At 45.2% G+C, this 56807-nt stretch carries 60 protein-coding genes and 4 tRNA genes (2 of these 64 only partly in view); 31 read left to right on the top strand and 33 right to left on the bottom strand.

Annotated features, from left to right (window positions below):
- The 3 genes from lon to GQ359_RS04755 all read left to right on the top strand — a co-directional run.
- On the top strand, positions 1–1418 hold the 3' portion of the coding sequence (gene lon, locus GQ359_RS04745; protein ID WP_215387777.1) for an endopeptidase La. Its footprint begins 1015 nt before the window's first position; 1418 of the gene's 2433 nt are visible here — the last part of the coding sequence; its start codon lies beyond the left edge, outside the window; the stop codon is at positions 1416–1418.
- Between the two features lie 118 nt (positions 1419–1536).
- Positions 1537–1612 (top strand) — tRNA-Val (locus GQ359_RS04750).
- A gap of 105 nt (positions 1613–1717) precedes the next feature.
- Positions 1718–3175 carry a peptidylprolyl isomerase gene (locus GQ359_RS04755; protein WP_215387778.1) on the top strand — a complete coding sequence of 486 codons (1458 nt, stop codon included), beginning with the start codon at positions 1718–1720 and terminating at the stop codon, positions 3173–3175.
- Positions 3176–3177: 2 nt separating this feature from the next.
- Here GQ359_RS04755 and GQ359_RS04760 read toward each other — a convergent pair whose 3' ends face one another.
- A complete protein-coding gene (locus GQ359_RS04760; RefSeq protein ID WP_215387779.1) occupies positions 3178–3828 on the bottom strand; it encodes an arylesterase in 651 nt (216 codons plus the stop codon).
- Positions 3829–3852: 24 nt separating this feature from the next.
- Between GQ359_RS04760 and GQ359_RS04765 the strand changes: the two genes are divergently transcribed.
- The 3 genes from GQ359_RS04765 to GQ359_RS04775 are packed head-to-tail and all read left to right on the top strand — an operon-like array spanning position 3853 to position 9370.
- On the top strand, positions 3853–4533 hold the full coding sequence (locus GQ359_RS04765) for an ABC transporter ATP-binding protein (RefSeq protein ID WP_215303633.1): 681 nt from the start codon (positions 3853–3855) through the stop codon (positions 4531–4533).
- A 21-nt stretch (positions 4534–4554) separates the two neighbouring features.
- Positions 4555–8589 carry a phosphoribosylformylglycinamidine synthase gene (gene purL / locus GQ359_RS04770; protein WP_215387780.1) on the top strand — a complete coding sequence of 1345 codons (4035 nt, stop codon included), beginning with the start codon at positions 4555–4557 and terminating at the stop codon, positions 8587–8589.
- 4 nt (positions 8590–8593) lie between these two features.
- Positions 8594–9370: a spermidine synthase gene (locus GQ359_RS04775; protein WP_251367937.1), complete on the top strand. Its 777-nt coding sequence runs from the start codon at positions 8594–8596 to the stop codon at positions 9368–9370.
- Positions 9371–9442: 72 nt separating this feature from the next.
- Here GQ359_RS04775 and GQ359_RS04780 read toward each other — a convergent pair whose 3' ends face one another.
- Positions 9443–12028, bottom strand: a complete 2586-nt coding sequence (locus tag GQ359_RS04780) for a bifunctional aconitate hydratase 2/2-methylisocitrate dehydratase (protein WP_215303637.1) — start codon at positions 12026–12028, stop codon at positions 9443–9445.
- A 386-nt stretch (positions 12029–12414) separates the two neighbouring features.
- Here GQ359_RS04780 and GQ359_RS04785 point away from each other — a divergent pair, with 386 nt between their 5' ends.
- From GQ359_RS04785 to ftsB, 4 genes are read left to right on the top strand one after another with little or no spacing between them, the layout of a single operon-like run.
- A complete protein-coding gene (locus GQ359_RS04785; protein WP_215387781.1) occupies positions 12415–14076 on the top strand; it encodes a CTP synthase in 1662 nt (553 codons plus the stop codon).
- A 9-nt stretch (positions 14077–14085) separates the two neighbouring features.
- A complete protein-coding gene (gene kdsA / locus GQ359_RS04790; RefSeq protein WP_215387782.1) occupies positions 14086–14949 on the top strand; it encodes a 3-deoxy-8-phosphooctulonate synthase in 864 nt (287 codons plus the stop codon).
- Between the two features lie 34 nt (positions 14950–14983).
- Positions 14984–16270 carry a phosphopyruvate hydratase gene (eno, locus tag GQ359_RS04795; RefSeq protein WP_215387783.1) on the top strand — a complete coding sequence of 429 codons (1287 nt, stop codon included), beginning with the start codon at positions 14984–14986 and terminating at the stop codon, positions 16268–16270.
- A 21-nt stretch (positions 16271–16291) separates the two neighbouring features.
- Complete coding sequence (gene ftsB, locus GQ359_RS04800) at positions 16292–16618, top strand: cell division protein FtsB (protein WP_215387784.1); 327 nt, start codon at positions 16292–16294, stop codon at positions 16616–16618.
- Between the two features lie 9 nt (positions 16619–16627).
- On the opposite strand, the gene GQ359_RS04805 is transcribed toward ftsB, so the two are convergent.
- Positions 16628–17593 (bottom strand): Hsp33 family molecular chaperone HslO, encoded by a 966-nt coding sequence (locus GQ359_RS04805; RefSeq protein ID WP_215387785.1) that lies wholly within the window; start codon positions 17591–17593, stop codon positions 16628–16630.
- Positions 17594–17660: 67 nt separating this feature from the next.
- Here GQ359_RS04805 and gltX point away from each other — a divergent pair, with 67 nt between their 5' ends.
- From gltX to GQ359_RS04825, 4 genes are all read left to right on the top strand, one after another.
- Positions 17661–19064 carry a glutamate--tRNA ligase gene (gene gltX, locus GQ359_RS04810; RefSeq protein WP_215387786.1) on the top strand — a complete coding sequence of 468 codons (1404 nt, stop codon included), beginning with the start codon at positions 17661–17663 and terminating at the stop codon, positions 19062–19064.
- Between the two features lie 80 nt (positions 19065–19144).
- Positions 19145–19220, top strand: a tRNA-Ala gene (locus GQ359_RS04815).
- Positions 19221–19260: 40 nt separating this feature from the next.
- Positions 19261–19336: transfer RNA gene (locus GQ359_RS04820), tRNA-Glu, on the top strand.
- A gap of 56 nt (positions 19337–19392) precedes the next feature.
- A tRNA-Asp gene (locus GQ359_RS04825) sits at positions 19393–19469 on the top strand.
- Positions 19470–19515: 46 nt separating this feature from the next.
- Here GQ359_RS04825 and GQ359_RS04830 read toward each other — a convergent pair.
- Entirely contained in the window at positions 19516–20349 is an 834-nt protein-coding gene (locus tag GQ359_RS04830; protein WP_215387787.1) for a M48 family metallopeptidase, read from the bottom strand.
- 34 nt (positions 20350–20383) lie between these two features.
- Complete coding sequence (locus GQ359_RS04835) at positions 20384–20983, bottom strand: hypothetical protein (protein ID WP_215387788.1); 600 nt, start codon at positions 20981–20983, stop codon at positions 20384–20386.
- Between the two features lie 152 nt (positions 20984–21135).
- On the opposite strand from GQ359_RS04835, the gene hyi reads away from it, so the two are divergent.
- From hyi to GQ359_RS04855, 4 genes are all read left to right on the top strand, one after another.
- Positions 21136–21918, top strand: coding sequence for a hydroxypyruvate isomerase (hyi, locus tag GQ359_RS04840; protein WP_215387789.1), 783 nt, complete (start codon positions 21136–21138; stop codon positions 21916–21918).
- Between the two features lie 86 nt (positions 21919–22004).
- Positions 22005–22901 carry a 2-hydroxy-3-oxopropionate reductase gene (locus GQ359_RS04845; protein ID WP_215303663.1) on the top strand — a complete coding sequence of 299 codons (897 nt, stop codon included), beginning with the start codon at positions 22005–22007 and terminating at the stop codon, positions 22899–22901.
- A gap of 9 nt (positions 22902–22910) precedes the next feature.
- On the top strand, positions 22911–23495 hold the full coding sequence (locus tag GQ359_RS04850) for a YqiA/YcfP family alpha/beta fold hydrolase (protein ID WP_371822462.1): 585 nt from the start codon (positions 22911–22913) through the stop codon (positions 23493–23495).
- 4 nt (positions 23496–23499) lie between these two features.
- Positions 23500–24504, top strand: coding sequence for a DUF3108 domain-containing protein (locus tag GQ359_RS04855; RefSeq protein WP_251367938.1), 1005 nt, complete (start codon positions 23500–23502; stop codon positions 24502–24504).
- 29 nt (positions 24505–24533) lie between these two features.
- Here the strand turns inward: GQ359_RS04855 and GQ359_RS04860 are convergent, their stop codons facing one another.
- From GQ359_RS04860 to mltG, 6 genes are all read right to left on the bottom strand, one after another.
- Positions 24534–24986, bottom strand: a complete 453-nt coding sequence (locus GQ359_RS04860) for an ion channel (RefSeq protein ID WP_251367939.1) — start codon at positions 24984–24986, stop codon at positions 24534–24536.
- A 168-nt stretch (positions 24987–25154) separates the two neighbouring features.
- A complete protein-coding gene (locus GQ359_RS04865) occupies positions 25155–25856 on the bottom strand; it encodes an ankyrin repeat domain-containing protein (protein WP_215387791.1) in 702 nt (233 codons plus the stop codon).
- Positions 25853–26641 carry a TatD family hydrolase gene (locus tag GQ359_RS04870; protein WP_215387792.1) on the bottom strand — a complete coding sequence of 263 codons (789 nt, stop codon included), beginning with the start codon at positions 26639–26641 and terminating at the stop codon, positions 25853–25855. Before GQ359_RS04870 ends, GQ359_RS04865 begins: the two co-directional genes overlap by 4 nt.
- 11 nt (positions 26642–26652) lie before the next feature.
- A complete protein-coding gene (locus GQ359_RS04875; RefSeq protein WP_251367940.1) occupies positions 26653–27798 on the bottom strand; it encodes a DNA polymerase III subunit delta' in 1146 nt (381 codons plus the stop codon).
- On the bottom strand, positions 27799–28437 hold the full coding sequence (tmk, locus tag GQ359_RS04880; RefSeq protein ID WP_215387793.1) for a dTMP kinase: 639 nt from the start codon (positions 28435–28437) through the stop codon (positions 27799–27801). It abuts the gene before it with no gap.
- A gap of 5 nt (positions 28438–28442) precedes the next feature.
- Positions 28443–29519: an endolytic transglycosylase MltG gene (mltG, locus tag GQ359_RS04885; RefSeq protein WP_215387794.1), complete on the bottom strand. Its 1077-nt coding sequence runs from the start codon at positions 29517–29519 to the stop codon at positions 28443–28445.
- Between the two features lie 19 nt (positions 29520–29538).
- Here mltG and GQ359_RS04890 point away from each other — a divergent pair, with 19 nt between their 5' ends.
- Both GQ359_RS04890 and GQ359_RS04895 read left to right on the top strand, forming a co-directional pair.
- Positions 29539–30546, top strand: coding sequence for a folate-binding protein YgfZ (locus tag GQ359_RS04890; RefSeq protein WP_215387795.1), 1008 nt, complete (start codon positions 29539–29541; stop codon positions 30544–30546).
- 27 nt (positions 30547–30573) lie between these two features.
- Positions 30574–31431: an NRDE family protein gene (locus tag GQ359_RS04895; protein ID WP_215387796.1), complete on the top strand. Its 858-nt coding sequence runs from the start codon at positions 30574–30576 to the stop codon at positions 31429–31431.
- A 19-nt stretch (positions 31432–31450) separates the two neighbouring features.
- On the opposite strand, the gene GQ359_RS04900 is transcribed toward GQ359_RS04895, so the two are convergent.
- Complete coding sequence (locus GQ359_RS04900; RefSeq protein ID WP_215300764.1) at positions 31451–31936, bottom strand: PaaI family thioesterase; 486 nt, start codon at positions 31934–31936, stop codon at positions 31451–31453.
- A gap of 54 nt (positions 31937–31990) precedes the next feature.
- On the opposite strand from GQ359_RS04900, the gene GQ359_RS04905 reads away from it, so the two are divergent.
- The 8 genes from GQ359_RS04905 (at position 31991) to GQ359_RS04940 (ending at position 37506) form a co-directional block, all read left to right on the top strand.
- Positions 31991–33457, top strand: coding sequence for a YdiU family protein (locus GQ359_RS04905; RefSeq protein WP_215387797.1), 1467 nt, complete (start codon positions 31991–31993; stop codon positions 33455–33457).
- Positions 33458–33475: 18 nt separating this feature from the next.
- Entirely contained in the window at positions 33476–33889 is a 414-nt protein-coding gene (gene msrB / locus GQ359_RS04910) for a peptide-methionine (R)-S-oxide reductase MsrB (RefSeq protein ID WP_215387798.1), read from the top strand.
- Between the two features lie 26 nt (positions 33890–33915).
- Positions 33916–34464 (top strand): septation protein A, encoded by a 549-nt coding sequence (locus GQ359_RS04915; protein ID WP_215387799.1) that lies wholly within the window; start codon positions 33916–33918, stop codon positions 34462–34464.
- A complete protein-coding gene (locus tag GQ359_RS04920) occupies positions 34461–34745 on the top strand; it encodes a BolA family transcriptional regulator (protein WP_215387800.1) in 285 nt (94 codons plus the stop codon). Before GQ359_RS04915 ends, GQ359_RS04920 begins: the two co-directional genes overlap by 4 nt.
- Before the next feature lie 51 nt (positions 34746–34796).
- A complete protein-coding gene (locus tag GQ359_RS04925; RefSeq protein ID WP_215387801.1) occupies positions 34797–35591 on the top strand; it encodes a peptidylprolyl isomerase in 795 nt (264 codons plus the stop codon).
- 90 nt (positions 35592–35681) lie between these two features.
- Complete coding sequence (gene gloA, locus GQ359_RS04930) at positions 35682–36068, top strand: lactoylglutathione lyase (RefSeq protein ID WP_215387802.1); 387 nt, start codon at positions 35682–35684, stop codon at positions 36066–36068.
- 14 nt (positions 36069–36082) lie between these two features.
- Entirely contained in the window at positions 36083–37255 is a 1173-nt protein-coding gene (locus GQ359_RS04935) for a GNAT family N-acetyltransferase (protein WP_215387803.1), read from the top strand.
- A complete protein-coding gene (locus GQ359_RS04940; protein ID WP_215387804.1) occupies positions 37252–37506 on the top strand; it encodes a DUF1289 domain-containing protein in 255 nt (84 codons plus the stop codon). Before GQ359_RS04935 ends, GQ359_RS04940 begins: the two co-directional genes overlap by 4 nt.
- Here the strand turns inward: GQ359_RS04940 and GQ359_RS04945 are convergent.
- Entirely contained in the window at positions 37503–39110 is a 1608-nt protein-coding gene (locus GQ359_RS04945; RefSeq protein WP_215303873.1) for an ABC-F family ATPase, read from the bottom strand. The two genes, GQ359_RS04940 and GQ359_RS04945, sit on opposite strands and share 4 nt — an antisense overlap.
- A gap of 101 nt (positions 39111–39211) precedes the next feature.
- Complete coding sequence (locus tag GQ359_RS04950) at positions 39212–39922, bottom strand: queuosine precursor transporter (protein ID WP_215387805.1); 711 nt, start codon at positions 39920–39922, stop codon at positions 39212–39214.
- A gap of 96 nt (positions 39923–40018) precedes the next feature.
- Between GQ359_RS04950 and GQ359_RS04955 the strand changes: the two genes are divergently transcribed.
- On the top strand, positions 40019–41197 hold the full coding sequence (locus GQ359_RS04955) for an acyl-CoA dehydrogenase (RefSeq protein WP_215300785.1): 1179 nt from the start codon (positions 40019–40021) through the stop codon (positions 41195–41197).
- On the opposite strand, the gene mnmH is transcribed toward GQ359_RS04955, so the two are convergent.
- From mnmH to GQ359_RS05040, 17 genes are all read right to left on the bottom strand, one after another.
- The gene (gene mnmH / locus GQ359_RS04960) at positions 41194–42267 is read right to left on the bottom strand and encodes a tRNA 2-selenouridine(34) synthase MnmH (protein WP_215387806.1); all 1074 of its coding nucleotides are present in this window, start codon (positions 42265–42267) and stop codon (positions 41194–41196) included. The genes GQ359_RS04955 and mnmH overlap by 4 nt on opposite strands.
- An 8-nt stretch (positions 42268–42275) precedes the next feature.
- Complete coding sequence (locus GQ359_RS04965) at positions 42276–42695, bottom strand: thioesterase family protein (RefSeq protein WP_215387807.1); 420 nt, start codon at positions 42693–42695, stop codon at positions 42276–42278.
- Between the two features lie 27 nt (positions 42696–42722).
- The gene (locus GQ359_RS04970; RefSeq protein WP_114653005.1) at positions 42723–43067 is read right to left on the bottom strand and encodes a TIGR01244 family sulfur transferase; all 345 of its coding nucleotides are present in this window, start codon (positions 43065–43067) and stop codon (positions 42723–42725) included.
- Between the two features lie 63 nt (positions 43068–43130).
- Positions 43131–43562, bottom strand: coding sequence for a DUF6691 family protein (locus GQ359_RS04975; RefSeq protein WP_215387808.1), 432 nt, complete (start codon positions 43560–43562; stop codon positions 43131–43133).
- Between the two features lie 3 nt (positions 43563–43565).
- Positions 43566–44003: a YeeE/YedE family protein gene (locus GQ359_RS04980; RefSeq protein WP_215387809.1), complete on the bottom strand. Its 438-nt coding sequence runs from the start codon at positions 44001–44003 to the stop codon at positions 43566–43568.
- 23 nt (positions 44004–44026) lie between these two features.
- Positions 44027–45148, bottom strand: a complete 1122-nt coding sequence (locus tag GQ359_RS04985) for a YeeE/YedE family protein (protein WP_215387810.1) — start codon at positions 45146–45148, stop codon at positions 44027–44029.
- 16 nt (positions 45149–45164) lie between these two features.
- Positions 45165–45479: a hypothetical protein gene (locus GQ359_RS04990; RefSeq protein WP_251367941.1), complete on the bottom strand. Its 315-nt coding sequence runs from the start codon at positions 45477–45479 to the stop codon at positions 45165–45167.
- Between the two features lie 60 nt (positions 45480–45539).
- The gene (locus GQ359_RS04995; protein ID WP_215387910.1) at positions 45540–46511 is read right to left on the bottom strand and encodes an MBL fold metallo-hydrolase; all 972 of its coding nucleotides are present in this window, start codon (positions 46509–46511) and stop codon (positions 45540–45542) included.
- Between the two features lie 15 nt (positions 46512–46526).
- Positions 46527–46961, bottom strand: coding sequence for a DsrE family protein (locus GQ359_RS05000; protein ID WP_215387811.1), 435 nt, complete (start codon positions 46959–46961; stop codon positions 46527–46529).
- Positions 46962–46974: 13 nt separating this feature from the next.
- Positions 46975–48711, bottom strand: coding sequence for a thiosulfohydrolase SoxB (soxB, locus tag GQ359_RS05005; protein WP_215387812.1), 1737 nt, complete (start codon positions 48709–48711; stop codon positions 46975–46977).
- A 45-nt stretch (positions 48712–48756) separates the two neighbouring features.
- Entirely contained in the window at positions 48757–49362 is a 606-nt protein-coding gene (soxX, locus tag GQ359_RS05010) for a sulfur oxidation c-type cytochrome SoxX (protein ID WP_215387813.1), read from the bottom strand.
- An 18-nt stretch (positions 49363–49380) separates the two neighbouring features.
- Positions 49381–50223 (bottom strand): sulfur oxidation c-type cytochrome SoxA, encoded by an 843-nt coding sequence (gene soxA / locus GQ359_RS05015; RefSeq protein WP_215387814.1) that lies wholly within the window; start codon positions 50221–50223, stop codon positions 49381–49383.
- 37 nt (positions 50224–50260) lie between these two features.
- The gene (soxZ, locus tag GQ359_RS05020; protein ID WP_215387815.1) at positions 50261–50569 is read right to left on the bottom strand and encodes a thiosulfate oxidation carrier complex protein SoxZ; all 309 of its coding nucleotides are present in this window, start codon (positions 50567–50569) and stop codon (positions 50261–50263) included.
- 54 nt (positions 50570–50623) lie between these two features.
- A complete protein-coding gene (gene soxY / locus GQ359_RS05025; RefSeq protein ID WP_215387816.1) occupies positions 50624–51076 on the bottom strand; it encodes a thiosulfate oxidation carrier protein SoxY in 453 nt (150 codons plus the stop codon).
- 85 nt (positions 51077–51161) lie between these two features.
- The gene (locus tag GQ359_RS05030) at positions 51162–52241 is read right to left on the bottom strand and encodes a c-type cytochrome (RefSeq protein ID WP_215387817.1); all 1080 of its coding nucleotides are present in this window, start codon (positions 52239–52241) and stop codon (positions 51162–51164) included.
- Positions 52225–53580, bottom strand: coding sequence for a sulfite dehydrogenase (gene soxC / locus GQ359_RS05035; protein WP_371822468.1), 1356 nt, complete (start codon positions 53578–53580; stop codon positions 52225–52227). The genes GQ359_RS05030 and soxC overlap by 17 nt, the downstream gene beginning before the upstream one ends.
- Positions 53581–53662: 82 nt before the next feature.
- The gene (locus tag GQ359_RS05040) at positions 53663–54004 is read right to left on the bottom strand and encodes a metalloregulator ArsR/SmtB family transcription factor (protein WP_215387819.1); all 342 of its coding nucleotides are present in this window, start codon (positions 54002–54004) and stop codon (positions 53663–53665) included.
- Positions 54005–54105: 101 nt separating this feature from the next.
- Here GQ359_RS05040 and modB point away from each other — a divergent pair, with 101 nt between their 5' ends.
- A complete protein-coding gene (gene modB, locus GQ359_RS05045; RefSeq protein WP_215387820.1) occupies positions 54106–54756 on the top strand; it encodes a molybdate ABC transporter permease subunit in 651 nt (216 codons plus the stop codon).
- Positions 54756–55865 (top strand): ABC transporter ATP-binding protein, encoded by a 1110-nt coding sequence (locus GQ359_RS05050; protein WP_215385695.1) that lies wholly within the window; start codon positions 54756–54758, stop codon positions 55863–55865. The genes modB and GQ359_RS05050 overlap by 1 nt, the downstream gene beginning before the upstream one ends.
- Positions 55866–55935: 70 nt before the next feature.
- Here GQ359_RS05050 and GQ359_RS05055 read toward each other — a convergent pair whose 3' ends face one another.
- Both GQ359_RS05055 and GQ359_RS05060 read right to left on the bottom strand, forming a co-directional pair.
- A complete protein-coding gene (locus tag GQ359_RS05055) occupies positions 55936–56151 on the bottom strand; it encodes a DUF2892 domain-containing protein (RefSeq protein ID WP_215385696.1) in 216 nt (71 codons plus the stop codon).
- A 46-nt stretch (positions 56152–56197) separates the two neighbouring features.
- Positions 56198–56807: the 3' portion of a sulfurtransferase gene (locus GQ359_RS05060; protein ID WP_215385697.1), read on the bottom strand. 368 nt of this gene lie beyond the right edge of the window; 610 of the gene's 978 nt are visible here — the last part of the coding sequence; its start codon lies off the right edge, out of view; its stop codon occupies positions 56198–56200.

Genomic DNA, 56807 nt, shown 5'->3' on the forward strand with positions numbered 1-56807 from the left:
ACCTTGCGGTTCAACAACGTGTAGATCGCGTCAAGGCTCCCATCCTGTGTTTAGTTGGCCCTCCAGGGGTTGGTAAAACCTCTCTGGGTCAATCTATTGCCCGTGCAACTAACCGTAAGTTTGTCCGCATGGCCTTGGGTGGCGTGCGTGATGAGTCTGAGATTCGTGGTCATCGTCGTACCTATATCGGCTCTATGCCCGGCAAAATTCTTTCTAGCTTGACTAAGGTCGGTGTGCGCAATCCGCTATTCCTCTTGGATGAAGTAGATAAGATGGGTATGGACTTCCGCGGTGATCCTGCGAGTGCCTTGCTTGAAGTGTTAGATCCAGAGCAAAACCACACATTCCAAGATCACTATGTTGAAGTCGACTTCGATCTGTCCGATGTGATGTTTGTTGCGACGTCCAACTCATTGAATATTCCCGGCCCTTTGCTGGATCGTCTGGAAATTATTCGTCTTGCAGGCTATACCGAAGATGAGAAGACTAGTATTGCGATTAACTATTTAATCCCTAAACAGATTAAAAATAATGGCCTCAAGAAAGACGAGTTGAAGATTGAGGAATCCGCTGTTCGTAGCATGATTCGCTACTACACACGTGAAGCTGGTGTGCGTTCTTTGGAGCGAGAGATCAGTAAGATTTGCCGTAAGGTAGTCAAGTTATTGCTGCTGAAGAAAGAGGCTGCCCCAGTTACTGTGGATGCTGACAATCTCGAGAAATTCCTCTCAGTCAAGATGTATGACTTTGGTTTAGCGGCAAAAGAGAATCAAGTTGGCCAGGTTACAGGTTTAGCCTGGACTGAGGTTGGCGGAGACCTTCTGACAATCGAAGCAGCGGTAATGCCTGGTAAAGGTGTTATTACTCGCACCGGTTCGATCGGTGACGTTATGAAGGAGTCTGTGGAAGCGGCAAAAACTGTGGTGCGCTCGAGAGCAAGAGCTTTGGGAATTGCAGATGAAGCCTTCGAGAAGAAAGATATTCATATTCACTTTCCAGATGGCGCAACACCAAAAGATGGTCCGTCTGCTGGCATTGCAATTACAACAGCTCTCGTATCGGTATTTACTGGGATTCCAATTCGTTCTGATGTGGCGATGACTGGGGAAATTACCTTGCGCGGCGAAGTGCTTCCGATTGGCGGCCTCAAAGAGAAGTTATTAGCAGCTCATCGTGGCGGTATTAAGCTTGCCCTGATTCCCGAGGAAAACGTTAAAGATTTGATCGACATACCGGATAACGTCAAGAATGCGATTGAAATTGTGCCGGTACGTTGGATCGATAAAGTTCTTGAATTAGCATTAGAGAGAAAACCAGTTGCTTTGCCTGATCCAACGCCAGAAGAACTCGCTAAACAGGCTGCTGAAGCTAGCAAGGCCAATGAAAAGATTTCTTCTGGAGAGGCTTTAAAGCATTGATGTCTAGGGGATATTTGAGGGATTTTGAGTCAAATTAAGTGACTTATTTAAGTTCATTTTGATGAAGAATCTCTCTTATGTCCCCACACTAGGTTACAATCTCGTCTGTATTAAATTGGGGCGCTTAGCTCAGATGGTAGAGCGTCTGCCTTACACGCAGAATGTCGGCGGTTCGATCCCGTCAGCGCCCACCAGTTCCCCAAACCACCTTTCAGTTTCCCTTCTTAGGCTTTCTAGTTCCTCTAGACACCCAGCCTAGTACACTCGCATTATTGACTTTATTTTCGAGCGATTAATCCATGTTTGATTCAGTACGTAAACACCGTAAGATTTTGCAGTTTGTACTCATGCTGTTTATTGTTCCCTCATTCGCATTGTTCGGGATATCGAGTTACTCCGAATTCATGGATAAGGAAACTGACTTAGTTAAAGTGAATGGCAACCCCATTACGCTCCAAGAAGTCGATATGGCGGCAAAGCGTCAAGCAGAGCGCGTTGGTGGAAATCTACAGATTGCTCAAAGCTTACCGTTTCGTCAGGCAATCTTGAACGAATTGCTGCAACAGCGCATCTTGGGTTTTGCTGTGAGCGATCTGCGTTTACAGGTAGGGAAACAAGAGCTTGTTAATAGCCTCCAAATGATTCCGCAGATTCGTGCTTTGTATCGTGAAGACGGAAAATTTGACGATGCTCGTTTTAAACAGTTGCTGGCAAGCAATGGCATGAATGAAGAGCAGTTTTATGCCAGCCAAAGCTTTGACTTAAAAATTCAACAGTTAGTGAATTCAGTTGCACGTACGGAGTTGACTAACCCAAAACTGTCTCAAATTATTTTGTCCTTATATGAGACCGAAAGACAAGTTCAAACTTTGCAGTTCAATGCTAAAGATTATTTGTCCAAAGTAAACCCAAGCCCCGAAGAGTTACAAGCCTTTTATGAGGCTAATGCCAAGCTATTCGAGCGCCCTGAATATATCGATGTGGAATACATCGTCCTGAAGGCTGATCCCAAAGAAGATTCGAAAGTGTTTAGCGAAAAGGCAGATCAGTTTGCAAACATCACTTACGACCAAGCTGATAGCCTAAAACCGGCTGCTGATAAATTAAAACTCAGCATTCAAACTCAGAAGGGCGTACCACGAAGTGGTGCGCCTGGTGTATCCAGTGATCATCCATTGGCTAATCCTAAAGTGGTTCAGTCCCTCTATGGCGATGAGGCCCTTAAGAACAAGCGCAATACTGAGGCCGTCCAAACAGCGCCAGGTGTCTTTGTATCCGCCCGCGTTGTGACGCTACACCCAGCGCAAACTTTGTCTTTTAAAGAAGTTGCGGCTGAAGTGAAGCGCCAAGTTACTCAACGTGCTGCCGAGAAACTAGCCATTGCTGATGCAAGTGAAAAATTTCTTGCACTTGAAAAGGACCCGAAGAATGCTGGTGGTTTTGGAAGCGCTAGCTGGATCTCGAGAAATAAGCCGGGTAGCCTAGTAGGCGCCTCAATGGATGAGATCATGTCTGTTAACGCAAGCAAATTACCTGCCGTAGTTTCAGTGGCAAATCCCGGTGTAGGCACTACTATTTATCGCATTGACCAGGTTCGCCAACCACCGGTCGTTGATGCTAAGGTGCGTAATGCGCAAGCACAACAGATTCAAGCATTGGCTGCACAGTCAGAATTTGCAGGTTTTATGGCTTACTGGCGCAATAGTGCTGGCGTTAAAGTCATTAACCCACTCAAACAAGCAAGCTCAGGCAGTTAAATTTAAAGTAGCTTTTTTAGCAAGCTACTGTATGGGGCCATTGAGCCCCATACGTTTTGAAAGATAACGCTTTGCGCTTCAACATTCGGGTGTAAGCGATCCGCTTGAAATAATTCCGGCCTAGTGGCAACGCCCTCCAAGAAGAAGGGTAGCAACTCAATCCGTTCTTGTTTTGCCAGTTGAGCATAAAGCTCTTTAAATTGCATGGTGTAATTTTGGCCATAGTTTGGAGGAATCTGTATGCCACAGAGCAAAACCTTTGCACCTGATTTCTTGCTCATCTGAATCATCTTGCGTAGATTCGTTTCAGTTTGATTTACAGGCAAACCACGCAAGGCATCATTTGCTCCGAGCTCTATCAGAACTATTCCCGGTTTCTTTTGACTTAATAGATTAGGGAGACGACTTAGTCCTCCTGAGCTTGTCTCGCCGCTAATACTGGCATTAAATACGCTCCATGGACTCTTGTCCTTGATAAGCTGCCCTTCTAATAGGCTGACCCATCCAGTTCCACGAGGCAGGCCATATTCGGCTGAAAGACTATCTCCTAAAATCAGGACTACCGGCTTGACCTGAGCCCAGGAAGAAATGCTCATTAAGAGGCAAAATAGACCTGTAATGAATTTATTGCTAGTTAAAAGTTGAATCCGCATTTTTCCATTCTAAGAAATTTCCACATGAACAAACAGTCTAATTCCATTGTTGCTGAGCGCGTGGGCAAGCTAGTAAACACTGCTGATGGCGACTTAGTCATTTTGCATGAACTCAGCTTTCAAATTGAACAAGGCGAGAGTGTGGCGATTGTGGGTGCCTCAGGGTCTGGAAAAAGCACTTTGTTAAGTCTTCTGGCCGGTCTCGATCTCCCAAGTACAGGTCAGATATACCTAATGGGACAAAACTTAAATCTACTAGATGAAGATGGTAGGGCCCGTTTGCGCGGCCAATCCGTTGGCTTTGTCTTTCAATCATTTCAGCTGTTGCCTCATTTAACCGCACTAGAGAATGTAATGCTCCCCCTGGAGATTGCTGGTGTTAAGCAATCTGAGGCAAGGCAGGCTGCTGCTGAGTGGCTGGATAAGGTTGGATTAAGTCTAAGATCAAACCATTTTCCGAAGACCCTCTCTGGGGGTGAGCAGCAACGTGTGGCTTTAGCTCGGGCCTTTATCAATAAACCTGCCATCCTATTTGCTGATGAGCCCACTGGGAGTCTTGATGAGGCAAGCGGAAATAGGGTGATTGAGCTCCTTTTTGAGCTGAATCGGGAGAATTCCTCAACCCTGGTTCTGGTGACCCATGATCCCGCCTTGGCTGCACGGTCAGGACGCCAACTAAGCCTTCAGGGTGGTCGCCTAGCTTAATCAAAACCTTATAATCTTGGCATGTCATCATTCTGTTGCTTGCCCGGGGCAAATGCCCTTTCAGCCTTCCGCCAACAGCGACTTTTAGCTTCGCTCGCAGCCCAGGGAATCCAACTTGAGTCCATAGAGGCTCAATATCTTCATTTCATTTGGTCTGAGTCTGAACTCAATACCAAAGACAAAGGGGTGCTCGAAAGTCTACTGACTTACGGACAAACTTTTGTTTCGCTAATCAAGGGTTCTGCTTCCTTATTTAGTAAAGCATCTGAGAAGCAATCTGCTATTGCCATACCGCGCTTTGGAACTGTATCTCCGTGGGCTAGTAAAGCAACCGATATTGCCCGCCAATGCGGTCTAGATGTTTTGCGTATCGAGCGTGGCGTTCAATTTGCATGGCAAAGAAAAAAATCCCTCAATGCACAAGAGGAGCAATTGGTATTGGCAGCGCTTCATGATCGAATGACTGAAGCTGTGATTTCTGATGTGAATGAAGCTAGTGCTTTGTATCAATCTCTGCCGGATCAACCTTTTGTTCGCATCCCAGTTCTTACCGAGGGCAGATCTGCCTTAGATAGGGCGAACCAAGAGTTAGGCTTAGCGCTTTCTGAAGATGAAGTACTTTATCTCGTTGAGAATTTCATTCGCCTAGAGCGAAATCCAAGCGATGTTGAATTGATCATGTTTGCGCAAGCAAATAGCGAACATTGTCGTCATAAGATATTTAATTCAAGCTGGACGATTGATGGCGACGATCAAGAGAAATCCCTATTTGCGATGATTCGCAATACGCATCAGCTGCAGCCTGAAGGTACTATCGTTGCTTATTCTGATAACTCAGCAGTAATGGTCGGGGCTGAATCAGAAACTTGGTCACCCAAAGGCGATGGCCATCGTTACGAAAAAGACACCCGTCTAGTCCATACCTTAATGAAGGTGGAAACGCACAATCACCCAACAGCAATCGCACCATTCCCTGGAGCTTCTACAGGTGCTGGTGGTGAGATTCGCGATGAAGGTGCGACTGGTATTGGTGGGCGACCTAAAGCAGGTCTCACTGGTTTCTCTGTGTCCAACCTCAATATTCCTGGGACTGATTTGCCATGGGAATCAGAAAAGTACGGAAAACCTGAACGTATTGCAACGCCACTTCAAATCATGATTGATGGGCCATTGGGTGGCGCTGCATTTAATAATGAATTCGGTCGACCAATATTGGGTGGCTACTTCCGCGTTTTTGAACAAACTTTAGAAGGTGTTCGTCGCGGATATCACAAGCCAATCATGATTGCGGGTGGTATCGGTAACATTGATTCGATCCATACCGCAAAGAAGCAAATTAAAGCGGGCCACTTGTTTATTCAATTGGGTGGTCCTGGTATGCGCATTGGTATGGGTGGAGCAACCGGCAGTTCAGTTGCGACTGGTACTAACACTGCAGATTTAGATTTCGACTCCGTTCAGCGGGGTAATCCTGAGATGGAACGCCGTGCACAAGAGGTAATTAACTCTTGTATTGCTATGGGCCAGAGTAATCCGATTGTTTCGATTCATGATGTGGGGGCTGGCGGTATTTCTAATGCATTTCCAGAGCTAGCTGATGGTGCTGGCTTAGGTGCACAATTTCAATTGCGTAAAGTCCCACTTGAAGAGAGTGGTATGAGCCCAGCAGAGATCTGGTGCAACGAATCTCAAGAGCGCTATGTTCTCGCCATCGAAGCTAAAGATCTAGAGTTGTTTAAATCACTCTGTGAGCGTGAGCGTTGCCCATTTGCAGTAGTTGGTGAAGCAACAACTGAGCGTCAACTCCAGCTAAGTGATAGCAATGAAGTCCCTGGTAGTGATGCAGCGATGCCGATTGATATGCCAATGGAAGTCTTGCTTGGTAAGCCGCCGCGTATGCATCGCGATGTGACGCGTGTTCCGCAAGAGTTTGATGAATTAAATGTTACTGATGCCGATCTTGCCCAATGCATTGCATGGGTTCTTCAACAGCCAACGGTAGCTAGCAAATCATTCTTGATCACGATCGGAGATCGAACTGTTGGCGGCCTTAATGCCCGTGACCCATTTGTGGGACCATGGCAAGTTCCTGTTGCAGACTGCGCAGTTACCTTGATGGATTACAAAGGCTATCGTGGTGAAGTGATGACGATGGGTGAACGCACTCCACTAGCCGTCATTGATGCACCTGCCGCAGCTAAGATGGCGGTAGGTGAGGCTATTACTAACTTATTAGCAGCAGATATTCGTCGCCTAGAAGACGTGAAACTGTCTGCTAATTGGATGGCCGCTTGTGGCGCGCCGGGCGAAGATGCTAAGTTATATGACTCAGTTCAAGCGATTGGTATGGATTTATGCCCAGCACTGGGTATTTCCATTCCAGTTGGTAAAGACTCTTTATCTATGGCAACTTCATGGCAAGATGGTGATCAAGCCAAGAAAGTGGTTTCTCCGGTCTCACTCATTATTTCGGCATTTGCTGCAGTTCAGGACGTTCGCAAAACTACAACACCTTTGCTTAAACTCAAAGATGAGTCTGGAGCAGTTCTAGAGACTGAATTAATTTTGATTGACTTAGGTCGCGGTAAGAACCGTATGGCTGGAAGTATCCTAGCTCAAGTTCTTAATCAATCCGGTAAGTCAGCTCCAAATGTAGATCATCCTGAAGATCTGAAGGCACTTGCTCATGCAATCATTGAACTGCGTAAAGCAGATCAATTGCTGGCATATCACGATCGTTCTGATGGTGGTTTATTTGCTTGTATTGCAGAGATGGCTTTTGCATCACACATTGGCATCTCCCTCAATGTTGACATGATTGCAGTAGATATTGGTCAAGAAGCAGATTGGGGTGATGCCAAGAACTGGGCACAACAAGTTTCTGGTCGTCGCCATGAGCAAACCATGCGCGCATTATTTAATGAAGAGCTTGGTGCTGTAATTCAGATTCGTAAGTCTGATCGAGATGCAGTATTTGCGGTTTTGCGTAAATTAAGTCTGAGTGCTTACAGTCATGTGATCGCTAAACCTAATACCAATGGTCGTATTGAAATTTGGCGCGACGCTAAAAATATCTTTGCAGAGCCGCGTGAAGTTCTCCAGAAAATGTGGACAAATACCAGTTATCAGATTGCGCGCTTACGCGACAACCCAGATTGCGCAGATAGTGAGTTTGCGCAACTCGATAACGTTGCTGATACTGGAATGTCACCAAAGCTGACATTTGATATTGCAGACGATATTGCAGCGCCATTCATTAATAAGAATGCTAGACCTAGAGTTGCCATATTGCGTGAGCAAGGTGTTAATTCTCATGTTGAAATGGCTTACGCCATGAACTGGGCTGGTTTTGAAGCCTATGACGTGCATATGTCAGATTTGCTTTCCGGTAAATCCAAGTTAGATGATTTCCGTGGCTTGGTTGCCTGCGGTGGATTTAGCTATGGAGATGTATTGGGAGCTGGTGAGGGTTGGGCAAAAACTATTTTGTTCAATAGTCAATTGCGGGATCAGTTCTCCTCATTCTTTAATCGCCAAGATAGCTTTGCTTTAGGCGTCTGCAATGGCTGCCAAATGATGAGTAATCTCTCTGGAATTATTCCAGGTGCAGAAGCTTGGCCTAAATTTACCCGTAATCAGTCTGAACAATATGAAGCTCGCCTTGTGATGGCTGAGGTAATGGCATCGCCTTCTATCTTTACGCAGGGCATGAGCGGCAGTCAATTGCCGATAGCTATTGCCCATGGCGAAGGATTTGCTAATTTCAGCCAACAAGGTAATTTAGAGGCACTTCAGAAACAAGGATTAGCTGCCCTTCGATTTGTAGATCACCAAGGCAAGCCAACTGAAACTTATCCAATGAACCCGAATGGTTCACCTGGCGGCTTAACTGGCGTCACTACACCAGATGGTCGTTTCACGGTGATGATGCCGCATCCTGAGCGTGTCTTTAGGACTGTACAGATGAGCTGGGCGCCAAAGGAATGGTTGGATACACCCGATGGTGCGAGCCCTTGGATGCGCTTATTCCGCAACGCCAGGGTCTGGGCAAAGTAATTTCATGTCAGATTCATCTATGGCGATGGAGCCGGTGACATTTTCTGAGAGTGGTGGAGTCCGTTATCTGCATTTTGGTAGCGAATTAATTCAGGGTGCAATGCGTATCCGTGATCCGGATGAAATCTATCTGGAATACAACCAGCAAATGATGGCCTGGCTACTCTTTTTGGAAACTAAGCCAGGAATGCGTATTGCTCAACTAGGCTTGGGTACTGGTGCCCTCACAAAGTTTACGCATCGCTATTGCCCAGCAGTTAAAACTACTGTTGTTGAACTCAATCCAGCTGTGATTGTTTCAGCTAGAAGCATGTTTTTCACGCCGGATGATGATCGTCGCTTAGAAACTTTGCAAGCTGATGCAAAAGCTTTTGTACAGAGCGCTAACTATCAGAGCCACTTTGATGCAGTACAGGTGGATCTTTATGATGCGATTTGTGATGGCCCGGCAGCTAGCTCTCTAGACTTTTATAAGGGCTGTTATGACATTCTGAAATCGCCTGGCGTGCTAACCGTGAATTTATTTTCCCGCCATAAGAGTTTCGATATCAACTTGAATAATATTTGTGAGGCATTTGATAATCGTGTGCTGCTCTTTCCAGAGTCGCATGATTGCAATGTAGTGGCGATTGCTTTCAAAGGCCCGCAATTAGATGTTGAGTGGAAGGAAGTCTCAAAGCGTGCCAAATTGATTATGGAAAAAACAGGTTTACCTACCAATACATGGGCATCTGGCTTAAACCGTGAAAATGCCAATCAAGAGAATAAACTCTGTATTTAATAAAACCAGAATAAGAAAAAGGCGATCAACCGATCGCCTTTTTTATTGCCCCAACTTCAGGACTGCTAATGCTTAAATTGTTACTGTGTCAGCAACATCGCTGAATGATTTAATCTTGTCAAAGTTCATGTACTTATAAACTTCACCAGATTTAGCGTTCAACGACTCAACTTGCTCGAAATATTCCTGCGGCGTTGGTAGGCGACCCAAGAGTGCAGCAACCGCTGAAAGTTCAGCAGAAGCTAAGTACACGCGTGTATCGATACCTAAGCGGTTCGGGAAGTTACGAGTTGAAGTAGAGACTGCTGTGGAGCCTTTACGGATCTGCGCCTGGTTACCCATACAGAGTGAGCAGCCCGGAGTTTCCATACGTGCACCAGTAGCGCCCAAAATGCCGTAATAGCCTTCTTCGGTCAGAATCATCTGGTCCATCTTGGTTGGAGGGGCTACCCATAGGCGAGTAGGCATATCCTTTTTGCCTTGAAGAACTTGGCCAGCTGCACGGAAGTGACCAATGTTGGTCATACAAGAGCCGATAAATACCTCATCGATTTTTTCGCCAGATACTTCAGACAGGAACTTCACGTCATCTGGATCGTTAGGGCAGGCCAAGATTGGCTCTTTAATTTCGCTCATATCGATTTCGATCACTTCGGCATAGTCCGCATCTGCATCAGCCTTAAGCAAATCCGGTTTAGCAATCCAAGCTTCCATCGCTTTGATGCGACGACCTAGGGTGCGCTTATCTTCATATCCATTTGCAATCATCCACTTCATCAAAGTGATGTTGGAGCGCATGTACTCAATAATTGGCTCTTTGCTTAACTGAATTGCGCAACCAGCGGCAGAGCGCTCAGCAGAAGCATCAGACAATTCAAATGCTTGCTCAACTTTAAGATCAGGCAAACCTTCGATTTCTAAAATACGGCCAGAGAAAATATTTTTCTTGCCTTGTTTTTCAACGGTAAGCAAACCTTTTTTAATTGCATACAAGGGGATTGCATTAACCATATCGCGCAAAGTGATGCCAGGTTGCATTTTTCCTTTGAAGCGAACCAAGACCGATTCAGGCATATCCAATGGCATAACACCGGTAGCTGCAGCAAAAGCAACTAAGCCAGAGCCAGCAGGGAAGGAGATACCGATTGGGAAGCGAGTATGACTATCGCCACCAGTACCGCAGGTATCAGGTAGAAGTAAACGATTCAACCAGCTATGAATCACGCCATCACCTGGACGCAATGCAACACCGCCGCGGTTAGTCATAAACGCTGGCAACTCATGGTGAGTGCGAATATCAACTGGTTTTGGATAAGCGGATGTATGGCAGAAAGACTGCATCACTAAGTCAGCAGAGAAGCCTAAGCAAGCCAAGTCCTTTAATTCATCACGGGTCATTGGGCCAGTCGTGTCTTGTGAGCCGACTGTAGTCATGTGTGGCTCGCAATAAGTATCTGGGCGAACGCCTTGACCTTCTGGCAATCCACAAGCGCGGCCAACCATCTTTTGAGCCAAGCTGAAGCCTTTTTTATTATCAGGCGGGCTAACAGGGATACGGAATTCTGTAGAAGCTGGCAAACCAAGTGCTGCGCGCGCTTTAGCTGTGAGGCCGCGACCGACGATCAAAGGAATGCGACCACCTGCACGAACTTCATCCAAAATGACTGGGGACTTGAGTGAGAAAGAAGCGATTTCTTTACCATTCTTAAATGCTTTACCTTCGTATGGACGCAATTCAATTTCATCGCCCATATTCATATCTGAAACATCGAGCTCGATTGGCAATGCGCCAGCATCTTCCATGGTGTTAAAGAAGATTGGAGCAATCTTGGTGCCTAAGCAAACACCACCAAAGCGTTTGTTCGGTACAAATGGAATATCTTGACCAGTCCACCACAATACGGAATTGGTAGCAGATTTACGTGAAGATCCTGTACCAACAACGTCTCCAACGTAAGCAATTTGATTGCCTTTTTTCTGGAGCGCTTCAATTTGCTTCATTGGCCCGCGAACGCCTGCCTCGTCAGGCTCAATGCCGGGACGTGGATTCTTCAACATAATGGTCGCATGCAACGGAATATCTGGACGACTCCATGCATCAGGGGCTGGAGATAGGTCGTCGGTATTAGTTTCACCAGTGACTTTGAATACGGTGAGCTTCATGCTCTCTGGGACGGCAGGGCGGCTTGTAAACCATTCTGCATTAGCCCAGCTTTGTAGCACTTCCTTAGCTTGTGCATTGCCTTTTTCTGCTAATTCCTGAACATCATGGAAATAGTCGAACATCAATAAGGTCTTTTTCAAGGCTGCTGCTGCAGTAGCTGCACACTCAGAGTCAGAGAGCAATTCCACTAAAGGCTTAATGTTATAGCCACCCAGCATGGTTCCTAGGAGCTCTGTTGCCTTGATGCGAGAAATCAAAGGAGTTTTCTCAGTGCCCTTAGCAACGGCATCCAAAAACTCTGCCTTTACTTTAGCTGCCTCATCAACACCTGCAGGAACGCGATTGGTAATGAGCTCAACTAACTCCGCCTCTTTTCCCTTCGGAGGATTTTTCAGTAAGCCAACAAGTTCGGCTGTTTGATCTTTAGTTAGTGGGAGGGCTGGAATTCCAAGGGCTGCGCGTTCGGCAACTTGGGCATTGTAGGCTTCTAGCATCGTGTTTCCTATTGGGTAAGAGTTATCAACAGTAAGGCTAAGCAGGGCTTGTTTCCCTTTCACACTATTGTAATTGCTAATTCATGTCTTATATAAGACTTAATTGTCAAAATTCATCAAACTGCTCAAAAAATAGGCAAATTGAGCTAAGTTTGATGGATTGCACAAGATTTAAGCAATATTCGTGATGGTGTGAGGGGTTATTAGGAGTTTTTTATAGAGATTCGACAGCACAAATAAATACTCAATAAGAAGAAAAATGAGCTCAAAAACTATCAAAAAATTTAATAGCAAGCTCTGGAGCTTGGATGCAGTTGGATAGGGAAAGAATTTATGCCTACAGAGTAGCTATCGTTATAATTACTTTTTCCAACAGAGCTTAAGCGATGACCAAATACGTTTTTGTCACTGGTGGTGTGGTTTCTTCTTTAGGGAAAGGAATCGCAGCTGCCTCGCTTGCCGCGATTCTTGAATCCCGCGGCCTGAAAGTCACCCTCCTAAAATTAGACCCTTATATCAACGTTGACCCTGGGACCATGAGCCCGCTTCAACACGGTGAAGTCTTCGTAACCGAAGATGGCGCTGAAACTGACCTCGATCTTGGACACTACGAGCGCTTTGTCTCTGCAAAGATGCGCAAGAGCAATAACTTTACGACTGGTCAGATTTATGAGTCCGTGATCAGTAAAGAGCGTCGTGGCGAATATCTTGGTAAAACTGTCCAGGTAATTCCTCACATTACAAATGAGATTCAAGCATTCGTAGAGCGTGGCGCAAAAGCGAGCCATGATGGCAATGCTGATATTGCGATCTGTGAAATCGGCGGAACGGTAGGTGACATTGAGTCTTTGCCGTTTCTTGAGGCAGCGCGCCAGATGAGTATTCGTCTGCCAAGACACAGTTGCGCCTTTGTCCATCTCACTTTGGTCCCTTACATTGCTAGTGCCGGGGAGTTAAAAACAAAACCTACTCAGCACTCTGTACAAAAGCTACGAGAAATCGGCATCATGCCGACCGTGCTGTTATGCCGTGCGGATCGTCCCATCCCAGAAGACGAGCGCTCCAAGATTTCCCTGTTCTCTAACGTGCGTGAAGAGGCTGTGATTTCAGTATGGGACGTTGACACCATTTACAAGATTCCTGAGATGCTTCAAGCGCAGGGAATGGATGATTTAATTTGTCGCGAACTTGATATTGAAGCTAAGCCTGCGGACTTATCTGTTTGGGCAAACTTAGTTTATGAGTTAGCCAACCCACAGCACGAAGTAACCATTGGCATGGTGGGTAAATACGTTGAGTTAACCGAATCTTACAAGTCTCTTATTGAAGCTTTGCGTCATGCAGGAATCCACAATCACACACGCGTCAATATTAACTATATTGATTCCGAAGTCATTGAAAAAGATGGCGTAGATTGTCTTCAGAACTTAGATGCTATTTTGGTCCCAGGTGGTTTTGGTAAACGGGGCACCGAAGGTAAGATCGCTGCCATTCGTTATGCCAGGGAGAATAGTGTTCCGTACCTTGGTATTTGTTTAGGCATGCAGTTGGCTGTGATCGAGTTTGCTCGCCATGTTGCCAATATTGCTCAGGCAAACAGCACTGAGTTTGACCCAGACACTGAGAGTCCAGTAGTTGCTTTAATTACTGAGTGGGTTGATCGTGAAGGTCGTGTTGAGAAGCGTACTAACGATTCTGATCTAGGTGGGACTATGCGCTTAGGTTCCCAACGTTGCCCAGTAAAGGCGGGTACCTTGGCACATGAAATCTATGGCCTTGAAGTAAACGAGCGTCATCGTCACCGCTATGAAGTAAATAATCTTTATGTACCGCGCTTAGAAAAGTCTGGCTTGATTATTTCTGCTAGAACACCAAATGAATCTCTACCTGAAATGATGGAGTTACCAAACTCTATGCATCCATGGTTTTTTGGCGTGCAATTCCACCCTGAATTCACTTCAACACCACGCGACGGGCATCCATTATTTTCTGCGTTTATTAAGGCGTCTTTAATTCATCAAGCTGCTGCTCAAGAGCAGGCAGCCTAGGAGATCGTCATGAGTGCATTTAAGTTATGCGGTTTCGATGTTGGTTTAAATCAGCGCTTCTTTTTGATTGCTGGGCCTTGCGTCATTGAGTCAGAGCAATCTGCTTTAGATATTGCTGGCGAGCTTAAGGAAATTACTGCCTCACTAGGTATTCCATTTATCTACAAGTCTTCTTTTGACAAAGCCAATCGTTCATCTGGAACCTCTTTTAGAGGTTTAGGCATGGAGAAGGGGCTTGAGATTCTAGCCCGCGTGAAGCGTGAAATTGGTGTGCCAGTATTGACCGACATTCATGACATTAGCGAAATTGCGCCGGTTTCAAAAGTGGTTGATGTACTTCAGACGCCAGCTTTTCTGTGTAGACAGACTGATTTCATTCGTGCCTGTGCTCAAAGTGGTAAGCCAGTGAATTTCAAGAAGGGTCAATTTTTATCCCCTCATGAAATGTTGAATGTCATTGATAAAGCTCGTGCAGCTGCAGCAGAAGCAAATCTTCCAGATCAATTTATGGTTTGTGAGCGTGGCGCTTCATTCGGTTACAACAACCTAGTTTCCGATATGCGTAGCTTAGCTATTTTGCGTGAAGCAAAGGCTCCAGTTGTGTTTGACGCCACCCATTCAGTTCAATTACCTGGTGGTCAAGGTAATGCGAGTGGTGGGCAACGCGAGTTTGTGCCAGTGCTAGCCCGAGCCGCCGTTGCAGTTGGCATTAGTGGCTTATTTATGGAGACGCATCCAGATCCAGCCAAAGCGCTTTCAGATGGTCCGAATGCCGTACCGCTCAACCGTATGAAAGAGTTACTTGAGTCTTTAGTGGCGATTGATTCGGTTGTTAAGAAGCCCGGATTATTTTTAGAAGATAGTTTCAAGTAACACCCCAAATTCATTTTTACTTAGGAGAAGGTGCATGAGCGCCATTGTTGACATTATCGGCAGAGAAGTTTTAGATTCACGTGGAAATCCCACGGTTGAGTGCGATGTCTTGCTTGAATCTGGTGTTATGGGGCGTGCAGCAGTTCCTTCAGGCGCTTCAACTGGTTCACGTGAAGCCATTGAGCTTCGCGATGGAGATAAAGAGCGTTACTTAGGCAAAGGCGTTCTTAAGGCCGTTCAAAATATTAATATTGAGATTGCTGAATCAATCTTAGGTCTTGATGCAAGTGAGCAAGCATTTCTTGATCACACCTTAATTGAATTAGATGGGACTCATAACAAGGCCCGCTTAGGTGCTAACGCAACTTTAGCTGTTTCTATGGCGGTAGCGCGTGCAGCCGCAGAAGAAGCCGGTTTGCCTTTGTATCGTTATTTTGGCGGATCAGGCGGCATGCAGTTACCAGTCCCAATGATGAATATCGTCAATGGTGGCGCGCACGCCAATAACAGCTTAGATATTCAAGAATTCATGGTGATGCCTGTCGGGGCTCAAAGTTTCCGCGAAGCCCTTCGTTGTGGCGCTGAAATCTTCCATGAGTTGAAGAAAATCATCGGCTCACAAGGTATGCCAACCACCGTTGGTGACGAGGGTGGCTTCGCTCCGAACTTTAAGAGCAATCAAGAGTGCCTGCAGACGATCATGAAGGCCATTGAAGGCGCTGGGTATCAGGCCGGTGAGGATGTCTTATTGGCATTGGATTGTGCCGCTAGTGAGTTCTATAAAGATGGCAAGTACCACTTATCTGGCGAAGGTTTGCAGTTAAGTTCGAGTGAATTCTCAGACTACCTCGGCAACCTTGCTGATCAATTCCCAATCGTGTCGATTGAGGATGGTATGCATGAGAGTGACTGGGATGGATGGGCTGACATCACTCAAAAATTGGGTAAGAAAATCCAATTAGTTGGAGATGATCTCTTTGTTACCAACACGCGCATTCTTAGAGAGGGTATTGAGAAGGGCATTGCCAACTCCATCCTCATTAAAATTAATCAGATTGGTACATTGACTGAGACTTTTGCTGCCATTGAAATGGCTAAGCGTGCTAATTACACTGCAGTGATTTCTCATCGCTCCGGTGAAACAGAAGACAGCACAATTGCTGATATTGCTGTTGGCACCAATGCTGGCCAGATCAAGACTGGTTCTTTGTCTCGATCTGATCGTATTGCTAAGTACAACCAGTTATTGCGTATTGAAGAAGACTTGGGTGATGTTGCAACCTACCCAGGAAAATCGGTTTTCTACAATCTCAAGCGCTGATCATTAGCTAGCTTTTAGTCTATGCGTATCGCCATCTACTCAATGCTGTTATTGCTGATAGCAATACAGTACCCACTCTGGTTGGGGAAGGGTGGATGGCTCAAGGTTTACGAAATGGAGAGGCAACTCGATTTGCAGAGGGCTAAAAATAGCCTGCTCAGCTTGCGCAATGCCAAACTTAGTGGTGATGTTAAGGATTTAAAAGAGGGCACTCGAGCAATTGAAGAGCGTGCTCGCGTTGAACATGGCATGATCAAGGAAGGCGAGTTTTTTGTGCAAATTTTGCCAACTGAAAAACCCACTACAAATGATGCGGATGGCGTAAAGCCAACAAGTGCTAAACGCTAGTCCTGCATCCTAATGTCCGCTTGATGGCGGTCTGGTTGCGTCTGCTAATAAATCTGTTTTAAAAACTTGTCTGCAATCTACAGCGTCAAAGCGATAGGTTTTGGAGCAGAAATCACACTCGGTCTCTACAGCACCTTGCTCTGCAAGAATGCTTTCAACTTCCTCTTCGCCCAGCATTCTGAGGACATCAGCCACCTTGGCCCGAGAACAACGGCAACCAAAGCGAACAGGGCGAACTGGGAAGCTCCGAACACCACTTTCTGTAGACTCTTCTAAAAAAAGACGGCGCAAGATGGTTTCGGGTGAAAGAGTCAACAATTCTTCATTAGTGATGGTCTCACCAAGAGTCTGAATTCTGGTCCAACCTTCAGCGGCAAGTTGCGGGTCTAGGTGGGCATGACCTCCGGAGTCAGGCAAGCGCTGCAAAAGTAATCCACCGACATGGGTGTCGTTTGAAACTAGCCAAATACGGGTGTCTAGCTGCTCTGAATTTTGCATGTACAAAGCGATCGCTTCAGCAGCGCTCGTAACAGGCTTAATAACCGTGCCACGATGTTCCTGGAGTGCCACAATGCCTTGATAGGGGGCTTGACCAGGCTGGCGATCAGAAGGGTCAAGAGTAATCACCAGGCGCCCAGTATTGTCAGCATCCAGCAATTCACCTAGAGTGGCGTTGGGATCAATACTCTCCGCCTCTACGGAGAGCTTTACCGTAGCGCGCATAGTCAAATCAGACTTACATTCAACCACGAGAAGTTGAATTGGACCTTTGCTCTGAGCTTGAATAATCAAGGTCCCATCAAATTTAAGGCTGGCGCTTAAGAGGGTTGCCGCACCCACGAAGTCACCTAGCATTCGTCTAATAACAGGTGGATCATTCCGACGCTCCAAAACAGCCTGCCAGGCACTACTTATGGAAACAATTTCCCCGCGGACTGGGGCGCCATCACACATAAATACAAGTAATTCGTTCATAGGTGAAAGTATCCACTTTTTTCAGAATTGAGTCCTAAATGGCAAATTTCTAGGCTGACCTGAGATAATGTCTTTTATGCAAATACGTACACGATTCGCCCCTAGTCCAACGGGCTTTATTCACTTGGGCAACCTCCGCAGTGCTTTGTATCCGTGGGCTTTTGCTCGCCACAACAAAGGTGACTTCATTTTGCGTATTGAGGATACGGATTTAGAGCGATCCACACAGGAAGCAGTCGATGTCATTATCGAAGGTATGGCGTGGCTTGGTCTGGATCTAGATGAGGGTCCGATTTATCAAATGCAACGCATTGATCGTTATCGTGAAGTTGTTAAGCAGATGTTAGAGGCTGGGCTTGCCTATCCTTGCTATATGAGCGAAGAAGAGCTCAATAAACTACGCGATCAACAGATGGCTAATAAAGAAAAGCCTCGCTATAACGGTCAATGGCGCCCGGAGCCAGGAAAAATCCTGCCAGCAATACCCGAAGGTATTTTGCCGGTGATTCGCTTTAAGAATCCCATAGGTGGATCCGTTATCTGGGAGGATGCTGTCAAAGGCAAAATCGAAATTAGCAACGATGAGTTAGATGATTTAGTGATAGCCCGACCAGACGGGACACCGACCTATAACTTCTGCGTTGTTGTAGACGATCTCGATATGAATATCACCCATGTGATTCGTGGTGATGATCACGTCAACAACACACCACGCCAAATTAATATCATGAAGGCGCTGGGCGGAACGCCGCCGGTATATGCCCATTTGCCGACAGTTCTCAATGACTCTGGTGAAAAAATGAGTAAGCGTAATGGCGCTATGAGTGTGCGTGATTACCAAAGAGCAGGGTACTTGCCGGAAGCCATTCTGAATTACCTCGCTAGGTTAGGGTGGTCTCATGGTGATGCGGAGATCTTTACTAAAGAGCAGTTTGTGAATTGGTTTGATCTAGACAGCCTTGGTCGATCACCCGCACAACATAACCCTGAAAAATTACTTTGGCTTAATCATCAATATATTCAGAATGCTGATCCTACTGTCTTGGCAGAGGCGACCAAGCCATTCGCCCATGAGTTAGGCATTGATACAGAAAAGGGTCCAGACTTTGTGCAGGTAGTGGGGCTTCTTAAAGATCGCGCGAATACGCTCATCGAAATCGCAGAAGGCGCTAAGCTTTTTTACCTGCCTGCACCAGCTCATAGTGCAGAACAAATTGCCGCAAATATCCCTGCTGAAATTATCCCCGCACTAAAAGATTTGATCGAAGCAGTTAAATCAGCGGAGCACACAAAAGCGGCTTATGGACTGGCTTTTAAAGAAGTTTTAGCTAAACATCAGATCAAAATGCCAGCCTTAGCAATGCCTGTCCGCTATGCTTTATTTGCGACAACGCAGACCCCGGCGATTGATTCTGTCATGGTTGTTTTGGGCAAGGATGAGGTAATTAAAAGGCTTTCCAAGGTAGTCTAAGCAGAATTTGCTCCCTCCTACAAAAATAGGATAAAATCTTGGATTGTTTTGAGTGTCTTGTAGATTTTTAGCGAGATTACGGGGGTATAGCTCAGCTGGGAGAGCGCTTGCATGGCATGCAAGAGGTCAGCGGTTCGATCCCGCTTATCTCCACCAAGCATTTAAAATAGCAGTATTAGTTTTTGTAGTAGTCCAGGTCCCCATCGTCTAGAGGCCTAGGACATCACCCTTTCACGGTGAGTACGGGGGTTCGAATCCCCCTGGGGACGCCAAATTTTTGGCTAGTTGTGAGTTGTAAGTAGTGACACAAGTAGCAATCGATGTACTTGGAGCGGTAGTTCAGTTGGTTAGAATATCGGCCTGTCACGCCGAGGGTCGCGGGTTCGAGTCCCGTCCGCTCCGCCAAGTAAGTTTAAAAAGCCCCTGCATAAGGGGCTTTTTTCTTTTCTACTCAATCTTTTGATGGTTTCTTTGGGGGCGGTGGCTTAGGCGCTGCTTTATAGATAGGTTCAACCGCAGGCATTAGAGCTGTCAATTGCTCAATTCGGGTTTCACCAGAAGGGTGGGTGGATAAAAATTCTGGAGAGTTTTTATCCTTCGTGGCCTTTAGCATCTTTTGCCAAACACTAATCGCACCCATGGGGTTATAGCCTGCTCTTGCAGCAAGCTCTAATCCAATAGCATCTGCTTCGGACTCATTTTCTCGTGAGTTGGGTAAAACGATTGCGTAGTGGGCCACTTGATTGGCGGCGCTGACTGCAGAGCCATAGGGGCCAGCTAGAGCCGTTGCAATATTCACTAATACATTTTGTGCTGCCGCTTGAGATACACGCTCTCTACCGTGCTCCCTTAAGGCATGAGCAATCTCATGACCCATGATGGCAGCTATTTCATCATCATTTAGATTGAGCTGCTCAATGATGCCTGTGTAAAAGGTAATCTTTCCGCCAGGCGCACAAGTAGCATTGAGTGTTGGGGCATTAATGAGAGTTAACTGCCAATCCCATTGTCTGGTGTCATCTCTAAATACCTCAGTTTGTGGAATCAGTCTATTCGCAATCAGCTTCAAGCGATCGTAAGTAGGTCCTGAGGTGACCAGTATATTTTTTTCTTTTGCTTTTTGGTTTTGCTCACTGTAACTCGCAGCAGAAAGACGATTTACATCTTCTGTTGAAGCCATCATGAATTGGGATCGGCTAATGCCTACTGCTCCTGGGCGAGTAGTGCTAGCACATGCCGAGAGTAGGGTAACAAGCGCAAGGACCCAATAGATGCGAATGCTCAAATGAGATCCCTGCGTTTATTCAATACTGTTTACCTTACTTCTTTTTCGGGGTAGTGATAGATGCAGCCATTGCATCAAAATAAATTACCTTAACTTGCTCGCCAACATTTACGTCGGCCAGCAGCTGCGGGTTCTTTACCGTTACCACGGTAACTTTGCCACTAGGACCCTTAACAGAAACGAGTTTCTTGGGGCGATCGACGGCAATAATGTCAGCAATGATGGTAGTGGTGTTGGTAATCGTGCGAGTTGGTTTTTCACCTGGCTTAGATGTCACCTCAGATGAGGTTTCTACTTTGCTACGAATGCCGTCACTCTTAGTCTTGATCAGTTCAATTGCAACAGCGAGTTCATAGGTAACGTTCAGGCGGTCACCTTTTTTGATCTGGTCAAAGTTTTTAATCTCAGGGCCGGCAACGAACTTTGATTCACCTTCATTATTTTTAAAGAAAATTGTACGAGTCTTCTTATCAATCTTAGTAACAGTACCCTCATATAACTGATAAATATTGTCAGTTATGGCTGCATCAACCACAACTGCATTGGGTGCACTTGGGGTTTGAGCCATCGTGAGTGCTGGGCCTGCCAAAAGAGCAGCGGCTACCAGGGTAATTGGGGCGAATTTGATCTTCATATCTTTCCTTAATAATGTGTATTTCTATAGTGATATTAGCGTATTTTTACCCTCAATTTCACTTAAAGCGCCATCCTATGGTGCTCAAGGAAATTTATAAGCTTCTTTGATAACATCAGTCCTTTCAGAGTGATTCAAGCTAAAGGAACTTCATGCCCCGATTTGCCGCCAACCTCACTATGCTATTTAATGAAGTGCCGTTCTTGGAGCGTTTTGCGCTCGCCAAAACCGGTGGATTTAAGGCTGTTGAATTTCTTTTTCCTTACGCCTTTGATGCTCAAGCGATTAAGCTGGCTTTGGATCACAACGCCCTCAAGCTCGCACTACATAACTTACCTGCAGGTGATTGGGATGCGGGAGAGCGTGGAATTGCTTGCTTACCTGATCGGGTTGCTGAATTTCGTTCTGGTGTTGCAAAAGCAATTGAGTATGCCTCGATTCTCGGTGTACCTCAGCTCAATTGCCTTGCTGGTAAGGTTCCAGCAGGATCTGATCCAAAGGTGCTGCACGATACCTTTGTCAATAATTTGCAATACGCTGCTGGTGAACTCAAGAAAGTTGGCTTAAAGCTTTTGATCGAGCCTATTAATACCTTTGATATGCCAGGCTTTTACTTGTCAAAGACAGAGCAGGGCATTGCCATTTTGGATGCCGTTGGAGCAGATAACGCTTTTTTACAATACGACATCTATCATGCCCAGCGCATGGAAGGTGAGCTTGGAAATACTATTCAAAAATACTTTAGCCGCATTGCCCACATCCAGTTGGCCGACAACCCGGGTCGCAATGAGCCCGGTACCGGTGAAATCAACTACGACTATCTCTTTGGCTTATTAGATCGTCTTGGATACACCGGCTATATTGGTTGCGAGTACAAACCTCTCAAATCAACTGAAGCAGGTCTAGGATGGATGGGTCGGTATGAGCAGGAATGATCTAGCTCAGTTACAAATTAGTGAATCAATAATGAAGTAAAGCGGAAAATCAGTAAGTTAAATAATTAATAAATAAGGATGACATTATGAGTAAGTTAAAGCTAGGTTTTGTTGGTTTGGGAATTATGGGTGCCCCGATGGCGGGCCATTTAGTAGCTGCTGGTCACGAGGTATTTATCAATACCCGTAGCAAGATTCCGGAAGAGTTAGCCAATAGCGCTGCAATCCCTTGCTCTAGCCCCGCAGAAGTTGCCAGCAAAGCAGACATCATCATCACCATGGTGCCAGATACTCCTGATGTGGAAAAAGTTCTCTTTGGGGATCACGGCATTGCCCAAGGATTAACAGCTGGCAAGATCGTCGTTGATATGAGTTCGATTTCTCCGATAGCAACTCAAGAGTTTGCTAAACGTATTAATGCTTTGGGCTGTGAATATGTCGACGCTCCAGTCTCAGGCGGTCAAGTAGGCGCAAAGGCGGCGAGCCTAACTATCATGGTGGGTGCTAGTGAATCCACCTTTGCAAAGGTGAAGCCTGTCTTTGAGCTGATGGGCAAGAACATCACCCTTGTTGGTGGCAATGGCGCTGGTCAAATTACAAAAGTAGCCAATCAAATTATTGTTGCCTTAAACATCGAAGCCGTTGCTGAAGCCTTGGTATTTGCTGCTAAAGCAGGCGCTGATCCTGCTAAGGTCCGTGAGGCACTGATGGGAGGTTTTGCCAGCTCCAAGATTCTAGAAGTTCATGGTGAACGTATGATCAAACGCACTTTTGATCCTGGCTTCAGAATCGAATTACATCAAAAAGATTTAAGCCTCGCACTCAGTAGCGCTAAAGCTTTAGGCGTATCACTACCAAATACTGCTACAGCCCAAGAATTGTTGAACTCTTGCACTGCCCATGGCGGTAAGGCTTGGGATCACTCTGCTATGGTCAAGGCACTAGAAAAAATGGCGAACTTTGAAATTGGTCAAAAGGCTTAAGGCGCGCTGATGAGAACTTTGTTGGTTTACCTTCATGGCTTTCGTTCCTCACCTAACTCCACCAAGGCAGTTATGACTGGTGAGGCGGTGAGGGCGCTTTCAAATACAGAAAATAGCTATGAATGGTATTGCCCACAATTGCTAGCATCACCAAAAGAAAGCATTGATATGGTGATCAAACGCATTGATCAATCTCAAGCTGATCGCATAGTCATTATTGGATCCTCTTTAGGTGGCTTTTATACAAATTACCTTGCAGAAAAATATCAATGCAAAGCGATTGCATTAAATCCTGCGGTATATGCGGCAAGGGAATTAGGGCCGCATGTGGGCATGATGACGGCATATGACAGCGAAGAACCTTTCGATTTTAAGGCTGAATACATTGATCAATTGCGTGCTTTGCAAGTTGAGTCTATTTCCAATCCAGAGCGATATTTTTTAATTGCTGCTAAAGGGGATGAGCTGCTCGATTGGAAGGAAATGGTTGCTTTTTACCCAGGTGCTAAACAACTTATTCTTGAGGGAAGTGATCATGGGATTGCTGACTATGCCACCCATCTTCCAGCAGTGATCGAATTTATCGAGCATTAATGTTTTGATTGATTTATTTGGCAATCTGCTTTCATTCTTTCGCAGAAAATCTCTGTGGATTTTGATTGCCGCAATCTTTTTATCTATTGCTGGCCACCTCATTTTATTTTTTGGACTGCCATTTATTTCTTTCGGCGCACCGCCGCCTATTGCTGAAGACCTGATTATCAAAACAGATCTTCGTGTTGATCCTCCGAAGAAGATTCAGATGGTCAGTACACCCAAGAAAAAAACTACGCCTAAGCAAACAAATGCAGTCTCAGCTGACCCATTGTCAGATCAGGGCAAAGGAGAGCAGGGCGCAGTTGGCAACCAATCAGGGCAAGCATTTCGTCTGCCTGAGTCTGGTACTTATTATTTTGATGCCTACGTTGATGGGCAGCTTTATCAAACAGCACAGCTTGACTGGATAACAGAAGGCAATAACTATCGCCTGTATATCAACATACCTTATGCCGTAGTTGGCCCATTTGTTTTTGAATCGCGTGGCTCTGTTGATGCTTATGGAATAGCACCATCCATTTATTGGACCCAGCGCGGCACTAAACCACCGCGCTACTCTCGCTTTGATCGTGATCAGAGTGGAGCAGGGAAGATGTACTTCTCTGAAAAGCCCGAGTTCACCCCCGATCTCCTCCCCGGGACTCAGGATCGATTTAGCCTCATGTTCCAATTTGCTTCACTTCTAAACGGTAGCGACAAAATCGATGAAGCAGGGAGTATTCGTGCACTTCCTGTAGTTGACTACAACACCTTGGAGATGTGGCAATTTAAGAGCTACGGTGAAGTTGAGTCCGAAGACGTTCCGAGTTTGGGTAAATCTATAAATAGGCATTACGCCCTCATGCAACGCGAGAACGATCCATACAAGCGTCAGGTAGATATTTGGTTGGCGAGGGACCTTGATTGGCTTCCAGGAAGAATGCGCTCCCTAGAGTCCAATGGGCGGGTCTTAGAGCTTGTTTTTAAGCAAAGAGAACCAATAGATAAGTCCAAGTTGGTTAATTAAACCAAAAAACCTTCTTTTAAGGACGCCGCTTAGAAACCGGAGCCTGATTTAGGATTTTGATTGGATCTACCTAATAATGCCCCCATCATGGAATACAAGGCGGCTCCAGACATCGAGACGGCAAAGATTCCAGAGAATGAAATGATGATGGGCAAGATTCTCCATTGCTCAGACAAGTTATAAGTACCAAATCCCACGGTGGTGTACATCTCGCCAGCAAAATAGAAGGTCTGCGGATTAGTTGGAAACACTTGCAAAGCTACACAGAGATAAGCCCAAGCAACGATTTCTGATAAATGACTGGCAATAATTAACAAAATTGCGATGAAATACGACAGGAAGTTGGCGCCATATACCCGTTTATTCTCTAGCTTTTGATCAAGCCAATGGAATGCCCCTGCAATCATCAGAACAGCCACGCCATGAAATGTCAGCATGAGGCATGCAAGCACCAGCACAAACCAAATCTGGCTGTTTCCCATGTCTGTATTGATCTGGGCGAATAAGGTATTAAAACTCGGTAGATTGTGAAAGCCGGGGAGTTTGGCTATTTGTTCTAGTAGGTCCATATCGTGTTTGCTTCTGTCTTTATTTACTTAAATATCTTATTTGACATAATAATGATTATACGCAGCAAGTGATAATGTCAATTATGTGGGTGACTTCTTTGGTCCTCCTGGATAAGGCTCTTTATAAAGCTTTACCCACCTTGATTTCAAGCCGTCACGAATGTCATCCTTACCAAATAACTGGGCAACATCAATCGCGGTATAGCCTTCATGATTCCTTAAACTCAAGTCGGCGCCATTGTCTAATAAGTATTTAATCAGCTGTTCGTTACCAGAACCTATAGCCATCATCAGAGGCGTTGTTTCGCTTGGACTAAAGGCATTGACTCTAGCTCCATGAGCCATCAAGAATTCAACAATTTGAAGATGCCCGTTAGTAGCCGCATAGTGAATTGGAGCCCAGCCTTGCTTGTTTACGGATGCCTTCTTATCTAAAACCAGCATCTTGACTGTTGGGAGATCTCCATCGAATGCCGCCATCATCAGTGCATTTTCACCGCTCTTGTTAGCCAAATTCACGTTAGTGGTAGGATTTGCAAGGAGTAAATCCGTCACTTTCTTAGATTTATCGCGGATGGCGACTATCAACATTGGATTACCCTTGGGATCTAAGGTATTTGGGCTAATGCCAGCCTTCAAGAGCGATTGAACCTCAGAAACATCATCAAACTTAGCGGCCTTAGTAAAGTCATCAATTTGATCGGCCGATTGCGCAAATAAGCTACTGGAAAGGCACAATGTAACTACATTTACAGCGAAAATGAATTTAAATGAATCTCTCATGAAGTTGCTCTATTTATTTGAAAACATTGGAAAAAATTACTAGAAGTTCGCTCGGCTATCTCATCAACAGAGACGCCTTTGAGATTGGCTACAAATTCACCAACCTTAGAGACCCAGGCAGGCTCATTGGTCTTGCCGCGATAAGGAATTGGGGCTAAATAAGGCGAATCCGTTTCAATCAACATACGATCCAGTGGGACATATTTGCAAGTCTCCTGAAGATCTTTGGCGCTCTTAAAAGTCACAATGCCTGAAAACGAGATATAAAAGCCCATATCCATAGCTGCCTTGGCTACCTCAGTCGTTTCTGTAAAGCAGTGCATAACCCCGCCAATCTGATCAGCGCCCTCTTCTTTTAGGATTTTGAGCGTATCTACTGAAGAGGAGCGTGTATGGATGATGAGAGGCTTTTTCGAGGCTACGGCAGCTCTGATATGAGTCCTAAATCGATCTCTTTGCCATTCCATGGATTCATAGCTGCGATCACCCATGCGGTAATAGTCCAAACCGGTCTCACCTATAGCAACGATTTTGGGGTGTTTAGCCTCTTCAAGCAAAAACTCAAAGCTAGGTTCTGGGGTGTCTTCGTAGTCTGGATGAACTCCGACAGAGGCATATAAATGAGCATGATCCTCAGCAAGTTTCCGTACTTTGGGGAAATCTGGGATATCAACCGATATACAAAGTGCGTGAGTAACCTTGCAGGCAGCCATATTGGCTAAAACCTCAGGAAGTCTGGCTTGAAATTCTGGGAAATCGAGATGGCAGTGTGAGTCTATAAACATGACTCACCATTTTAATCTTCAAATACCTGCTGGTATTGGGAAAGTAAGGCTTCCAATTGAATGCGTGTAGCCAGGGGGTGATTTTCATGACGCCGCGCCTGTGTCAAAGATTTCCAGAAACGAAGCAACTTTGGCAGGCGGACTTGTTTGGCTAGGGCTTTAATTGAGTCCCCATGCTTTGGGTAATAACGGGGTGAGCCCAATTGAGCGCAACTCTGTAGGTCTGCGACCCAGCGCTGCATTGTGGTCAGCAAAACTGAATAGCGTGCCTTTTGCGTCTTGTCGGCAGCATCCAACCAATTAATGCGAGCACCCTGCGACATCGCTTGCAATAAATATCGTGATGCCTGGATGGCGATAGTGAGCTCATCTTTTTCATCCTGGTTGTGGCGCGCAATTAAGGAATCTAAAACTGCATATGGTGCCCCGCCCTGTTCATCATAGATAGACTCAATATCGGCATCGCTCATTTTTAGGTCGGACACTTTATTGAGCTGATTACGCAACCAGCTTAGTCCAGTTAATCGATCTGGTCGTGGTGCAGAAAGCAGGCGACAGCGTGATCGAATCGTCGGCAAAACACGATCTAGGCGATCGGCAAGCAAAATAAAGATCGTATTTTTGGGCGGCTCTTCGAGAGACTTCAATAAAGTATTCGCAGAGTCCGGTCTCAACATTTCTAGTGGATAAACCAAAATTACTCGATTGCCACCACGGTGAGTTCCAATAGATAGCGCTTCAATTGCACTCCGAGCATCTTCAATGGCAATGGTCTTTTTCTCCTTCTTCTCGGGCCCATCCCCATCACTGTCAACTTGGGCGGCCTTAGATTTTTTAGGAGAGTCCGCTTCAGAATCAAAATCACCATGAGGCAACAGTTTGCGATGCGTCTCAGGTACCAGGGCAACGAAATCGGGGTGGTTACCAGAGTCAAACCACCGGCAAGCCTCGCATTGGTTGCAGGGTTTGACATCAGATGTTGATTCACATAAAAGCGCTTTAGCTAATTCAATGGAAAACTCAAACTTGCCAATACCTGACTGACCATGAATCAATACCGCGTTTGGAAATACAGTTAGATCAAGGCTAGACCAAATGGACTCTAGCCAAGGTGCTATTTTCCTTTCCGACTCGATTGGGAACATCAGGTCGCTCATTTAGAATTTGATCTCGAGTGACTCAAGTTCATTCCAAATTGCATCTGGTGTTCTAGTGGCATCTACAAGATAAAAGCGTTTAGGATCTGCTTTTGCTCTACGCAAATACTCTTGACGAACCTTCTCAAAAAAATCTAAATCCATCTTTTCAAATTTATCAGGCGCCCTCACCTTTGATCTTCTAGTTTCGGCAATTGAGCCGGGCAAATCAAACAGAAAAGTTAGATTCGGTTGAAGTAATGTGCCATCTGGACGCCCTTGCACCCAAAGCTCTAAATCATTTAGTTTGCTCAGGCTTAAGCCCCGCCCCCCACCTTGATAAGCAAAGCTAGCATCGGTAAAGCGATCGGAAATAACAATCTTCCCGGCCTGTAATGCAGGCTCTATTACTTGAGCAATATGTTCTCGACGAGCCGCGAACATCAGCAAAGCTTCCGTTTCTAGGTTCATGGGGGCATCGAGCAATAAGGCGCGCAGCTGCTCACCTAATTGGGTGCCGCCTGGCTCTCGAGTCATGACAACCTCACGATCTGGATAGCGCTGTTTTAATAACTGGCTAAAAGACTCGATATGAGTACTCTTGCCGGCACCATCAATACCCTCAAAACTAATGAAATAACCTGGAAATTGAGTCGCCATAAGAATTATTGTGAATTTGATTTAGCTGAGGCATTACGTTTGCGTTGAAATTGATCAACAGCACTTTCATGCTCTTTCAATGTTTTGGAAAAATGACTGCTGCCATCACCACGCGCCACAAAATAGATTGCATCACTCTTTGCCGGATTGATCACAGCCTGGAGAGACTCCTTACTTGGCATTGCTATCGGAGTGGGTGGTAAACCTTTGCGCATATAAGTATTGTAGGGACTGTCTTTACGTAAATCTGCTTTTCGAAGATTACCGTCAAATTGAGGGCCAATGCCGTAAATTACCGTTGGATCTGTCTGTAATGGCATATTCAAATTCAGTCGATTGACAAATACTGCGGCAACCAAGGATCGGTCACTAGAGCGCCCAGTCTCCTTTTCCACAATTGATCCAAGGATGAGAAGCTCATAAGGGGTTTTAAGTGGCAAGGCCGCATCTTTTTGTCCCCAAACAGCATTAAGCTGCTTTTGCATTGCCTGAGAAGCCCTTCTGTAAATTGAGATATCTGAGTCATCTGGGTCAAAAATATAGGTATCCGGATAGAAAAGTCCCTCATCTCCTGGATAGAAGAGGCCAAGAGCTTGCAATAGCTCCTTAGAGCTCATGCCCTTGGTTTGATGAATCAGAGCTGGGTGATTGTCAATTAAAGCTCTCAGCTGCCATATAGTCATGCCAGGAATAATCGCTATGCTTTCTCGCACCCGATCACCACGCGCGATTTGTAACAAAATATTGCCTAAGCTAGCGCGAGTAGGAAGTTGGTAGGTTCCCGGCTTTAGCTTTGAGCTCACAAATAGGGCTCTTGCGGCAACCTGAAAGGTCAGCACGTTTGACGATATGCCTTGGGCTGCTAACTGCTTTGAAATCGACGATAGGCCAGATTGAGGGGCAATCTTAATTCTGTAGGCGGAGCCCTCAGGAAAATTGGACGCGGAAGGCACGACAGGCCATAAAAAGATGGCAGCGTATACAAGAATTAGAATGGCAATTAGGGACAATCCAAAGGATTTCCAGCCCCCAAACTTGGAATGCTTGATGAAAAGAGTTCTTCTCTGAAATTTTCTGCTCATCAAGCTATGATAAAAGCACATGACCCTCAGCCCTAAAAACCCCCCAATGCCAATGACCTTTTTGAACCATGGATCCAGCCTTCTTCCCAATTGGGGTTTAATTCTGGTTGAGGGTCCTGATGCGGCTACCCTTCTTCAAAGTCAGCTCAGTAATTCAGTGTTGGGCTTGAAGCGCACTCTTTCGGGAGAAATGGCGCAAGGACTAAGTTCGGTTCGACTAGTGGGATATTGCAGTCCTAAAGGACGTCTCTTAGCTAGTGCTTGGCTTGGCTTATTTCCAGAATCTCCCGACTCAGATGATCGCTTTGCACTCTTTGTCTCCAAAGATATTGCCGCTAGTATTGCCAAACGATTGGCGATGTATGTTCTGCGCTCAAAAGTAAAAGTTGTGGATGCCTCAAATGATTGGGAAATTATTGGCACATATCGAGATGATCAAAATCTTGAATCAGCCTATCAACTGAATAACTCTCTAGTCTTGCGGATGCCAGATGTTTCAATTTCCAATCACACATTTGAGCGCCTACTCATTGCCAAAAGAAAATCTGAATCCAGCGAATCGATCATCGAGGTTGATGCTCTAGCGCAATGGGATTGCCTTGAGGTATTGAGTGGAATTCCTCGGATTGTCTTAGCTACCCAAGAGCAATTTGTCCCGCAAATGGTCAATTTTGAATCTGTAGCAGGCGTTGATTTTAAAAAAGGTTGTTACCCTGGGCAAGAGATTGTTGCTAGAAGCCAATACCGTGGCGCAGTTAAGCGTAGATTGCAACTTGCCAGTAGTAATTTAAGTGCATCTGCGCTGGATTTTGCGAAACCAGGTGTAGAGCTATTCCACGAAAGCGATTCCACTCAGCCATGCGGTATGGTGGTACTTGCGGCAACTAAGTCAGAAAATGCAGATCAAGTTGATTTTCAGATTGAATGCAAGCTAGACGCTCTTGAGAATGGGGAAATCCATCTAGGCATGCCTACCGGCCCTGTGTTAAAAATAGGCACACTACCCTATCCTTTATTAGAAATTTAATTTCATTACTACCCCCGCTTATCCCATATGTGCTTAATTCTCTTTGCCTGGAAATCACATCCAGACTACCCTTTGGTAGTAGCGGCAAATCGAGATGAGTTTTATGAGCGTGACACTGACCCCCTGGGCTGGTGGGAAGAACATCCTCATGTTTTAGCTGGAAAAGATCGAGCTGACGTATTGGGTAGCCCAGGAACTTGGCTGGGTTTTACTAAAACAGGTCGCTTTGCTGCGCTAACTAATGTCAGGGCACCTAGTGAAAAAAATCCAGATGCCAGAACACGCGGGGAGCTCAGCCTTCGCTACCTGACAGGTCAGCATAGGCCACATGCTTATGTTCAAGAAAACGCAAAGCGATTTGATCAATACAACGGCTTTAATCTACTCATGGCAGATCTCAGTGATCCTGAGAATGCTGAGATGCACTGGGTAAGCAATCGCCTGATGATGGGTCAAAATATTCGTCCAAGAAAAGTGTTTCCTGAGCAAGCTCTTAGCCCTGGAGTCTATGGTCTATCGAATGCCATGCTCGACACACCATGGCCCAAAGTGAACCATCGAGTTGCAGCATTTGCTCAAACATTGGCAATGGATAGCGGCCAACTGAAAAATGCAGATCACTACTTACGCGTATTGGCTGATACCCATGAAGCTAGCCCACAGGAGCTACCTAGTACTGGTGTGAACCCAGATTGGGAAAGAGCCCTATCAGCAGCATTTATCAAGACACCTTCTTACGGAACACGTTCAAGCACCATTCTGCGTGTTCGCAATGATGGTCAGTTTGAAATGGTGGAAAGACGTTTTGATGCCAATGGCACTGTAGGACACGATGTTGTCACTGGAGAGCTCAGCTCTGCCCCTGGATCAAACCTCTCGGTATAGCCTTCCGATCAAGGCTAAGTTATTTCTGCTGACGCGAATCCTCATTGATGACTCGTTCGCCATTTGCATCTTTAGTGGCGAGTCTTTTTAGAAACTGAAAGGTTCCTGTTGCCATGCAACAGATCTCACCCTGATCGTTATAGAGCTTTGCCTCACAAAAAGCCATTGTGGCAGTTCGTCGAACAGTATCGGCCTTGACGCGCAAGATGCCATTGGCTGCCTGCATAAAGTTATTTTTCATCTCCACCGTCACAACGCTGCGATCGCCTGGATCACTGGATCGAGCGGCAACAGCCATAGCAACATCCATCAGCGTGAGCAATACACCACCATGGGCTACATCCCAGGTATTGGTATGCTCAGGCTTGAGGGCAAGCAGTATTTCACCTTTACCCATTTCAGCGCTGATAAGACGAACGCCAAGCAATTTTAAAAAAGGGACGTTGAGCTCTTCTCCCAGATTGGCAAGCTGAGTTGCCGCATTCAGTTGTACTTTATTTGTCATAGGGTCATTTTAGAGGCTTCTGCGGTACTTGTGAATTACCCATAGAATACAAATATGCCGTTTACCCTCCGTGGCGATGATGTATGCCAAGCAACCCCACCTACCCCACTGCCCAATCTCTACTGGGTTGCATTCTCACCAGCTGTCGCAAAGCTGATCGATTTGGAGCTTGGAAATGATGGTTTGCCTAAAGATCCTGAATGGCTGGAGGTACTGGGGGGAAATCAGCTGAATGTAGGTGCGCATAGATTTTCTAATCCTATTTCAACGGCTTATAGCGGACATCAATTTGGATCATGGGCCGGACAATTAGGTGATGGTCGCGCAATCCTACTGGGTGATATCAATCATCTAGAGCTACAGTTAAAAGGTGCCGGTAGAACGCACTACTCCAGAATGGGTGACGGAAGAGCAGTCTTAAGATCGTCTATTCGAGAATTTCTGTGCAGCGAAGCAATGCATGCGCTTGGTATACCTACTAGCCGCGCTCTTTCCGTAGTGGGATCTAAACAGGCAGTTAGACGTGAAACCATGGAAACAGCTGCGGTATGTTCGCGCATTGCTCCAAGCTTTATTCGTATTGGGCACTTTGAACACTTTGCTTCACTTCAAAACATCGTGCGCCTGAAGGAATTGGCAGATCTGCTGATTGCAGAATTTTATCCAGAGTGTGTATCCACACAGGATCCCTATTTAAACTTATTTAAAGAGATTAGCGCCCGGAATGCAAAGTTAGTCGCGCAGTGGCAATCGGTGGGATTTTGTCATGGCGTTTTAAATAGTGACAACATTAGCGCTCTAGGTCTAACTATTGACTATGGCCCTTTTGGATTTTTAGATCATTTTGAAATCGACCATATCTGCAATCATAGTGATCATGGAGGTAGATATGCATATCATCGTCAGCCCCAAATCATGCATTGGAATATGGCCTGTCTTGCCAGTGCAATGCTTCCCCTGTTAGAGCTAGAGCATTCTGCGGAAGAGTCTCAAGACCTCTTGCGCTCCGCCCTAGAAGACTTTCCATTGATATACGCAAAAGAGTGGCAACAAGCATTTCGACTAAAACTAGGATTGCAATCAGAACAGGATGGCGACATAGAGCTAATTGAACGTCTACTCCAGGCCATGCATGATTCAAAAGTGGATTTCACGAACTTCTTTCGAAATCTAAGTAATCTCAAAAAAGAATCCAAGCTAACAGAGATCTTGCAAAGGGATGAATTTGTTGACCGTAAAAATATTGATCAATGGTTTCCAGACTACATCAATAGGCTCCAATCCGAGACTGCATCTGATGATGATAGAAAAAAATTGATGGATACAGTCAACCCCAAATATATTTTGAGAAATCACTTAGCTCAAGCCGCAATTGAAAAAGCACAGCAGGATGATTTTTCTGAAGTAGATGTCTTATTTAGAATATTGAGTAAGCCATTCGATGAGCAGTTAGCATTGCATCATTATTCAAAACCACCGCCACTAGATATGCAACGAGTTGCAGTCAGTTGCTCTTCTTAATCAAATACATTCATTGCCATGACAAAGAAAATGGATCAGGAATACAGAAATACATTGAGTGATACTCAATACCGGGTAACGCGTGAGGCTGCAACAGAGAGGCCTTTTACCGGTAAGTATTGGGATCACTGGGAAAATGGTCAATATCGCTGCATTTGCTGCGATACCCCACTATTTCAATCATCGACCAAGTTCGATGCAGGTTGCGGTTGGCCTAGCTATAACGCGCCTGAGAATACTGCAGCGATTACCGAAGTTAAGGATATGTCCCATGGGATGATTCGCACTGAGGTCCGCTGCACCCATTGTGATGCACATTTGGGGCATGTATTTGAAGATGGACCTCAGCCTACAGGGCTTCGTTACTGTATTAACTCGGCATCCTTAAGATTTGAACCTTCCGAGAATGCCGCTGCCACGAAAACTGAATAATTCTGAAATAGCTGGATAATCAACGCATGAAATTTCTATTTGACCTCTTTCCGATCATCCTCTTTTTTATTGCATTTAAATTTGCAGACATTTACACCGCAACTATCGTAGCTATGGTTGCCACCATTGGGCAAATCCTCTGGGTTTACTATCGACATCGTAAGATCGATGCGATGCAATGGGTCAGCCTGGTCATGATTCTGGTTTTTGGTAGCCTGACTATATTCCTGCACGATAAGACTTTTATTCAACTTAAACCAACTGCTTTGTATTGGCTATTCGCAGGCGCTTTATTTATTAGCGCTCAGTTTTTTCAAAAGAACTGGATACAAGTTTTGATGGGCAAACAAATCACCCTAAAAGAGCACAGCTCTAAATCGGTTTGGCATCAAGTAAACATGGCCTGGGCATTCTTTTTCTTCTTGATGGGTGCGCTCAATCTTTATATTGCTTTTGAGTTCTCTGAAGAAACGTGGGTTAACTTCAAGTTATTTGGTAGTACAGCTCTGCTTGTAGCCTTCGTCATTGCTCAAGGCATTTGGCTCAGTCGCCACATGGAGCATCCTGCAGAATGAGTATTAATCAAGATCGCATTGCCTTATTTGAGTCCGACTTAAGAGCTACATTTCAGGCAAGCCATTTAATAATCGAAGATGAAAGCCACCTTCATGCGGGGCATGCTGGAGCAGCTTCTGGCGGCGGGCACTTCAAGCTCACAATCGTAGCCCCAGAATTTGAGGGTATGAACAAGGTGGCTAGGCACAGAGCTGTTTATGCTGCCCTCAACAAGCATTTTCCTGATGCTATCCATGCCCTCACCATTCTGGCCTTCACCCCTAGTGAAAGCACTAATTAGTCGCAGATTGCTTTAAGATTCTCTTTTATCTCTATTTATATTTTCTAGCCCATGTTGAACATACGCCCAATTTTGACCATTAGTGCTATTAGCTTTGCACTTCTCTCTTCGGCAGCTCATGCACAAAATGCTGCCATCGTGAATGGCAAGGCCATTCCTAAAGCGCAATTAGACAAATTAATTCAAAAATCAAATCAGCCAGATAGCCCTCAAGTTCGCGATCAAGGTAGAGAAATGCTGGTGACGCGTGAACTGATCTTGCAAGAGGCAAATAATCGCGGCATCACGCAGAAGGAGTCTGTTCGTGAACAATTAGAGCAGTCTAAGATGGGGGTGTTAATTGCAGCTGTATTTGAGGACTTCGTTGAAAGAGAAGGTGTCACTGAGGCCGAGCTAAAAGCTGCTTATGAGCAAGTTAAGGGACAGTACACCGGCACGGAATATCACGTTGAACATATTCTTGTTGAAAAAGAAGCTGACGCAAAAGCGATTACCGCGCAAATTAAGGCTGGCGGTAACTTTGAACAAATTGCCAAAGAAAAGTCTAAAGATCCTGGCTCTGCACCAAATGGTGGAGATCTTGGCTGGGTAAGTGACAAATCACTCGTACCGGAGTTCTCCAAAGCAATGGTGCAGCTCAAAAAAGGTCAGGTTACCGATAAGCCGGTAAAAACTCAGTATGGCTGGCATATCATCAAGTTGGATGATGTACGTGATGTCAAAGCACCTAGCATGGAAGAAATCAAAGACCAGCTAAAGCAGATGATCACAGCAGACCAGAACTGGCAAAAAGCGAAGTTCTCTGAATTAATGCAAAAGCTGCGCGCTAAGGCAAAGATTCAATAAGATCTGACTGCCCCAACCCATAAGCCCAGGCTAATTCCCTGGGTTTTTTCTTGCTCAACAGAAAACGACATTTAGCTTTATATTTAAACAATGATGATCCTACATACCATGCTGAGAGTCGGCAATATGACTCGCTCAATTGATTTCTATACAAAAGTTCTAGGTATGAACTTGCTTCGCACAACCGAACGTCCAGATCAAAAATATTCACTGGCATTTGTAGGTTTCGGAAAAGGGAATGTAGACGGACAATCTGAGATTGAGCTTACCTACAACCACGGTGTTGATAAATACAATCTAGGCGATGCCTATGGGCATATTGCCATCAGCGTTCCTGATGCCTATGCAGCCTGTGAAAAAATCAAAGCCGCTGGTGGCAATGTCACTCGTGAAGCCGGCCCTGTAATGGGTGGGGACACCATCATTGCATTTGTTACGGATCCTGATGGCTACAAGATTGAGTTAATTCAACACTGAATCCTGTACCTTAGTTGAAACAGGAAGCTATCCAACTTCGCATCATCGACGCCCTTTCAGATGTTCCTGAGAGTGACTGGAACACCCTGCTGGCGCCTGATTCTGGCCCCTTCCTCAAGTACGCCTTTCTTAATGCACTAGAAAAAACTGGCTGTGTAGGCGGCAATACTGGGTGGCAAGTTGCCCACCTCATAGTTGAGGACTCTAACTCTAGATTGCTTGGTGCAATGCCGCTTTATCTCAAGCAACACTCCTACGGGGAGTTTGTCTTTGATTGGGCATGGGCTCAGGCATATGAGCAGAATGGAATGCCTTACTATCCAAAGGCACTATCTGCCATTCCATTTACTCCCGTTCGTGGTCCAAGGCTACTCGTATCCCCCCAAGCGGATAAAGGGGCAATACAAGAAATCCTTGTCTCTGGTTTAAAAACGCTGGTAACTCAAAACGGGCTTTCCTCTGCCCACGTACTCTTTCCAGAAAATGATGAATTAGGTGTACTCAAGCAACAAGGTTTTATGCTGCGCGACTCAGTACAGTTTCATTGGCATAACCAGGGCTATCAAGATTTTGAACATTATCTTGCCAACTTAACGATGAAGCGTCGCAAGAATATTCGTCGAGAGCGCGCTGCCGTGGAAAGTCAAATCATCAGCTACAGACATATTCCAGGTGAGATTGCTACGGCAAGTGATTGGAACTTCTTTTATCGTTGCTATGAAAACACCTATATAGAGCACCGCTCTTCACCTTATTTAACTGAGGATTGCATTCAATTACTTGGCAGCAGCATGCCTGAGAATTTTCATCTGATTATTGCGACACAGAATGAGAGGCCGATAGCCTCATCTTTGCTCGTAGTTGATAAACCAAATGCAACAGCATATGGACGCTATTGGGGTGCTATTGAACATATTCCTTGTTTACATTTTGAGCTGGCTTACTACCAAGCAATTGAGTATTGCATCAAGGAGGGTATTCAAGTGTTTGAGGGTGGCGCTCAAGGCGAGCACAAAATGGCCCGGGGATTTATACCAACCACTCTGCAGTCCGCTCACTGGATTGAAGATGCAGGCTTTGCAAATGCAGTGAAACGATTCTTAGATCGCGAGCACGAAGGTATGGCAGCTTATGTTGATGAGCTCGAGCAACACATTCCCCTGAAATCGTCTAAAGTACTGTCATGACTTCTTCCGATAACCTACCAGAGCAAGTTGGAGCCAATTCTTTAGGGGTTGGTGATGATGCTTCTGACTCACCCTGTATCGGAGTCTGCACCACCCTCTATGACGAAATCTGCCAGGGATGTGGTCGTACTCTAGGCGAGGTTAGTAATTGGGTCTTCTTTAGTCAGGAAGAAAAGGATGCTGTATGGAAACGCATCCGCGCCGATGGCACCGCAATGCGATTCCAACGTCAATCCAAAGAAAATACTTAACCAGCTAAAGCTTGGCTACGTAAATATTCTTCGTAGGTTCCAGAGTAATCCACTACGGTACCGTCCATCTTGACTTCTAAGATACGGTTAGCCAAAGCAGAAACAAACTCGCGGTCATGAGAAACAAATATCAAAGTGCCGTCAAATTTCTCAAGCGCAATCTGTAGACTCTCAATAGATTCCATATCCATATGATTGGTTGGCTCATCCATTGCAAGGACGTTATATTTTTGAAGCATTAATTTGCCCCAAATCATTCTGCCCTTCTCGCCGCCAGATAATACTTTGACAGACTTACCAATATCATCGCCTGAGAATAGTAAGCGGCCCAATGTGCCACGAATCACTTGATCATCGTCGCCTGTATTGCGCCAGTTGTTCATCCAATCCATGAGCAATTCGTCTTTTGCGAACATCTCGGTATTGTCTTGAGGCATCACGCCCACGTTGGCGTTTTCAGCCCATTTCACATCACCACTATCCGCAGGAATTCCTTCAAAGCGTTTGCTTAAGATGGTTTTTAATAATGTTGTCTTACCTGCACCATTTTGACCAATGATGGCGATCTTCTCCCCAGCACGAATACCAATCTTGAAGTTCTTAAAAATTGGACGGTCGTAAGCTTTAGTTAGTGCATTGCACTCAACAGCCATGTTGTGAAGTTTTTTCTCAGCGTCAAAACGAATAAAAGGATTCTGACGTGAAGAAGGTTTCACTTCAACAATCTCAATCTTCTCCAACTGACGTTGACGTGAAGTAGCCTGACGTGCCTTCGATGCATTGGCTGAGAATCGGGCCACGAAGGCCGCTAATTCAGCGATTTTTTCTTTGGCTTTGACGTTATTGCTCAGTTGTTGCGATCTTGCCTGTACTGAAGCCAGCATGTAAGAGTCGTAGTTGCCTGGATAGACCTTGAGTGTTCCATAGTCCATGTCTGCCATATGCGTGCACACTTCATTGAGGAAGTGGCGATCGTGGGAAATAATGACAATCGTGCTCTTAATCTGATTGAGAATATCTTCAAGCCAATGAATGGAATGGATATCTAAGTTATTGGTTGGCTCATCGAGTAAGAGAACATCTGGATCGGAGAACAAAGCTTGCGCTAGTAATACGCGCAACTTCCAGCCTGGAGCCACATTGCTCATTGGGCCATTGTGCTGCTCAATAGGAATACCGATACCTAACAACAACTCCCCTGCTTTTGCCTCTGCGGTATAGCCGCCGTACTCGGCATACTTGCCCTCGAGCTCAGCAGCCTTCATGTAATCTTCGTCAGTAGCATCTGGGTTAGCGTAGATGGCATCCCGTTCGGCTGCAGCCTTCCACATCTCCTCGTGACCCATCATCACTACATCAAGTACGCGCACATCTTCATACGCAAACTGGTCTTGACGCAACTTACCTAAGCGAATGCCCGGATCTAAGCTTACATTTCCGCTAGTAGGCTCTAACTCCCCACCTAGAATCTTCATAAAGGTAGATTTACCGCAACCGTTGGCACCAATCAGGCCATAGCGATTACCGCCACCAAATTTAACGGAAATATTTTCAAACAGGGGTTTTGCCCCAAACTGCATAGTGATATTAGATGCGGACAGCACGGATGTGTTCTTACTTTCTGATAGGTCAATACTAGGGTGCAGATGCAAGTTTTGCATCAAAGACCGTTATTTTAACGGCTTGCGCTCAAAAAAGCCGTAATTTAGACTTTCAGCTTAAATGGCGTGAAATTCGTATGAATATCGAAGTGGTCTTGGTTTTCCTTGCGTTTCAGAAAACCAACCACCCAGTAGGTTAAAGGTGTTGCCAGAACCTCCCAGGCGGTCTTCAGAACGTATTGAGAGATCGCGACAGCCAAGACCTCATTTAGAGGCCAGAGGCCGTAAAAAGCCAGCATATAGAACAAGGAGGAGTCCACCAACTCCCCGCAAGCTGTAGAGCCTATCGTGCGCATCCAAAGATGACGACCCTGCGTCAAGATCTTCATTTTGGCCAAGGTATAACTATTAACAAAACTGCCGCACCAAAATGCGACCATAGAGGCAAGAGCAACCCTCCAAGAATTGCCAAATACCGTCTCCATACCTTGCTGGTAGTTAGCCATATAAGAGCCTGGGGCAACTGGCAAAGCAATTACCGCTTGAGCCATGATGGCGGCAAAAGCTAGAGCCGTAAAACCAGCCCACACCGCCCGGCGATCATAGGCATAGCCATAGACCTCGGTGAGTATGTCGCCAAAAAAATAAGCAATCGGAAAAAATAGGATCCCCGCCCCAAATGTCACATTACCGAAATACGGCAGATCCAATGTAGCAGCCTTCCCTGCACCAATAAAGTTGGAGCACAGCAGGACTACGACAAAGGCTGTCAGTATGAGGTCGTAGTAGCGGTGGTGGCGTCTGGGTGCGTCCATCAAACAAGAAAAAAATGGATAATGGAAAGAGAATATCTGCAATCAAGGAATTTCACAGAGTGCAGATTAAAAACCAAGATAGGACAACAAAGAACCATGAGCAAAGCTAGTTTTAATTGGGCAGACCCCCTACTCCTCGATACACAATTAAGCGAAGATGAGCGCATGGTGCGTGACGCTGCTGCTGAATATGCTCAGGGTCGTTTAATGCCGCGTATTCATGATGCCTATCGTAATGAAACTACTGATCCAGCCATCTTCCGTGAAATGGGTGAGCTTGGTCTTTTAGGCATCACCATTCCCGAAGAATATGGTGGCGCAAATCTCAATTACGTTTCTTATGGATTGATCGCGCGTGAAATTGAGCGTGTGGACTCTGGATATCGTTCCATGATGAGCGTGCAATCATCCTTGGTCATGGTTCCTATTAATGAGTTTGGTAGTGAGGCTCAAAAGCAAAAATATTTGCCCAAGCTCGCAACTGGTGAATGGATTGGTTGCTTTGGATTAACTGAGCCAAATTTTGGCTCGGATGCGGGCGGCATGATCACGAGAGCTAAGAAAGTTCCTGGGGGCTTCTCACTTACTGGCTCCAAGATGTGGATTTCTAACTCCCCTATTGCAGATGTATTTGTGGTGTGGGCTAAAAATGATGAAGGCTTGATTAGAGGCTTCATTTTAGAAAAAGGCATGAAGGGTTTATCTGCCCCGAAGATCAGCGGCAAGATGGGTCTACGCGCTTCTATTACCGGCGAAATCGTGATGGATGAAGTATTCGTACCGGCTGAAAATGAATTCCCAGAAATTACTGGCCTCAAGGGCCCATTTACCTGCCTGAACTCAGCACGTTACGGCATTGCTTGGGGCACTCTTGGCGCTGCTGAGTGGTGTTGGTATGCCGCACGCCAATACACTATGGATCGCAAACAGTTTGATCGCCCACTTGCAGCCAATCAGCTCATTCAAAAGAAACTGGCCGACATGCAAACTGAAATCACGCTCGCTCTTCAAGGTTGCTTACGCTTAGGTCGCATGAAAGATGAAGGTATTGCGGCTCCAGAAATCACCTCCATGATGAAACGTAATTCCTGCGGTAAATCTTTAGATGTAGCTCGCTTAGCTAGAGATATGCATGGTGGAAACGGCATCTCAGATGAGTATGGCGTAGTGCGTCATATGCTGAATCTGGAGGTCGTCAATACCTATGAAGGTACGCACGATATTCACGCCCTTATCTTGGGTCGTGCACAAACCGGAATTCAGGCTTTTAGTTAAAGGCCAGTCTTGGTGATGAGGTCTTTTGCAGTTTTTGTAAAGGCTTCATCACTGTCATTTCCAAGCTCTACGAAATGATCTTCGCGATAGCTTGGAAAGTTACGAACAATAGAAGATTGGTAGGATGGGTCGTAATGCATCACCAATAATTCTTCCACCAGACTCTCAAAATCTCCTGTATCAATTGCCTCATGCCATTTGGTAATTTGATCCTTGCCATAACGCGATGTCAGTAAGCCCAGTTTTTGCTTAAAGCTTTCGGGATTGGATAAAAAATGTCGGTACTCACGTAGAAGCCAAGAAACGCGCGTAGCAGTACTTGAGCGAAGCTCAATACATTTGCCTGCACGGATGCGCTCCATCAATGGATCCGGAATATGTAAGCCACCCACCTTTTTGCTTTCTGACTCAACAAAAACAATCTTGGATGGATCCAGTGAATTAAATGCATTCCACAGATTCGTCTCAAAGCCTTTTTGAGATGGCTGATCAATATTCGGCTCATTACCCAATACTGAGCCACGATGAATAGCTAAGCCCTCAAGGTCAACTATCTGCTGACCCAGCAAGCCAATCTCCTGAAGAATGCGAGTCTTGCCGCTACCAGTCATACCAGCAATCACCTGAAAAGAAAAATCTTTAGCAGCTTGATCTAAACCATCAATCACAACACGCCGAAAGCCTTGATAGCCATTCTGTAATTGCAAAGCTTTCCAGCCAATACGATTGAGGATATGGGTGAAGGCACCACTGCGCTCACCACCCCGCCAGCAATAAATTAAAGGACGCCATTCTCTTGGAAAGTCGATGAGAGAGTGTTCTAAATGATTGGCAATATTACGTGAGACATAGGCAGCACCTAATTTCTTTGCAGCAAAAGGTGATACTTGCTTATACAAGGTGCCGATCTCAATGCGCTCATCATTACTTAAGACCGGAAGATTAATAGCGCCAGGAATATGATCCAAAGCAAATTCAGCTGGAGACCTGACATCAATGATGGCATCAAATTGATTTAAAGATGACGCCAGCTTTTCAATGCTAAAAATATGTGGATTGCTGGGTTGCAAACAATATCCTATCGTAGCTTACTGATCACATCATCAGGCCAAGGCGCGGATTTACCAGACTTTAGATCGACCCACACCATGGTTGCTCCGCCGACTGCAGCCATCCTATCTGGATGCGTAGTTAAAGCCATCGTAGTAAAGACATCTAAACTGGAACGACCGATATTTCCGATATAGGTTTTTAAAATCAAATCGCCTGGGTAGGAAAGCTGTTGATAGAAGTTGCAAAAGCCATTCATCATCAGCATAGACTCGTCACCAGGCGCGACGTTGTAACCAAGAGAAGTAATCCACTCTACCCTAGCCTGTTCCATGTAACGAAAGTACACCGTATTGTTGACATGGCCATATGCATCCATATCACCCCAACGAATCGGCATATTCATCTCATGAACAAACTTCTTCTCCTCTGGGATCTCTATGCGCATGAATTCTCGCTGGCAATCAAAGGTGAATCAACGAACTTGCAACGCCATTTGGTACAGATTCGTAGAGCGAGCACCAGAACGGCAAAATGCCAATATGGGACCAGGCATTGTTTTGAGTAAACGTGCCATTTCAATAACTTGATCCTGCGTAAACGCACCAGGGATGACAGGCAAAAAGGCATAGTTCAAGCCTAAAGCTTCAGCTTGAGCTTGAATTTGAGCATTCGTGGGTTGATCGGGCCCACCTTCAAAATCTGGACGATTGTTGATTACGCTTTTGTAACCCTGCTTAACAATTTCGGCTAAGTGGCTGGGATCAATCTGACCGAGTGTTCCGAACTGATCGGTGTGGCAGGAAATAGGAAGGCTCATCTAAACCTCAAAAAATAGATAAAAGTGTATAAAAAAACGAATTATCCAGATTTTAAATCAGACTTACTTCTTGTGACCCGTAAAGAATCGATTGCATATCCACATACCAGCAAGCATTGCCACTAGGAAGACAAAAGCCTTGAGATGACCTGCTCCGAGGGCAACGATTGCAGGACCCGGGCAGAAGCCTGCAATACCCCACCCCGCTCCAAAAATCAGACTACCAATCACAAGTGGCTGAGAGATATCCCTTCTGGTAGGAATATGAAGAGCGCCACCGAAAAAAGCCTCAGTACGCTTGGAGACTAAATAAAAGCCACCCAAACCAACAAGAATTGCCCCACCCATTACAAACATCAGGGATGGATCCCAGTTACCAGCAAGATCCAGAAAATTGAGAATCTTTTGAGGATTGCTCATACCGGAAATGATTAAACCAATTCCGAATAAAACACCGATCAAATACTGGCTATAAAAATTGAAATGTCTTCTCATGATTTATAGGCCTAACAGATGGCGAATAACAAAAACAGTCAAAAACCCAGCACTCATAAAAGATAAAGTCGCAACCAAAGATCTTGGTGACAGGCGAGATAAGCCGCAAACACCATGGCCACTGGTACAGCCCGAGCCATAACTAGAACCAAAACCGACTAACAAACCAGCAATAATGATTGCAATCCAATCTGCATCTATCACTGTAATTGTGTGAAGATCAAAAAATACACTCCCTAAAAATGGTGCGCTCAATAAGCCTAAAACAAGGCTTAAGCGCCAAATAACATCACCATTTTTAGGAGTGAGTAAACCGGAAACAATACCGCTAATGCCCAGAATACGACCATGCAGAATTACATACAAAGCAGCTGAAACCCCCAATAAGATTCCACCTAAAAAAGCAGGTACGGGAGAAAAACCTAACCAATCTATTTGCATATTATTTAATCTAAGTCTATGAATTAACTACAAGGATTGGGTGCATTACGCGACTCTAAATAACGCAGAGCGATGTAAGCACCAAAGATAAAACCTGGCAAGGCAAGTATGGAGCCCAAAGCTAAAGTAGAGATGCCACTCAAGCCCTGACCTACAGTACAACCCAGTGCAGTTACACCACCGAAGCCCATCAAAGTCGCACCAACTAAGTGATTAGCGGTATCTTCAGTATTACGGAAACTCTCCCAGCGAAATGACTTAGTAATCAGCGACACGCAAGCAGACCCAGAAATCATTCCTGCAACGGCAGCGATACCAACTGTAATGATTTTTGAGGTATCGCTATACAGCATTAACCAATCCAATGAGAATGCATAAGGTGCAACAAAGGAGAGACTTTCCATGCGCCCAGAGTTGGTCACTAAGAAAACCTCTTCCAAAGTATTGGGGTCCTCAGCAAGGTAACCCAAGTTTCCCGAGATAAACCACACTGCACAAATAGCAAGACCAACAAATATTCCGGCAAATAGATTCTCTGCCGTCCAGAAGGCCTTATTTGCAAGAGCATATGCAATGAAAGCAAAGCCAATAATCAAACCCAGGGCAAGATGTAAATTATTTCTGGCAATGCCGGTAACAGAGCTCAAAATACTTGGCAAATCCTGAGGTGTATTTAGGGTGATAAATACCGAGTCCAAGGTATTAATGCGAATAACACCAAGAAAGCCCCTCATAGTCATGTAGGCAGTTAAACCAAGAACAATAAACACAATGATGGACTTAAGATTGCCACCGCCAATGCGAACCAGAGTCTTGCTTCCGCAACCTGATGCAAGCACCATACCGAATCCAAATAGCGTACTACCTACGATGGTTGAGAGCCATAGAAGCTTACTGCCGGTATATATGCTCTTGAGTGGATCAATAAGACCTAGGTAGGACATGAAGGCAAATCCAACAATCGCTACGCCAATGGCCAGAAACCATTGCTTTAGACGACCCCAGCTAGACATAATATAAATATCTGAAACTGCACCCATGCTGCAAAAGCCGGTTTTTTGCATTACGGCACCAAGCAAAAAAGTAATGGCAAAAGTCGACCAAAGAACTACCTTACTGATACTGCTGATATCTACTGCTTCCATATTGAAAATTCTTTAATTATTTTTTGAATTTATAAAACTGTTTATTGAGGAAGGCGGTGACATCAGCTTCATCCTCAGGAAAAAGATCGAGACGCAGCTCTGTATTACACATGGCGACCATCGACTTTAAATTCTGCAGACTTTTAACCTTGCTATCGCTACGGGTGTAGATCATATCGCCATTACCAAAGCCGGATTTCTTGGCATGACATGCGTAGCATTTTTGTTCATCAATCTTCTTGCCGTTAGCGATATCTGGGCTGGCATTTGCTGACAACATCCCAAAGGCGAAAAAGAGGGTAACTACAGGCTTTAATATTGGCAATTTCATTTGAAATCAGTCATTTAGCGAAGTAAACGACTATTTTAAAGCCCAGACGACAAATCTGTCTTATTCCGCCTGAATTGAGAGGTAGACGTTATAGGCATTCATGCGGTTTGCAGCCCTAAATAAGGGCATTCCGTCGTATTCTGACCAATCCGTCTTGGCATAAGCCTCCTCGAAAGGATCCAGGTTGAGGGCTGATGGCTCCATAGATTCCCGTAAATAGCGCAAATAATCCCTAGTAAAGCGGATATCTTCTATTGGATTAATGGATTGAGGCCCATGACCGGGTATTACTACCTTAGGATTGAATTTCTCAAACTCATCTAAAGCTTTCAACCAGCCTTTGCTATCAGCATTACCCACAAAAGGAATTCTTCCGCGGAAAACGAGATCCCCCGCAAAAAGCACGCCTTCAGACGGAATATAGACCAATAGATCCTCAGGAGCATGGGCTGGGCCAACCCGGCTAATTAAAAACTCCACTCCGCCAATATTCAACTTTAATTGCTTATCAATCCAAGTATCTGCAGCAATTAGTTTGGTTTGCTCATTAACCCACGGTGCAAAATCAACCCTAGATGCAATAAGCCGCTGCTTTGCTGTTTCTGAGGAAATGTAGCTTCTACCCTCCCCTTGAGCATAGATCTTTGCGCCAATTTTCTTAAACTCTTGAAGTCCGTATACATGATCTGCGTGATAGTGAGTTACCACAACAGCAATAATTTTTTGCTTAGTAACTTTTGAAATCTCTTTAATTAACTTTTGCGCAAGGGTTGGAGAACCCAAGGCGTCAATGACAACGACCCCCTTGGGAGTTACAACAAAACCTGCATTAGAGATAAAGTTTTGATTCTCGCTGCTACCTAATTCCGCCCTACCTTGAACGAAGTAAGTATGCGGCGCAACTTTAATGGGATTTAGCAATATACCTGCCGGATCATTTTTGGCTGGACTGCTTTGAGCAAAGCAAAAGCCAAAAAAAATAGCATTAATCAATAATGCTATTTTTAGATGGTGAATACCGCGCAGGAGCATGTTCACCGAATGAGATTATGGCTTGATGTAAGCAAAATGATCTTTAAATTGAAGATCGCCAATTCTTGCTACGCCAGACGGTGTGAAGTCGGTATCCAGAATAAACTGATCCTTCTTTAGATTCCTATTTTTTAAAGTAATCTCACAAACCTCAAAGCGAACACCACGTGACTTCAGGGCCCCAACTAAAGGAGCATATTCAATATTGTTCTTCTTATCCTTCGCGCCTTCCATCATGATGTCAACCCCATTGGCGTGGGTGACAACGATGATTTTGGTTTCTGGTGCTACATCCATATGATTGCGCACATTTCTCAAACCCTTAATACCTTGTGCTTCTGCATCATCAATGTGATACACAACGCTGGAGCCAGCAGCTGTAGCATGCTGAGCAATTAATGCGGTACTAGCAATAATCAAAGATGCGACTAGTGATAAATATTTTTTCATGTGCGTCTCTCTCTTATGATTTAAGTGCAACCATGCCTGGATTATTCTTAACACCCTTAATAATTGGCTCATTGAGTTGGACTGCCTTCACTACTTTGACATCACGTAGGTGGCGCTCAATAACATCCCAAATTGCCTCGCCGCCAGCATTTTTAGCTTCTTCGCTTACAGGAGCCCAACCAGCTACTTTGTAGGTCTTGTTTGGCTCAATTGCCTTGCCATTTAGGCGCATATCGGTAATACGCTTGCCAGCAGTTTCAGCAGGATCAATCGTGTATTGCAAGCCACCAACGCGAACCATGTCACCACCCTGTTGATAGTATGGATCAGGGTTAAAGAGGTTATCCGCAACGTCCTCAAGAATCGTTTTGATCATCTCACCATTCATATTCGTTACTGTTGTGTACGGATAGGTAATCGCTGTTTGATCAAGGAGATTTTCACGAGTAATTGCTTGTCCTGGCAATAAGCTAGTTCCCCAACGGAAACCTGGTGAGAATGCAATCTCCGCATTCTTCTGAGCCATGAGGCCATCCAAGATCAGTTGGTCAAAGCTACCATTAAAGTTTCCACGGCGATACAAGAGACCTTCTGTTGTGGCCAATTTTTCGTTGAGCTTAGCTTCGTATGGCGCTCTAATTTTTTGAATCAGCTTATTCATTGCAGGATCAGCTGGGATCATATTGGAGAAGATTGGGAAGAGTTTGTAACGGAAATCAACCGGTTTGCCGCCCTTCACATCAAAGTCCAATACGCCTAAGAATTTAGTATTCGAACCAGCATTGGTAACTAAAGTTACGCCACCAGAATTCTTGACCTTGACTGGAATTGGAACACCATCGTGAGTATGACCACCCATAATCGCATCTAAACCAGTAACGCGGGATGCCATTTTTAAGTCGACGTCCATGCCATTATGAGAGAGCAATACAACCACTTTTGCTCCCTTAGCCTTCACTTCATTAATAGTCTTTTGCAGATTTTCTTCTTGGATACCAAATGTCCAATCAGGTGTGAAGTAACGTGGGTTAGCAATTGGGGTGTATGGGAAGGCTTGACCAATCACCGCTACCTGAATGCCATTTTGAACCTTCATGACGTAAGGATTAAATACTGAATCACCGAAGTCTGCAGTCTTAATATTTTGGGCTACAAAGGACACTTTGCCTTTGAAGTCGCCGTTCACAATCTCCATAACGCGCTTCTCACCAAGAGTCATTTCCCAGTGTGGAGTCATGACGTCAACGCCTAAGAGGAGCGCCGCATCAACCATGTCCTGGCCGTTAGTCCATAGAGAAGTACCTGAGCCTTGCCAAGTATCGCCACCGTCTAACAAGAGTGCCCCTGGGCGACTTGCTTTGATTTGCTTGATCAGGGTTGCCATGTGTGCAAAGCCACCAACCTTGCCGTAGTTTTGAGCCGCCGCTACGTAATCAAGATATGTGAATGCATGTGCATCACGTGTTCCTGGCTTAATGCCATTCGCCTTTAAAAAATATTCGCCGACCAAATGAGGAGTTTTGCCTTCTTGAGCGCCAATACCAAGATTCACATTAGGCTCGCGGAAATAGATTGGCAGAAGTTGTGCGTGACAGTCAGTGAAGTGCAGGAAATGAACATTACCAAACTTCGGCAAATCATAGAATTTTTGCGCAGTAGTTTGCGCGTTTGCAAAATTAGATTGCAAACTCATGCCGCCAGCTGAGGCGATGGCTAATGCTTGCAAAAACTCACGACGATTTAAAGACATAGTATTTTCCTAAAGAAAACAGGCCTTTCGGCCTGTTTATTTTTATTACTTGTTAACAGGCGACTCTGGATCTAGGAGCAATGCCATGACATCCTGCATTTGCTTCTCATTTAAGAGCTTGAAGTGACCGAAGCGAGGCATATTGCTACACACGTTGTAGGCTTTCGAATTATTAATTCGGTTCCAGGTGTACTCCACTACCTCTTTGGAGTAACCACGTAACTTTCCGTAGTTCCAAAGTGATGGGCCAATATTTCCGTAAGAGACTTCTTTAATGTTAATTTGATGACAGTTATAGCAACCACCACCATTTGCTGATCCAGCTTTATCAGACCAGGTAGCGCCTCGACCACTTTGCGCAATCTTCTCACCATTCTTCCAGTCGCCAATATATTTACCATCAGAAGGCTGCTTGATGGTTTTCATATTTTCATTCTGGATTTTTTCGCGCATCTTGACATCACCGCCACCATCTAAATTTACAAGATTTGAGCAAAACTTTTGAGCCGCATCTTGATCTAAACGATCTAATCCAGCCTGACCTTTAGCCTCAAAACTAGAGGACATCATCTTTTCAAATGGAGTAGCAGCACTGACAGTACCTGCTGCAGCTAGTAGCGTAAACGCCAAAATTGATAATTTGTTTTTCATATTATTTATCTCCAGCGATTAACGCTTCAGTCCTGGTGCATTCATGGTTCCGCCCTTAGCATTTACAGCCATATACATGGAGACTGCAATGGTATTTTCGGAAATATAGATTGGCTCTGGGAAACGTTGCTGACGGTAGCAGTCGTTCAGACGACGTTGCATGGTCCAGAAAGTACCGCTAGAAACGCGGTATGCGGGCCAGTAACCCCAGCCTAAAGCAGCACCTTTTTGCTCGGTGATGTTAGGCAAATCTTGGAGACGAATTCGTTTGCCATTGGATGCGTGACATGATGCACAGGAGAAGTCCATTGGGCCACCCTGATAAAAGAATGACTGTTTGCCCATTGCGTATGCCTGCTTTTCCTTAGGATGCTTGGCCACAACATTAATGGGCATGCCCTTAGATTCTGCTACTACATAGGCAACTACAGCCTCTAGATCTTTACGTTTGCCTTTGCTAAATCCTGCCTTAACGATCTCATTTGCATCATATCCTTGCAACTTAGACATACAGGTAACAAGGCGAGATTCTAGATCTTGAACTTGGTTGGTGTCTTTGAAGTATTTTGGCAATTGTGTATAGGCACCCTTTACAACCCCAGGCCCCATACCCAAATCGCATTTTTCAAGTGATACATTCTTTGGGCCCATTGGCTTTTTCCAAAGATCTTCACCGGCCGCTTCATACAAATCAGCAGGGTTACCATCGGCAATCATTGCACGATATTTTTCAATTTCGTCAGTTGGAGCACCCCCAGTAGGAGTAGCGGCTGTAGAAGCCTCATTTTTTGCAGGGCTTGAACAGCCTTGCAATACTGCAAATAAGCCAATAATGACGCCATATAAAATGCGTGTTTTCATGGTAACCCTTTTATAGTTTTAATTATGCGTATTGATATTAAGAAACAGTTGCTTCATCAGTACGTTTGTCGCCTTTGTTGTCGTTCCAAGTCACAACAATTTTGTCGCCTTTAGCGCCTTTGTATTTAAAGTTCAAAAATGGATCCTTAGAAACTGCAGGACCAAATTCGCCTGTAAATACTTTCTTACCATTGGCGGTAACATTAATTGTGCTGATAAACCACTGAGGAATAGTTTTACCGGACGCGTCTTTACGCTGACCAGACTCCATATCGTGTTTCATCAAAATTTTTACATCTACAGTACCGCCGTTTTCAGCAGCTCTTACGCGCATTGGATCAGCCATTTTGGTTCCTCTTTTATTCTATGTGTGAATTGTGTCTATGAATTTGCTTCGGGATTAACCGCCGCAACCACCAAGCGTTACTTTGACTTCTTTAACAGTCATAAGCCACTTACCATCAGCCTTGGCTAAGCCATAAACATTGGATGTTTGACCCATTTTGATACGGGTTGTAACAAACGCATCAGTGCCTGCAGGAATAAAGAATTGGGCAGCTAAAGCGCTAGGGTTCTTTTCAACCAAGATCGCCAACTGCTCAGCCTTAAGGGTAGTAGTAATTCCAACAGGAACTACCGCGCCATTTTCAGCAATATCAGGAGCGTTCAGAGTAACGGCAGAAGATTTGTCCGGGCTACCAGCACCTAAAATTTTAAAAACGTCATCCAAGCTCTTGCCTTCAAAAGCGGCTTTATTCCACTCCTGTGCTTGGGCAGTACTAATAAGGCCTGAAGAAGCCATCAGACCAAATACTGCTGAATACTTCATTAAACTGCGTCGCTGCTGATTCATAAAAACTCCTTTATTAATCTTAACTTCTATCAATTTATTGCTTATTTTGCATTAAAACATTCAGGTTACTACCTAATTGGCCGTTTTATTTGCCACCAGAGAGCATCCAAGTCACTAAAGTCTTGCGATCTTCATCAGAAAGCTGAGCTTGCGGTGGCATTGGAATAGAACCCCAAACTCCCGCTCCACCCATCTTGACCTTGGTCATTAGCTTCTCAAGCGCACCACTCTGACCCTCATACTTCTTAGCAACATCAGCAATTGATGGGCCAACTAGCTTAGCGTTAGGTGCATGGCAAGCAGAGCAATTTTCGCTCTGGAATAAAGCAGCCGGGCCTTTTTTGGCTGATGAATGCGTATCCTTAGCATGGGCTAAGCCTTCACCAGAAGCGCCAGGCAATTTAGCTAACGGTGGTTTAGTTGAATCTGCACCACGATATGGGCCGTACATACGGTTTTGCTCTGCAATGTTCTCGTGTGCATTTCGAGCGAAATCAGGCAAGGTTGAGCCGATTTGAACGAATTGAACACAATTTTTCATACATGAGCTGCCATTGACATCAGGCTTACCGCTAACGCTCCAGAAACCATGCTTAGTCGTCATGCCATTGCGGTTCGGCATTTTGACTTCAGCAATATTCTTATCGCTCAGCACATAATCATCCGGAACAATCTCGCCTAGACTCAAAATAAATGCAACAAGGGCGTAGGTATCGTCAGGCGTTAGAGATCTTGGGGCATTCCACGGCATTGCGCGGTAGATATAGTCCCACAATGTAGATACTGTTGGTACCTTCATTAAGGTTGTTCTTTGGGGTTGCTTCATATCAATTAATGAAGCTACGCGACCTGTCTTTACATCATCCTTGGTGGTGCCACCAGCAATAGGTGTAAAGATTTCGTTTGACTCACCGAAGGTGCCGTGACAACTTGCACACTTGGCTTCCCAAATTTCCTGACCTTTTTGAACTGAGCCAGATCCCTTTGGGAGACCCTTGAAATCTGGACGAACATCAATATCCCAAGCTGCTACTTCAGCCATCGTTGCATGACGACCAATACCTGGATATTTAGCAGAATCCGATTGTGCAACCGCACTGTGAGCACCTAAAACTAAAAGCGCCGCAAAACCAATACGAGCAGTTAATTTATCCAACTTGTACATTGCTGACCTCGCCATTTGAATCTAATTTCCAGGATTGAATTGCATTGTTGTGATAGATCGATCTTGTACCGCGAACATCACGCAATTTTTTAATGGTTGGCTGAATATAGCCTGTATCGTCCATCGCTCTCGACTGCAAAATAGCAGGTGAGCCATCCCACACCCAGTCGATATTAAAGCGGGTAATAGATTTATCTAGGATTGGTGTTTCTAGACGAGCAGTGCGCCAGTTATTTCCACCATCGAACGAAACATCAACACGCCGGATCTTGCCGCGACCAGACCAAGCCATACCGCTGACGTTGTAGAAACCTTTGTCAAGTAACTGCTGACCACCAGATGGAGTTGTGATTACAGATTTACATTCTTGAATCGATGCGTACTGACGATGTGTACCGTCTGGCATGAGTTCAATGTAGTGAACCGCTTCATCTTTTGCATTCCATGGCATGTCACCCACTTCAAGGCGGCGCAACCATTTCACCCAACTAACACCCTGAACACCTGGCACTACCAAGCGTAATGGGAAACCATTTTCAGGGCGCAACATCTCACCGTTCATACCCCAAGCTACGATGGTGTCATTCAAGCAACTCTCAAGATTAATGGTGCGAGTCATACCTGAACCATCACCACCTTCAGCAAGCATGAACTTGCCTTTTTTGAGGTCAGCGCCACATTCTTCAAGCAATACCTTCAAAGGAACGCCAGTGAACTCACAGCAAGAAAGCATGCCGTGCGTGTACTGAACAGTAGGTACAGCAACGTTACCCCACTCAAGACCAGTATTAGCGCCGCACTCAATAAAGTGAGTACGAGAAACTGATGGCAATCTCATCAAATCATTCATTGTGAAAACGCGTGGGTTTTTCACTAAGCCATTAACCATCAGGCGATGAGTCTCAGGATTGAGGTTGTACCAACCTTGATGGTGACGCTCAAAATGCAATCCGTTAGGAGTGATTGTTCCAAACAAACCTTGAAGCGGAGTAAAGGCAACTGAGGCTGCTGATACTCGAGTTAAGCCTGGAGACTCTCGACGAATCAAGTTTGACTCGTAAATAGATGGCATACCGTAAGGCATAGTTGCCACATTCTTACCGAGGGTAGTTTGCCATTCTTGCTTCTCCAGAATCGCAGGATCGCCCTCACCTGCAGCCATCGCTAGCGGAGCTGTTAGCCCTGCCGCCGCGCCACCTAAAGCAGACATGAAACCCTTGCGCAAGAAGCCGCGACGGTTTTCATCCAAGCCATTGGCGTTGATGTCAGCAATCAGTTCCTGAGAAATAAAATGCTCAGGAGCCTTAACCAGACGAGCACGGTTAGTCGGCTTTTCGATAGCGCTGATATCTTGCGCACTGATCTCTATTTGTTTTTTGGTCATGTGTTCTCTACTTTGATGAATAGATTCTTAAAAAAAATTAATGCAAACTCTCGGCAATTTTTGCGCAGACTGTCTGACACATTTCAACGGTTGCGTTATCAGCGATAGAGTAAAAAACGGTTGTACCTTCTTTACGCCTAAGTAAAATTCCGGCTTTATGTAGGGCTGCAAGATGACGAGAGACATTGGCCTGACTGGAGCCGCACAACTCAACAACCTCAGAAACAGACTTTTCGCCACTGCAAACTGCATACATGATGCGCAGGCGTGATGGCTCCGAAAGAACGCTGAAATATTCAGCAACATTAGCAAATACCTTTTCCATGGCTTGTGGAGAAAGGTCTTTGGTGGCTTTTTTAACTTTTACTTTGATATTCACAGGCTAAGATTATATATGCGTATACATGCATATTGGACACCGAAGCGGCAAACACTTATATAGTGGGATACCCTAGCCTCAAAGGCAATACAATCAAAAAAATGGATATTGATGCAATTCTGCTATCCCTAAAGCTTGCTTTTTGGACTATGGCTCTAATTCTTCCCTTTGGGATCTGGGTTGCCCATAGGCTGCTTAAGCTCAATAAAAGTCGGCCATGGATTGAGGCTGCCCTAGCACTTCCATTAGTCCTGCCGCCCACTGTTTTAGGTTATTACTTTCTGGTTTCTTTTGGTAATACCAGTATTTTTGGCTCCCCAATAGTATTTTCATTCACAGGCATTCTGATTTCCTCATTAATTGTCAATATCCCCTTCGCCATTCAGCCTATCCAGAGAGCATTTGAGGCTATTAATCCTGAAATCAGAGAAGCTGCTCAGGTGAGCGGTCTGAGTGATTGGCAAATCTTTCGGTTGATCGAGTTGCCGCTATCTTGGCGAGGTATTACCGGTGCCGCCGCCCTTACCTTTGCCCACACCCTTGGTGAATTCGGCGTTGTCCTCATGGTTGGCGGAGCCATACCCGGGGAGACCAAAACGGCCTCCATTGCTATTTATGACAAGGTTCAGAGCTTTGATACTGCTGGTGCTGGCGCTATCGCGCTTGTGCTCCTTGGTACATCTCTTGTTTGTATAGCGCTTTCATATGGGGTATTTGGGCAGAATCGCGGTCGCCGCGGGAGCTTGAGCTAATGCTAAAAATCAAGATTAGCCAAACCTACCCGAATCCACTGCAAATCAATCTTGAATGTGCGCCAGGTGAGTTGCATGCTTTAGTTGGCCCCTCCGGGAGCGGCAAAACTTCAGTTCTCAGAACCATTGCCGGCCTAAACAAGCCTGCTACCGGAGTTATTCAGTGTGAAGGGATGATCTGGTTTGAAGGTAACGACCTGAATCCTAAAGCGCTTCACCTAGCGCCCGCACAACGGTCATGTGGATTCTTATTTCAACAATATGCCCTATTTCCACATTTGAATGCCTTAGACAACGTATCGATTCCATTACAAAACTCTGGCCTTTCCACAAGTAAACGCAAGACTATCAGTATGGATTTATTAGATCGAATGGGCATTTCTAATTTGGCCGAGCGAATGCCGCATCAACTTTCTGGCGGTCAACAACAACGGGTAGCACTCGCCAGAGCTCTAGCACGCCAACCAAAAGTATTGCTGCTGGATGAGCCCTTCTCAGCTATCGATGCCCCAACCCGCCAGGGTTTGTATAAAACTCTGGCAGATCTTAGAAAAGATCTGAATATCCCAATTCTATTGGTCACTCATGATTTACGTGAAGCAGACTTACTTGCAGACCAGATTACCGTTATAGACAAAGGCATTAGCCTGCAAACTGCAGCGCCGCAGGTCTTATTTCAAAGGCCAAGAAATTCTCGCGTTGCTGAATTAGTTGGTATTAGCAATATGTTTCATGGTGTGTTCGATTCGGGTAACTTAAGTTGGGATGGTTGCAATCAACTCTTTAGGGTTGCCGACAAAGGCAAAATTCCACCTAAAGTGCGTGTGGCTTGGGTTATCCCCCAGAGCGGCCTCAGCGTTCACGTCACCCCAACCATGACTAGCGTACCGACAGTAGTGGAGAAGATGAGCAGCCTTGGTCAGATCGCCGTAATTCAGTTGCGTATTGAAGGTAGCGAAAATACCGTTGAATGGGAGGCATCTTCTGCAGAAGTGAGAAGGCTATCTATGGTGGTCGGCAGTCAAATGCATCTCGAGCTTGATGGCAATCAGATCCACATCATGCCATTGCGACCCATCAATGATCCGCGACGCTTTATTGATCATTAGATCTCCGCTTTATTAAAGACAAAAACGCTTGCTAGACTTTGATCTAACAAGCGTTCTAGTTAAAACAGTATTACTTGCTGGAACTGCTATCGCTACATGAATCTTTAGCACCAGTATTAATACCCAATAATGGATAGGCTGGGCAAAATTTAAAGGCTCCAGTGGCTAGTGGAATAACACCAATCCAAGCCCAGGCCCCAGTTGTTCCTGTGACAGCCAAACCAATCAATACTAGGCCAGCAACAATACGTAAGATACGGTCGATACCACCAACATTGCATTTCATATTACATCCTTGTTTAAATTTATTACTGAAAAAAGTGAACTACTATTTAATTAAGTGGAACACCAACCAGTGGGCGACCTTCAAGAGTCCAGAGGTATAAAGAGCCGTCATAAAGCTTGGTTGATTTATTGCCGACTAATTCAGACATAACAAACCAACCGCCTGCAGCTAAGTGACCGCTATTGCAATAGCTAATTGCCGGCGTCTTTGGGTTGATTCCGTTTGAAGTGAATAATGCGTTGTAAGTATTCTTATCCCAGAAATACAGAGCCCCTTTTGTAGGCTTTGCTAATAACTCAGGAGCCAATTCCTTTGCACCCGCAATGTGACCGTAAGCACCTACATAGTCACGCTTATTTAAACCAAAAAACTGAACAGGTTGACGTGCGTCGATCAAAGTAGTTTTACCTGTTTTAGAAGCTAATGCAACCTGCTCAGAGTTAGCAATCAACTCTTTACGCTCAGCTTTACCAACCCATGTTCCATTGGTTTTAATTGATGGGGCAACAGAAAAATCGCGTCCTTCAGAAAGCCAGCCTGCCATGCCACCATCTAATACGGCGATATTGTCCTCACCATAAACCTTAAATTGCCAATACGCGCGCAAAGCTTCATCAATATCAGAAATATCTTGGGCAATAGGAACTAAAACAATT

Source organism: Polynucleobacter sp. AM-7D1 (assembly GCF_018688455.1).
GTDB lineage: Bacteria > Pseudomonadota > Gammaproteobacteria > Burkholderiales > Burkholderiaceae > Polynucleobacter.

Coding starts and splice junctions, on each gene's coding strand:
- GQ359_RS04755 (WP_215387778.1), top strand. CDS start 1,718: ATGTTTGATTCAGTACGTAAACACCGTAAGATTTTGCAGTTTGTACTC.
- GQ359_RS04760 (WP_215387779.1), bottom strand. CDS start 3,828: ATGCGGATTCAACTTTTAACTAGCAATAAATTCATTACAGGTCTATTT.
- GQ359_RS04765 (WP_215303633.1), top strand. CDS start 3,853: ATGAACAAACAGTCTAATTCCATTGTTGCTGAGCGCGTGGGCAAGCTA.
- purL (WP_215387780.1), top strand. CDS start 4,555: ATGTCATCATTCTGTTGCTTGCCCGGGGCAAATGCCCTTTCAGCCTTC.
- GQ359_RS04775 (WP_251367937.1), top strand. CDS start 8,594: ATGTCAGATTCATCTATGGCGATGGAGCCGGTGACATTTTCTGAGAGT.
- GQ359_RS04780 (WP_215303637.1), bottom strand. CDS start 12,028: ATGCTAGAAGCCTACAATGCCCAAGTTGCCGAACGCGCAGCCCTTGGA.
- GQ359_RS04785 (WP_215387781.1), top strand. CDS start 12,415: ATGACCAAATACGTTTTTGTCACTGGTGGTGTGGTTTCTTCTTTAGGG.
- kdsA (WP_215387782.1), top strand. CDS start 14,086: ATGAGTGCATTTAAGTTATGCGGTTTCGATGTTGGTTTAAATCAGCGC.
- eno (WP_215387783.1), top strand. CDS start 14,984: ATGAGCGCCATTGTTGACATTATCGGCAGAGAAGTTTTAGATTCACGT.
- ftsB (WP_215387784.1), top strand. CDS start 16,292: ATGCGTATCGCCATCTACTCAATGCTGTTATTGCTGATAGCAATACAG.
- GQ359_RS04805 (WP_215387785.1), bottom strand. CDS start 17,593: ATGAACGAATTACTTGTATTTATGTGTGATGGCGCCCCAGTCCGCGGG.
- gltX (WP_215387786.1), top strand. CDS start 17,661: ATGTCTTTTATGCAAATACGTACACGATTCGCCCCTAGTCCAACGGGC.
- GQ359_RS04835 (WP_215387788.1), bottom strand. CDS start 20,983: ATGAAGATCAAATTCGCCCCAATTACCCTGGTAGCCGCTGCTCTTTTG.
- hyi (WP_215387789.1), top strand. CDS start 21,136: ATGCCCCGATTTGCCGCCAACCTCACTATGCTATTTAATGAAGTGCCG.
- GQ359_RS04845 (WP_215303663.1), top strand. CDS start 22,005: ATGAGTAAGTTAAAGCTAGGTTTTGTTGGTTTGGGAATTATGGGTGCC.
- GQ359_RS04850 (WP_371822462.1), top strand. CDS start 22,911: ATGAGAACTTTGTTGGTTTACCTTCATGGCTTTCGTTCCTCACCTAAC.
- GQ359_RS04860 (WP_251367939.1), bottom strand. CDS start 24,986: ATGGGAAACAGCCAGATTTGGTTTGTGCTGGTGCTTGCATGCCTCATG.
- GQ359_RS04865 (WP_215387791.1), bottom strand. CDS start 25,856: ATGAGAGATTCATTTAAATTCATTTTCGCTGTAAATGTAGTTACATTG.
- GQ359_RS04870 (WP_215387792.1), bottom strand. CDS start 26,641: ATGTTTATAGACTCACACTGCCATCTCGATTTCCCAGAATTTCAAGCC.
- GQ359_RS04875 (WP_251367940.1), bottom strand. CDS start 27,798: ATGAGCGACCTGATGTTCCCAATCGAGTCGGAAAGGAAAATAGCACCT.
- tmk (WP_215387793.1), bottom strand. CDS start 28,437: ATGGCGACTCAATTTCCAGGTTATTTCATTAGTTTTGAGGGTATTGAT.
- mltG (WP_215387794.1), bottom strand. CDS start 29,519: ATGAGCAGAAAATTTCAGAGAAGAACTCTTTTCATCAAGCATTCCAAG.
- GQ359_RS04890 (WP_215387795.1), top strand. CDS start 29,539: ATGACCCTCAGCCCTAAAAACCCCCCAATGCCAATGACCTTTTTGAAC.
- GQ359_RS04895 (WP_215387796.1), top strand. CDS start 30,574: ATGTGCTTAATTCTCTTTGCCTGGAAATCACATCCAGACTACCCTTTG.
- GQ359_RS04900 (WP_215300764.1), bottom strand. CDS start 31,936: ATGACAAATAAAGTACAACTGAATGCGGCAACTCAGCTTGCCAATCTG.
- GQ359_RS04905 (WP_215387797.1), top strand. CDS start 31,991: ATGCCGTTTACCCTCCGTGGCGATGATGTATGCCAAGCAACCCCACCT.
- msrB (WP_215387798.1), top strand. CDS start 33,476: ATGACAAAGAAAATGGATCAGGAATACAGAAATACATTGAGTGATACT.
- GQ359_RS04915 (WP_215387799.1), top strand. CDS start 33,916: ATGAAATTTCTATTTGACCTCTTTCCGATCATCCTCTTTTTTATTGCA.
- GQ359_RS04920 (WP_215387800.1), top strand. CDS start 34,461: ATGAGTATTAATCAAGATCGCATTGCCTTATTTGAGTCCGACTTAAGA.
- GQ359_RS04925 (WP_215387801.1), top strand. CDS start 34,797: ATGTTGAACATACGCCCAATTTTGACCATTAGTGCTATTAGCTTTGCA.
- gloA (WP_215387802.1), top strand. CDS start 35,682: ATGATGATCCTACATACCATGCTGAGAGTCGGCAATATGACTCGCTCA.
- GQ359_RS04940 (WP_215387804.1), top strand. CDS start 37,252: ATGACTTCTTCCGATAACCTACCAGAGCAAGTTGGAGCCAATTCTTTA.
- GQ359_RS04950 (WP_215387805.1), bottom strand. CDS start 39,922: ATGGACGCACCCAGACGCCACCACCGCTACTACGACCTCATACTGACA.
- GQ359_RS04955 (WP_215300785.1), top strand. CDS start 40,019: ATGAGCAAAGCTAGTTTTAATTGGGCAGACCCCCTACTCCTCGATACA.
- GQ359_RS04965 (WP_215387807.1), bottom strand. CDS start 42,695: ATGCGCATAGAGATCCCAGAGGAGAAGAAGTTTGTTCATGAGATGAAT.
- GQ359_RS04970 (WP_114653005.1), bottom strand. CDS start 43,067: ATGAGCCTTCCTATTTCCTGCCACACCGATCAGTTCGGAACACTCGGT.
- GQ359_RS04975 (WP_215387808.1), bottom strand. CDS start 43,562: ATGAGAAGACATTTCAATTTTTATAGCCAGTATTTGATCGGTGTTTTA.
- GQ359_RS04980 (WP_215387809.1), bottom strand. CDS start 44,003: ATGCAAATAGATTGGTTAGGTTTTTCTCCCGTACCTGCTTTTTTAGGT.
- GQ359_RS04985 (WP_215387810.1), bottom strand. CDS start 45,148: ATGGAAGCAGTAGATATCAGCAGTATCAGTAAGGTAGTTCTTTGGTCG.
- GQ359_RS04990 (WP_251367941.1), bottom strand. CDS start 45,479: ATGAAATTGCCAATATTAAAGCCTGTAGTTACCCTCTTTTTCGCCTTT.
- GQ359_RS04995 (WP_215387910.1), bottom strand. CDS start 46,511: ATGCTCCTGCGCGGTATTCACCATCTAAAAATAGCATTATTGATTAAT.
- GQ359_RS05000 (WP_215387811.1), bottom strand. CDS start 46,961: ATGAAAAAATATTTATCACTAGTCGCATCTTTGATTATTGCTAGTACC.
- soxB (WP_215387812.1), bottom strand. CDS start 48,711: ATGTCTTTAAATCGTCGTGAGTTTTTGCAAGCATTAGCCATCGCCTCA.
- soxX (WP_215387813.1), bottom strand. CDS start 49,362: ATGAAAAACAAATTATCAATTTTGGCGTTTACGCTACTAGCTGCAGCA.
- soxA (WP_215387814.1), bottom strand. CDS start 50,223: ATGAAAACACGCATTTTATATGGCGTCATTATTGGCTTATTTGCAGTA.
- soxZ (WP_215387815.1), bottom strand. CDS start 50,569: ATGGCTGATCCAATGCGCGTAAGAGCTGCTGAAAACGGCGGTACTGTA.
- soxY (WP_215387816.1), bottom strand. CDS start 51,076: ATGAATCAGCAGCGACGCAGTTTAATGAAGTATTCAGCAGTATTTGGT.
- GQ359_RS05030 (WP_215387817.1), bottom strand. CDS start 52,241: ATGTACAAGTTGGATAAATTAACTGCTCGTATTGGTTTTGCGGCGCTT.
- modB (WP_215387820.1), top strand. CDS start 54,106: ATGGATATTGATGCAATTCTGCTATCCCTAAAGCTTGCTTTTTGGACT.
- GQ359_RS05050 (WP_215385695.1), top strand. CDS start 54,756: ATGCTAAAAATCAAGATTAGCCAAACCTACCCGAATCCACTGCAAATC.
- GQ359_RS05055 (WP_215385696.1), bottom strand. CDS start 56,151: ATGAAATGCAATGTTGGTGGTATCGACCGTATCTTACGTATTGTTGCT.